Below are 57,671 nucleotides of genomic sequence, written 5' to 3' on the forward strand. Positions count from 1 at the left end.
TTTTTCAGGAAGCGCCGCAGGTGGTAAGCAACGCACTATGCTGATCCCTTCAATCTCTAAATCAACGATAGGCGCTTGGTCTTTAGGAACTAACGCATCGTAAACCAATATTTTTGGACATAGCAGTTTAGTTAAGTTAACCGACATCACCATGGCATATTGACCGCTGGATAATTCCACTACACTGCCTGGGGGGTAAATGCCCAGCATCTTGATCATCTTGCCAATATACTCTTGATTTAGCTTAGTTTTATATTGCTTATATAAATGCCCTAGTGCGGCGTAGGGCATTCTGGCTTTGCCCTGTTGGCTTGGGTAACACAAGGAGTCATATTCGTTCACTACCGCAATCAGTTGCGATACCTTATCGAGAGCCTCTTCCTTTAGGCCTTTGGGATAACCACTGCCATCGAGAAACTCGTGGTGATTGGTGATTGCAGGTAAGGCTGCTTGGGGAAAATTATCGGCTAATTTGAGCAGTTCAATCCCAAGTAATGGATGCTGCTTGATAAAATTAAGCTCTGGTGCTGACCAAGGTGTCGATTTTTTTAGAATTTGTGGTGGAATTTTTAATTTACCCACGTCGTGGAACAGGGCACTGAGACCGACCGTTTCGATTTCACTTCTATCCCATTCCATTTCTTTGGCGATCAGCATAGAGAGGATCGCAACATTCAAGGAGTGGTAGTAAATGCTTTCATCCTGCTTAGCATCACTCATCAAATGTAGCACTAAGTTATCTGAGTTGAGCAGCTGTTCGACTATGGTGTGGACCAAATCTTTAGCGTCATCGACCGCATTTAAGGGGCGATTACGTAGCTTAGAGATGAGGCTGCGCATCATGGCTACTGAGCGGGTAAAATTTTGCTCAGTTTTATTAATGTCACGGCGTAATTTTTTTTGCACTTCGATTTGCTCAGCCTTGTATTGATCCATGTCGTTTTTAAGCACATTGATTTCAGCACTTGGCGGCAATTTGATAGGGTTGACCGCATCAGCATGTATCGGGGCGACGTCGCTGCGTTCTAAATCGACGATGACATGTTCGATGCCCAGATTTTTAATCAACTCGATTTGCGCAGCTTGTTTAATATGAAAGCTACTGAATAAAAAGGGATGATCTTTCCAAGCCACGGGCAAACGCACAAAGTTGCCGACTTGAAGTTGATGGACTGAGACTTTACAGCTTTTTTTCATATTCTTGTTATCGTGAAGCGTAATGTGGGTTATTTTATCTCAATGATGCTGCTTTACAATTACTTAACTAACATGTCAGCATAGTAAGCCTAGAAAATAGCCACTCCATTGAGGAAGTATGGACTTTATTGAAGTATACCCTAATGCGTTGCCGAATGACTTGTGTGACCGTCTCATTCTGGCATTTGAGCAACATGCTGGCGTTGTTGATGGACAAACGGGCAATGGCGTCGATCTGGAGAAGAAGATCAGCCGCGATTTGACCTTAGATAGTTTCGTCGACCTGCAGCCCATCAGAAACGAACTCTTAGGTTATACCTTAAAGGGCGCGGTAGATTATTTCACAAAGTATTCAATGGCATTAATGGGTGCGGTTGCTGTGTCAGTGAGTGATGAGCAGGGCCAACCTGTAACGCTAACTCCGACTAATTTTGCGACGCTGGGTGCGCCTAGGGCCGATGGCTTAGTGAAGTATTTGTATCGCAGTGGCAGTATTAATATTCAAAAGTATCAGCAAAATAAAGGCGGTTATCCCCATTGGCATTCGGAGCAATTCCCGCAGAATGGCCACAATGAAGCTCTGCATCGCGTCGTGCTTTATATGTTTTATTTAAATGATGTGGAAGAGGGCGGCGAAACCGAATTTTATTATCAACAGCGTAAAATCTCCCCCAAAAAAGGTACTATGGTGATAGCGCCTGCGGGATTTACTCATTCACATCGGGGAAATAAACCTGTGAGTGGTGACAAATATATTGCCACTTCTTGGATCATGTTTAATCGAGCCGAACAGTTATATGCGGTGATTGCCTGATAGTATCTCAGTTTCTTACACTGGGATACGGATCCTAAAGAGCGCCCCTTCTAAGCGACTTTCTTCAATTTTTAAGCTGCCACCGTAGCTGTGAACGATTTCATCACAGACAGCTAATCCGATCCCTTGCCCAGGAGACTGAGTATCGGCACGCACGCCACGTTGGATAATCTTCTGTCTTAAGCTTTCTTCAACACCAGGGCCATCATCTTCAACAATAAGTTCAAACTCACCTTGTGAGTTAATTTTAGCCGATACATGCACTTGGCTGATACACAGGCGGAAAGCATTTTCCATAAGGTTGCCACACAGCTCCATTAAGTCACCCTTGTTGCCGGGGAACATCAAGGAAGGGGAGATGTTGGCCGAGAACTGCACTTGTTTTTCTCGATAAATTTTAAACAACATTTGTGCTAATTGATCGACTAAGGGCGCAATAACAGTTTGTTCTTGCTTCAGGCCTTGGCGGCCTAACATGGCCCGTTTTAATTGGTATTTGACTAGCTGATCCATCTGGCTGACTTGTTCCATGATCTTTTCGCTCGCCGATTGTTTACTCAAACTGGCGTCATCTGTAATGGCATGCACGGCGGCTAAGCGGGTTTTAAGACTGTGTGCCAAGTCATTCATAGCATTTTGATAGCGCTGTTGTTGGGCACTGGATTGTTGCAACATCTGGTTGAGTGCTTGCGTTACGCCTTCAAGTTCAACAGGATAGCCCTCAGAAAGTGATTTACTCTTACCTTGGTTAATTGATTGCAGTTCATTTTGCATCCGTACCAAGGGACGCATGCCCCAATAGGCGGCGCTGACCAATAGAATTAAGGCTAAGGCCAATACCATGGCTAAACGAATATAAGTACGTTTACTGAACTTACTGTATTCTTGCTCCAGTTTGGCGGCATCTTTCATGACAAGGAGGTTGTAATGCACACTGGCAATTTCTACCGCGAGCAAATAGACGAAATATCCTCTGTCGTCAGCCATGGTGAGGTAGTAGGGCGGGGAGTCGTTACGGATTTCGTTAAAACGCTCACAGGTATCAAATAAGCCACGATCTACTGCGAGGGATGAGGTCCAAACCTGCTTAAATTTGTCATCGCAGCTCGCTATCACATAACGCTCTTGTTTATTATTTTCTTCCAACCAAGCACTGGTATCGGGGATAAGATCGTGCTCCCGTAATTCGGCGGCGACTTGGGGGATTTCGGCAATGAGTTGGGCAGTTTCTTCGTTATAACTATTTTGCGCATGCAGAATATTAACCATCCATGCGAGACCAAAACCCACTAAGGTAATAATTGATAGTGAGGTGAGAAACATCCGTGTCAGCAGACGTTTCTTGAATTTTAATCTTAATTGCATGGCAGGTTAAATTTATATCCTTGGCCGCGGATGGTCACTATGGGGTTATCGATACCATCTCGGGTCAGTTTTTTACGCAGGCGGCTGACCATGACTTCAATCGTATTAGGATCGCCTTCCTTATCACCATAAATCACATCGAGTAAACGTTGCTTGGCGACAACCTCATGACAATGGCGCATCAAATATTCGAGGATTAAATATTCAAAGGCAGTGACCTCCATAACTTCGTCACCCAGAGTGACTTGTTTGGCGGCGAGATCGAGTTTCAATTCTCCACTGCAAATCACGGGTTTAACAAAACCTGCGCTACGGCGCACTAAGGCATCAAGCCTTGCGACAAGCTCTTCTTTTTGAAAGGGTTTCACTAAATAGTCATCGGCTCCGGCGTTAAGGCCTTCAACTTTATCCTGCCAATTAACTCGTGCCGTGAGAATTAATATCGGTGCTTTAAGACCCGCTTCACGGAGCTGTTGAATTAAGCTAATACCATCTTGATCGGGTAGCCCTAAATCGACAATGGCGACATCGATGGGATAATTAGTGGCTTGATAAAAACCTTCTTTGGCAGTCAGTGCCACTTGAACTTGATTGCCGAGATCGCTTAATTGCACTTTTAAGTGGTGGGATAAAATAGGATCGTCTTCAACAACCAAAATTCTCATAATATAATGCCTTAAAGTGTATGAGCTAAAGCTTTAGCAAACTAGTCTACGCAAAATCACACTGATAACCAAATAGAGGATCAGCATATCTTAGTTGAACTTAACCTTTGCTGACCGAGTTGAACTTGTGGTCAAAATAAGTACTAATTAATTGTTGAATAAGAAGGTTTTGCCGTTAAAGTGTTAGCGTATCGGGGAATTTCCCCAAGGCGATTTTTGTTTTCTGATCCGCAAAATGCCGTTGCCACACATAATCGCGCCTAAGGTAAATAACATCACCGCCATCATGATAAAAGACAATCTCAACCAAGGCATTTCTTGCGCTAATCGCAGATGTACCGCTTCAATGGTTGTGACGCCCCATACGGCAAAGACACTTATAAATAATAAAATTTGTAATAAACGAAGTAAGTAAACTGAGTTAAAAAATAAGACCAAAGGCGCAAGTGCAAAAGGAATGGCAAAGTTAATTTGTTCGTAACGTACGAAGTGGGCACTCAATAGCCAGCATGCAATCAGGATCCAAAGACTTCTCCACCACATTTATACCCCTCCCATTAAACGTATTAAAATAGTAAACATAATGTATCTAAAAACAAACTTCCGTACTATTGGTGCGTTCACATTTTGCTAACAATAGACATGTTAACTGTATTGCGTTCAAACAAAAACGCCCAACACTGAAGCTGGGCGTCATTTTGGTCTTTGTGAGGTTTAGTTCGATTTATCTAAATGATGAACTTGCTCATCAAAACTTCTAGCAACTTTACCCGCTTGAGTGTTGTTAAACACTTGCTCGTTAAATTCGCCCTCTGATTTAGCAATAATTACAGTTGCTACGCAATCACCTGTGACGTTTACTGCAGTACGTACCATGTCGAGTAAGCGATCGACACCGATAATCAGGGCAATCCCTTCCACTGGCAAGCCAACTTGATTTAACACCATTGCCAGCATGATAAGTCCGACACCTGGAACACCCGCTGTACCAATTGATGCTAACGTGGCAGTCACAACAACAACGGCATAATCGGTTAGTGAGAGCTCAATGCCAAAAACCTGCGCAATAAACACAGTGGCAACGCCTTGCATGATTGCTGTGCCATCCATATTAATGGTAGCGCCTAACGGTAGCGTAAAAGCGGCGATTTTATTATCGACACCTAATCTATGTTCAGACGCTTCTATGGTAATGGGTAAAGTGGCATTTGAACTGGCGGTTGAAAAAGCAAACAACTGCACATCGCGCATTTTACGAATAAATATTAAGGGATTGAGGCCTGAGAAAAGTTTTAGAAGTGTAGGGTAAACAACAAAAGCATGGATCAATAATACACCTAAGACCACGAAGAAATATTTAACCACACTACCAAAGGTCTCTAAACCGAGTGTTAATGCAAGTTTTGCCATCAGCGCAAATACACCATAGGGCGCGAGTTGCATGATCAGTGTCACGACACGCATGATGACTTCATTTAAATCTTCAAACAACGCCGCAATACGTTTGCCGCGCTCACCAATATGGGCAATAGCAAAGCCAAAAATGACCGCAAAAATAATAATTTGCAGCATATTACCTTCGCTCAATGCCTGCATCGGATTAGTGGGCACTATGTTTATCAGCACATCAGCAAGACTTGGGGCTTCTTTTGCGACGTACTCCATTTTTTCTGACGCCAGTGAGGCGTTTCCAGGATGTATAAGGACTGCGCTGACAATCGCAATCACTAAGGCAATGGCGGTTGTGAATAAATAGAAGGCGAGGGTTTTCCCCCCTAAGCGGCCTAATTTTGAAGGTTCACTCAGTGAGCAAGTTCCGCAAACTAATGAAATAAAGACTAAAGGAACGACTAACATTTTTAAGCTGGAGATGAAGATAGTACCGATAACATGCAAGAAACCTTCGGTAATATAATCTTTTACTATATCGCTTTCTGGAAAGGCATTACGAAGAAAGAGGCCTAAAGCAATACCTGTTCCCATACCGATCAGAATTTTACTTGTAAGGCCGAGTTTATTTTTTATAGAAATTGCCATAGAGAGTCCTGTGTGTTTTTTATACATTCTATTTTTTGGCGCTCACAAGACTAGCAAGAAAATCGTGAAGATGAAATGACAATTAATGTTAAAGTATTTATCAGATTTGCGAAATAAAATAAGATAGTTATGGGAAAGTTGCGTGAAAATTGTGTAATGTTAGCCTATAAGTAATAAGCGTCTCGCTTAGGTATTATCATCAGAGTAACAGGGAGCCTGACAATGAAGTCAGCGTATAAGGTTTTTCTCGCAGGATTGTGTTCGCTTTTATTATCAGCATGTGGTGGTGGGGGCAGTATCTCTGATGATGGTTCCGGTACTCCGCCGACGCCAAGTGTCGTCACTGTCACTCTGAGTATTACTAATACGGATATTTCTGCTTTAGCACCTGCCACAGTATCAGCTAAAGTTGTTGATTCGAAACTCGGTTCCTTGGCTGGTGAATTAGTTACTTTTACTCTGAGTAATTCTAATATTGGGTCTTTTGATCCTAGTACGGCAACGGCATTAACGAATACCGAAGGTGTTGCTACTATTATTTTAAATACAGCAACTATTGCGGGTGCAGGTACTGTCACTGGCAAAGTTGATACTGGGGAGTCTGGGAAAATTGGTTTTGTGATGAAAGGTGATGGCGGTGAAGCGGGTGGAGGTGCACAAGTTAATTTAGCCTTAACTGATATTACAGGCTTACCTATTCAAACTATTACATCCTTAAATCCAGGTAAGTTAACTGCTACTATCACCGGCATTAATAAACCCACGATAGTGACCTTTGACAATGATATTGGGGACCTTCCTATCAAAACTGCTGTAACAAATAGTCAGGGAAAGGCTAGTGTTGATATTTATGCTGGTAATACGTTAGGTGCAGGAACTATCGTTGCCTCTTTAGCTAGTGGTGAAAAAGGTAATACAGTAGTGGTGGTTGGTGCTACAAATGTAGTCATGGGTAGTGGAAGTCCTTTTGTTGCTGGTAAAGCAAGTGTTAGTTCAAGTGATTTAACTGCAGGTGGCACCGCGACTATTTCTGTCGTTATCCAGGACGATCAAGGTAAGCCTTTTACCCAACCTGTGGATGTTAAGTTTTCATCGGCCTGTTCAACTAAATCATCACCAGAAGCCATAATAAGTTCACCCGTACCCTCTGTGAATGGCGTAGCTACAACGACTTACCTTGCAAAGGGCTGCGTTGGAGATGATCCTATTAATGTTACTGCTAACGCAGGTGGATTAAATCTTTCAGCTACGGGCACTATTAAAGTACTTCCTGCTAACGTGGGAAGCATTATATTTATGTCTGCGACACCGCAAAATATCGCCATTTTAGGTACAGGTGGCTCAGAATCTTCTGAAGTTAAATTTAAGGTACTTGACACAAATAGTAATCCGGTAAGTAACCAGTTAGTTAACTTTAGTTTGAACACTACGACGGGAGGCATAGTGCTTGACCCATCAAGTGCAACGACTAACAATCAAGGCATTGTTCAGACAGTTGTAAGAACCGGGACTGTTGCTACTTCGGTAAGAGTAACAGGCACTATTGCTGGCTCTTCGCCAGTTATTTCAAGTCAATCAAGTCAGCTCATCATCTCGACAGGGATACCCGATCAAGACAGTTTTTCACTTTCTGCAACAGTACTCAATGCTGAAGGTTGGAACGTTGATGGCACCAAAGTGACCGTTACTGCACGCCTAGCCGATGCATTCAATAACCCTGTTCCAGATGGCACAACAGTATCTTTTACCACTGAAGGTGGCTCTATTGAAGATGCTTGTCAGACTGTTAAAGGTACATGTAGTGTTGTTTGGACGAGTCAGTTAACTCGGCCTGAAGGGCAGTCTCTTATTGACGCAACAGGCGCATTAATTCGCAATCCTATTGCGACACTTGCGCCTAATTTAGGTAATTATTATGGCCAGAAATATGGTGGTCGAGCAACTATTACTGCTACTGCGATTGGCGAAGAATCCTTCCCAGATCTTAATGGCAATGGTCGCTTTGATTCTTCTGAAGCAACAGCATTTTTAACTCAAAAAGATGTAAGTGGTAAGCCATTTGATTTGGATGATGCTTTCAATGATTATAATGAAGATGGCATTTTTAATCCTCAGCAAGCGGGTGGACAAATTGGTGGGGAATTAGAAGAGTTAATTGATTTTAATTCTAATGGTGTTTTTGATATAAAAGATAGTAAATATAACGGTGTACTCTGCTCTGAGCCTGCACATGCTGCTTGTGCTGATGGTATTACAGATTCAAAATCACTATATGTGAGAGGCAGTTTAGTGATTGTCATGTCAGGAAGTACTGCTTATGCGACTCCGATTGCTGATGTGCTTATCGACGATAGTTACAGCATCAGCAAAGACCAACGTATTGACTTAATAGGTAAAGATGCCGCTACTGTTTATTTCACTATATCTGACTTACATAACCAACAAATGCCTGCTGGTAGTATTGTTAGATTTAAAGCAAGCGCAGGTTCTGTTGCTAGCAGTGCTCAATATATTTGGCCAAGTAGTAACTATAACGCGGGACGTGAGTTTAGTGTGACACTGAAAGGTGAAGAGCAACCTAATGCAGGTACTCTTATTGTTGAGGTTGAAACCCCTAATGGGTCAGTGACTCAGGTTCTATCTATTCCGATTAGAATCAGCTAGTTTTAAGGACCTTATCCAAATAAAAAGAGCATCTAAGGTGCTCTTTTCTATTGTAGGTCTGTCGAATTTTATAATGATGTAGTTCCAGCGTTAGGAATAATTCCTAACGCTGGAACTGATAAACGCTACCTAGTTTCATGATCTGTGTAAGTTCATCTAGAGCTGTTCGAGATTCGATGATTAGCTGAGGGTCTGCAAGATCTTGGGTGGTTAATCTGTCACGATAATATTTGTCTACCCAAAGGTTTAAACGATTAAATAAAGCATCATTCATCAGAGTGTGTTGATTTACCGCTGCGACTTCCACTTCATTCATGGCGACACGTAAACGAAGACAGGCAGGGCCGCCACCGTTTTGCATGCTTTGTTTTACGTCGAAATAAAGCACTTGCTTAATCGGCGTGTTTAATGTGAGTAATTCGTTCAAATAGGCAAATACCGCGGGATTTTCTTGGCAATCTGTTGGGGCAATAATCGCCATTTCACCGGATGGCAATGTAATAATTTGAGTATTGAATAAATAGCTTTTGACTGCGTCGTTAATTGCTACTTTCGCGGTTGGCACTTCAATGAAATACAGCTCAGTGTCGAGTTTACGTTTAATTTCATCGATTTTATTCTGGGTATTTAAGAAGGCTTGTTCGTGGTAGAACAGGACATTTTGATTACCTACTGCGATAACATCGTTATGGAATACACCTTGATCAATCACATCAGGATTCTGTTGGATGAAGACGCAATTATCGTCTTCCAGCTGATGTAAGCGTGCGACTGCCATCGACGCTTCTAAGGTTTGTCTTGCTGGATATTTTTGCGGTTTAGGTGCGTTGGGATTGGTGGCTTCTTGTCCATAAACAAACAGCTCAACACCAGCATGGCCGTATTCATTGCAGAGACGAGTGTGGTTAGCGGCACCTTCATCACCGAAGCTATTATGCTCAGGTAAGTGACTATGGTGATGAAAATAGTGGGGATCACTGAAAGTTGCTGTTAATATGCGCCCCGTTGTCAAAGGCTCGATGCTGCGATGCAGTTTATCGACTAAATTTGCTGGGGTAAAATGCAGTTTGCCGTCACGAGTATCTGCACTTGGTGAGACTGTAGCGGCATTGGCTGTCCACATACTGGAAGCACTGCAACAGGCATTAAGTAATATGGGCGCTTCTTTTGCCGCTTGTTTTAATACATTAGCATCAGAGCCAGAAAATCCAATTCGGCGCAATGTATAGAGGTCTGGGCGCTCTTGAGGAGCTAATATTCCTTGAACCATGCCCATATCGGCTAGTGCTTTGGCTTTTTGGAGTCCTTGTTTTGCAGCAGCTTTGGGGTTGGAAACTAAGGCGGCATTGCTAAGTGAGGCGACATTGCCAAAAGACAACCCTGCGTAATTGTGTGTTGGTCCAACGAGTCCATCAAAATTCGCTTCAAAGTGCTTCATTGCTTATCCTTGTGATAGGGAAAGTTATTATTTGTTCATATGGTCCCTGAGGGAACCCAGTATACTGAAGCTTTTCGAGTGCACAAGCGGACGGTTTTGTGCTCAAAGCGACTTTTTCACGATAAATGCATAACTATTTCTTGCTTGCTGGCAAATAATGAAATATTAGTTTTTAATTACGCATATTATATTTTTACATTTTTTCAACTTTGATTAAAAAGTGACTCGCTGGTACATATAAAAGAGGGATTAACTTGAAACTATCAGTACAACCCTCTATATATGGTGCCAATTTCCACCTTCTTGAGATTTTTTGGCGCAAATTAAACTATGGGTAAATCGCTAGTTATTGTCGAATCACCGGCCAAAGCTAAGACTATTAATAAATATCTTGGCAAAGAATTCATCGTTAAATCGAGCGTAGGTCACATCCGTGATCTGCCGACATCATCGACTTCAGAAGGCAATGAAAAGGTTAAATCCGCTGCTGAAGTTAAGAAGATGTCGCCAGAAGAAAAAGCTCAATATAAAAAGGTGAAAGATCAGCAAGCGCTAGTGTCTCGTATGGGCGTAAACCCTGAAAAGGGCTGGGCGGCTAAGTACCAAATTTTGCCGGGTAAAGAAAAAGTCGTTAAAGAGTTACAGGCACTTGCCGATTCTGCTGACCAAATCTATCTCGCAACCGACTTAGACCGTGAGGGAGAAGCTATCGCCTGGCATTTGCAAGAGGTGATTGGTGGTGATCCTTCACGGTATCAACGTGTGGTTTTCAACGAAATTACTAAATCTGCGATTCAAGATGCTTTTAGTAAACCGTCGACACTCGACACTAACATGGTTAATGCCCAACAAGCCCGCCGCTTCTTAGACAGAGTTGTCGGTTTTATGGTGTCGCCTCTGCTGTGGAAAAAAGTTGCTCGCGGTTTATCCGCTGGGCGAGTGCAGTCGGTTGCCGTGCGTTTAGTGGTTGAACGCGAAAGCGAAATCAAAGCCTTTGTGCCTGAAGAATTTTGGGATGTACACGCAGAGCTCAATACACCCGCTCAAGAAGCTTTGCGGATGGAAGTGGTTAAGCATCTAGATGCTGCTTTTAATCCTATCAATGAACAGCAAGCGATGGCTGCGGTTCAAGCGTTATCTGCGGCAAGTTTTACTGTGCTGGCTCGCGAAGATAAAGCGACTCAAAGTAAACCATCTGCTCCCTTTATTACGTCGACACTGCAACAGGCCGCGAGTACACGCTTAGGTTTCGGTGTGAAGAAGACCATGATGATGGCGCAGCGACTTTACGAAGCCGGTCATATCACTTATATGCGTACCGACTCGACCAATTTGAGTCAAGAAGCCGTTGAAAACCTACGTGATATGATTGCCAAAGAATTTGGTGATAAATATCTACCCGCCGAACCGATTCGATACGGATCGAAAGAAGGCGCACAAGAGGCTCACGAAGCGATTCGTCCATCGAACGTTCAAGTGCAAGCAGCGACCTTATCTGACATGGAACGTGACGCTCAGCGCTTATATGAGCTTATTTGGCGCCAGTTTGTCTCATGTCAAATGACACCTGCACAATATGATGCCACTAAGTTGACCGTAAAAGCGGGTGATTATGAGCTCAAAGCCACGGGACGTACCTTACGTTTCGATGGTTGGACTCGCGTACAAACAGCGCTTAAGAAGAAAAACGAAGAAGACAATACGTTACCATTCGTGGCCCAGGGCGATGTATTAGCATTAAAAGAATTGCAGCCTAAACAACACTTCACTAAGCCGCCAGCACGATACAGCGAAGCTTCTTTAGTAAAAGAATTAGAAAAACGCGGCATTGGCCGCCCATCAACCTACGCAACCATTATTTCAACGATTCAAGATCGTGGTTATGTAAAAGTCGAAAATCGTCGTTTCTATGCCGAAAAAATGGGTGAAATTGTCAGCGAACGATTGGTGAGCAGTTTTGCTGATTTGATGAGCTATGACTTTACCGCCAGCATGGAGCAAACATTAGATGATGTGGCTCGGGGCGAGTTAGACTGGAAAAAAGTACTTGATGGTTTCTATGCTGACTTTACTAAGCAATTAGAAAAAGCAGAGCTGGATCCTGAAGAAGGTGGTATGCGTCTTAACCAAATGGTGATGACGGATATCAAGTGCCCAACTTGTGGTCGTCCTATGGGGATCCGCACTGGAACGACAGGTGTTTTCCTTGGTTGCTCTGGTTATGAATTGCCCCCTAAAGAACGCTGTAAGACGACGATGAACCTCACGCCTGGCGTTGAGGCGATTAGCGAAAACAGTGAAGATGCCGAAACAGATGCACTGCGTGCGAAGCACCGTTGTAGTATTTGCGGCACGGCAATGGACAGTTACCTGATCGATGAGAAGCGTAAGTTACACGTCTGCGGTAACAATCCAATCTGTGAAGGCTATGAAGTCGAAGAAGGCCAATTCAAGATCAAAGGCTATGAAGGTCCACTGATTGAGTGTGATCGCTGTGGTCACGATATGGAACTGAAAAATGGTCGTTTTGGTAAGTACTTTGGCTGTACCAATGAAGAGTGTAAGAATACCCGTAAATTACTGAAAAATGGTGAGGCGGCGCCGCCAAAAGAAGATCCTATTTATTTACCTGAACTGAAATGCAGTAAATCGGATGCCCATTTCGTATTACGTGATGGTGCGGCGGGTATTTTCTTAGCGGCTAGTACTTTTCCTAAATCACGTGAAACCCGTGCGCCTTTGGTTGAGGAACTGGTTCAATACCGTGAGCTGCTATGGCCTAAGTATCAGTATTTAGCGGATGCGCCAGTCACTGATGATGAAGGCAATAAGGCTGCGGTGAAGTTTAGCCGTAAGACGAAAGAGCAATACGTTGCGACTGAAGTCGATGGTAAAGCCACGGGTTGGTCTGCGCATTACGTCAATGGTAAGTGGGTGAGTGAATCTACCAAGAAGGCCAAGAAAGGCGCATAGCGACGGATTAAGCTAGCTTAACGCTAAGAGAACAACAAAAAGCCAAGTCAAATATGACTTGGCTTTTTGTTTGCGTTTTTTCGATATCAATTTGTTGCTATAGATAATAATTTAAACATGTTGAGTACTTTACACTTACAGATACAAACTGACTCACAATGACGCGGTAGAATGGTGGCAAATGTGTCGCTAATTCAACTTAACGGTAAGCAAATAGAGACTGATCACCATTTCTTTTTAGGTTGAAACAGCATATCGATATCATCTTCTTCATTTTTAGGTCTAGGCGCACTGGGCTCAGATTGTTTCTGTGCACCCATAATTTCATCAAGTAATTGTTTAGCCTCATCGACCTTACGCCCAATGAAGGGATCATTAGGCGTTTGTGCCTTAATGGCGTGTAATGTTGATAGGGCTTTGGTTACCATTTGTTTTGATGAGCCATATTGCTTCATAAAACTGGCCGCTCGGGCACGAGAAAGCATAGAATCGACATTAATTCTGAGCTGTAAACTGTCGATGCGGCTTTCTTCTTGAGCAAAAATGCTCGGATCAACTTTACCTTTATTGTGCTCGGCTCTGAGTATCGCCTTTAATTTTTTTAAGGTTTGAACAAGCGCTAAAATTTGCTTGTCATTATCGGGTAGTCTGAAATTCTCAATTGGAGGAGTTTGAGGTTGTCCAGACTGTAAGCTTGTTATTTGATTATTGATATCGGCTAAGCGGCGTTGGTAGTCTGACTGTTGTTGGCCATTACTGATCGCTGTTGCAGATTGCAAGGCATCTTGTACACGCCGGTATAAAACCAACACTATATTCGTGCTACAAGGCATCATTCCTGTGTTTGATAACACAGTTTCAGTTTCATCGATAATTGCTCTTTGACGGGCAAATTCAATGCGACGCTCAGCCTCTACACGTTCTTTTTGTTGCTGTAATACGTTAATTCCGATAACAAGCAGTAAAAGCGCACCGATGAGGATCAGAACCAAGGTGAATGACATAGATGTTCCATTATTTATCCAATTGAGCTAATGCTACAATAAATCAATAAACTAGCATAGTTATCTTAGCCTAGGTTATCATTTCTGTCGTATGAATCTGTAGACTTGTGCTCTATATTCCTATTTGCTTTAATTTTTACTATATACTATAACGATTGATTATAGCTGAGAGTGCTTTGAGGGCTCAGTTGTTAATGGCATTTTGCGTGTTTGAGACAAGGAAATAAGATGAAACTGCAACAACTCAGGTATATTGCTGAGGTCGTAAAACATAACCTCAATGTATCGGCGACAGCTGAAAACTTGTATACCTCTCAACCTGGGATCAGTAAACAAGTTCGTATGCTTGAAGATGAGTTGGGGATCCAAATATTTGGTCGTAGCGGTAAGCATTTAACCCATGTCACACCTGCGGGTTTGCAAGTGATCAGCATTGCTAATGATATTTTAGGTAAAGTTGAAAGTATCAAAAAAGTGTCTGAAGAATATACTAAGCCAGATCAAGGTGAGTTAAATATTTCCACAACAGATACTCAGGCACGCTATGCATTACCGACGATAATTCGTCAGTTTATTGATCGCTATCCTAAAGTGAACTTGCATATGCACCAAGGGACACCGTCGCAGATCAGCGAACAGGCGGCTCGCGGTGATGCAGATTTTGCCATTGCGACCGAAGCAATGCATTTATATTCGGATCTGATAATGTTGCCTTGTTACCACTGGAACCGCTCTATCGTTGTGCCCAAAGACCATCCTCTTGCGACCCGCAATCAAGGCAGCTTGATTAGTATCGAAGATTTAGCCCGTTTCCCCTTAGTGACCTATGTCTTTGGTTTTGACCGTGCTTCTGAAATTGAGAAAGCGTTCAATCGGGCCAATTTAGAGCCGCGTGTCGTCTTTAGTGCGACCAGTGCCGATGTGCTTAAAACCTATGTTCGTTTAGGATTAGGCGTGGGCGTCATCGCGTCTATGGCCATTGATCCAAATGTTGATAAAGATTTAGTCGCTATTGATGCTGGCCATTTGTTTGCCCACAGTACGACTAAAATTGGTTTTAGGAAGGGCAGTTTCTTGCGCAGTTATATGTATGATTTTATTCAGCACTTTGCGCCGCATTTAACCCGTGATGTGGTGGAGAAAGCCGTAGCATTACGGGATCAACAGCTCATAGATGAAATGTTTGCCGATAAAAATCTGCCAATGCGTTAATTGGCAATGATTTACTGATATAAAAAATGCCGCTAATATAAGCGGCATTTTTTATGGGTTTAGCGATTAAGATAAATCGACTTTATCCATCTCGAGTTGCGCAAGGGCAATAACTGCTTGAGTGCGATTGCGAACGCCAAGTTTTCTAAATATGGCGGTAGCGTGCGCCTTGATGGTCGCCTCAGACACGCCAAGATCGTAGGCTATTTGTTTATTTAATAACCCTTCGGCAAACATCTGCAACACTTTATATTGTTGCGGCGTGAGATCGGATAACTTGCTGGCCATTTTATCAATGGCATCGTCATTGATAGCAATAATCTCAGTGCCTTTAGGCAACCAAATATCACCGAATAACACCGCACTTAGCGCCTCTTTTAGGGTTTCCATTGAAGCTGATTTAGGGATAAAACCACTGCTGCCATAATGAATCGCACGGCTAATGGTATTGATATCCTCGTGGGCTGAAATCACCACAACGGGTAACTCAGGATAATGTGAGCGTAGGTGGATAAGCGTGGAATAGCCGTGGGACCCGGGCATCTGCAGATCTAACAGTACAAGATCGTAATCGACGCTTCGAACATCCAATACAGATTGCAGTGCGTCAGCACTGTCTGCTTCAAACCACTGTGCATGTTCGAAAGCGCTGGTCAGCGCTTGACGTAGTGCATTTCTGAACAATGGATGATCGTCTGCGATAATAATATTTAAGTTTTCTAGCTTCATGGCTTTTATGATTATGTTCGGTGCGCGTGAAGATTGAACTCAATGTAACAGAAAAGTAATCAAGGATCCTATTGCTTTATTCAGGAATAAGGACAAAATTTTGATATGTTTCTGGTTGTTAGACTTTGGTCGGTGTTTTACAAGGAAAAAGATGGACCGTATAGTTTCAATTGAAAGCCCGAAAGTACGGGCTAACCTATACTTTAAAATCGTCTAAAAACTACCCATATGTCCACACTTTTGTGGGATTTCGTTGTTCGTCAACCGCAACAAAGGTGAACACACCACGTATAGCATGCTCTCGACGGTCTTGATACATGTCTTCTACATAGATGTTGACTTCAACTTTTAATGACGTATTACCTACATGGATCACACGAGCGATGAGTTCTGCTAGTGTGCCTGCTGGGATAGGCTTTTTAAAATCAATTCTATCGGAACTCACTGTGACTAAGGTTTTACGGCAGAAACGAGTTGCTGCAATAAAGGCTGTTTCATCCATCCACGCTAAAGCTTCGCCACCAAATAACGTATTGTGATGGTTGGTGATTGAGGGGAATACTGCTTTAATCACGCGCGCTTCTGAGGAATCAATTCGAGTTTGAATCGCGTCAGGAAAGGGGGGGGCAGCGGCTTCGATTCGTGAGGTGTTTTCGGTGTTTGTGGACATGGGGGTAAGCGACATACAGCAACCTAAGGTAATGCAGCAAAATAAGCTCGAATTATAAAGATTTATGGTGGTTAAAGATAGAAAACTACAGGCTTTAAGGTGCAGTAGGCATATGACTGAGGATAATGTCATGCTTCCAATAAAAAAACCGAAATGAGATCGGTTTTTTATTGGACGATTTATTTTACTTCAGATTTATTTGGTTAATAGTGCTTTTCTTTCGCGGGAAGCCGCTGCGAGCTTACGTAGCAGGATTTCAGAGTCATCCCAATGCAAGCAAGCGTCGGTGATACTTTGGCCATAACAGAGTGGCTGGCCTTCAACGACTTTTTGATTACCTTCTTGTAAGAAGCTTTCAGCCATAATACCTGCGATGGCAGTGCTGCCAGCACGCATTTGAGTCATAATTTCATCGGCGACCATCAGCTGTTTGAGATGGTTCTTCTCACTGTTTCCGTGGCTGAAATCGATAACCATACGTTGAGTTACCCCAACAGATGCAAGCTGTTGACGCGCTTCTTCGATATCTTGTGCGTGATAATTAGGTTTTTTGCCACCACGTAGGATGATATGGCCAAACGGGTTGCCGTGGGTGCGATAGACCGCCATAGCGCCATCTTTATCCGGTGAATAGAAAACATGTGGCACTTGTGCGGCACGAACTGCATCAACGGCAATATTGATGTTCCCATCAGTACCATTTTTAAAACCAACGGGGCAAGACAGTGCCGAAGCCATTTCACGGTGGACTTGGCTTTCCGTAGTACGCGCACCAATAGCGCCCCAAGTAATGAGATCCGCTATGTACTGACCGTTCACCATATCTAAAAATTCGGTGGCGATAGGCAATTTTAATTCAGTGATTTGTTGCAGCAATTCGCGGGCAATGCGTAAACCTTTGTTTGGTTCGAAACTGCCATCGAGATCGGGATCTGAAATTAATCCTTTCCAACCGACAATTGTACGGGGTTTTTCAAAATAGACGCGCATTAAGATACACAAGTCATCTTTCAATTCTTGGTGTAACGCGGCTAAGCGTTGAGCATAATCTAATGCCGCTTTAGTATCGTGGATTGAACATGGGCCTATGATCACCAATAGACGTTGGTCTTCACCCATAATGATGGCTTCGACTTCACGACGTTGCTGAACCAGATAATCGGCTGCATCTTGAGTTAATGGGAACTCAGATGCCAGTTGCGCAGGTGAGATGACTTTTGCTAATAAGGAAGTGCGTAGTTCGTCTGTTTTTATGGTCATTCAAAATACCGAGCTTGCGTGCGGCGCTTTTCGCCAGATTGCCTCGGATTATAACGAATCGAACCGAGTTGCACAGTGCCAATTGCGTTAATTGTCGGCAACTGTGCAATGAATTTGATTTAAGTTAGTTTCTTTTAGACTAAATTCACTCGGTTTCTTTTGCTGATTTTGGCTTATTAGGCTTAGAACATATGCCGTTCTAGGCCCGTGACATCTAATATTTTAGTGGCAATTTCTTCCACGGAATGATTAGTGGTGTCTATGTAAGGAATGCGTTCGCGTTTAAACAGCATTTCCACTTCTTTGACTTCTAAGCGGCACTGTTTGAGCGATGAATAGCGGCTATTCTCCATTCGACTCTGACGGATTTCATGTAAACGCACGGGATCAATCGTTAAACCAAACAGTTTTTTCTTATTGCGTTTCAGTGCTTCAGGTAATTTAAGGTTATCCATATCATCTTCGGTGAAAGGGTAGTTTGCCGCTTTTATGCCGAACTGCATTGATAAATACAGGCTCGATGGCGTTTTGCCACAGCGAGAGACCCCAAGTAAAACCAGATCGGCTTGATCCATATGTTTCATGGTCTGGCCATCATCGTTATCCATGGCGAAATTAATGGCATCAATACGCGCTTCATAGCCGTGATTCGCTTTTCCATGGGTTCTATGTACAACTGGAGAGGCAGAAACACCTAAATGTTGTTCGAGTGGGGCCACAAAAGTATTCAAAAAATCATAATCAACCCCTTCACTCGAGTAGATGATGTCGCGGATCTCGGCTTTTACGATGGAATGGAATACTAACGGCCGCTCACCTGTTGTAATAAAACAATCATTAATTTGTCGCTTAACTTGCTCCGCTTTCGTCAATGTTTCGACAAATGGAATCGTAAGTGACTCAAATTCTAATGGAAATTGCGAGAGAACCGCATGACCAAAAACTTCAGCTGTGATCGCTGTCCCGTCGGAGATATAGAATACTTTTGGTGCCATACTGACCTCTTGTAGTAATAAAATTACAAATAAAATTATAGATTTACGCGTGTTCGACAGGAGTGTAAAATGCCGCTGCCCTCGTGTGAAGGGGCCACTGAAATAAACTTGCGGAGATAGAACTGTGCAGCAATACGTACTCTGGTATCAAGAATTAGGCATGGGTGACGTCAACTTGGTTGGCGGTAAAAATGCTTCTCTAGGCGAGATGATCAGCAATCTGGCCAATGCCGGTGTTCAAGTACCTGGCGGATTTGCGACAACTTCCCATGCGTTCAACGAGTTCCTTGAACAAAGCGGAGTTAACCAGAAGATTTATGACATTCTAGCCACACTGGATGTAGATGATGTCAATGCGCTGGCTAAAGTAGGTGCACAGATCAGACAGTGGGTTATCGACACTCCATTTCAACCAGCATTAGAGCAAGCGATACGTGAAGCTTACGATAAACTTGCCGCTGAAACTAGCGAAGCGTCATTCGCGGTACGTTCTTCTGCAACAGCAGAAGATATGCCAGATGCCTCTTTTGCGGGTCAGCAAGAAACTTTCTTAAACGTAAAAGGATTTGAATCCGTACTGACAGCGATCAAGCATGTGTACGCTTCACTCTTTAACGATCGCGCTATTTCCTACCGTGTGCATCAAGGTTATGAGCACCACGGTGTTGCCTTGTCTGCTGGCGTACAACGCATGGTTCGTTCAGATAAAGCGGCTTCAGGTGTGATGTTCACTATGGACACTGAATCTGGCAATAACGATGTGGTGTTTATCACTTCATCTTTTGGTCTGGGTGAAATGGTTGTTCAAGGCGCGGTAAACCCAGATGAATTTTATGTTCATAAACCTATTTTAGCCTTAGGTCACAAGGCTGTTGTGCGCCGTAATATCGGTAGCAAGCTCATCCAAATGGTGTATTCAGATGATGCTGCTCACGGCAAACAAGTCAAAATTGAAGACGTGACTGCTGACAAACGTCGTCAATTCTCTATCAATGACGCTGAAGTTGAAGAATTAGCCAAACAAGCCATGGTGATCGAAAAGCATTACGGTCGTCCAATGGACATCGAATGGGCAAAAGACGGCAACGACGGCAAATTGTATATCGTTCAAGCGCGTCCAGAAACGGTTCGTAGCCGTGAAGATGTGCAATTGATTGAGCGTTATCACTTAAAGAGCCGTGGCGCTGTGATCTGTGAAGGTCGCGCTATTGGCCATAAAGTGGGTACTGGTGTAGCCAAAGTATTAACCTCAATCGCCGATATGGATCAAATCCAACCTGGTGATGTGTTAGTGACAGACATGACAGATCCAGATTGGGAACCTATCATGAAGCGCGCAAGTGCTATCGTCACAAACCGTGGCGGTCGTACCTGTCATGCGGCAATTATCGCCCGCGAATTAGGTGTGCCAGCGGTGGTGGGTTGTGGTGACGTGACTGACCGTATCAAGAATGGTCAAATCGTGACTGTTTCTTGCGCCGAAGGTGACACTGGCTTTATCTACGAAGGTAAACAAGAGTTTGAAGTGATTTCAAACCGTGTTGACTCTCTGCCTGCATTGCCAATGAAAATCATGATGAACGTGGGTAACCCTGATCGTGCATTTGATTTTGCCCGTTTGCCAAACGAAGGTGTGGGTCTAGCGCGTTTAGAATTCATCATCAACCGTATGATCGGTATCCATCCAAAGGCACTGCTCGAATTCAATCAACAGGATGCAGCGTTGCAAACTGAAATCAATGAAATGATTGCTGGTTACGAATCACCCGTTGAGTTCTACATTGCCCGTCTGGTTGAAGGTATTGCAACTATCGGTTCAGCTTTCTATCCGAAGAAAGTGATCGTACGTATGTCAGACTTTAAGTCTAACGAATACGCAAACTTGGTTGGTGGTGACAGATACGAGCCAGAAGAAGAGAACCCAATGCTGGGCTTCCGCGGTGCGAGCCGTTATATCTCTGAATCCTTCCGTGACTGTTTTGCCCTTGAGTGTGAAGCGATCAAACGCGTTCGTAATGACATGGGTCTGAAAAACGTTGAAGTCATGATCCCATTCGTTCGCACAGTGAAAGAAGCTGAGCAAGTGGTCGGCCTGCTCAAAGAGCAAGGTTTAGAGCGTGGTAAAGACGGTTTACGTGTCATCATGATGTGTGAAGTGCCTTCAAACGCCCTGTTAGCAGACCAATTCCTTGAGCATTTCGATGGCTTTTCTATCGGCTCAAACGATTTAACTCAGCTGACACTCGGCCTTGACCGTGACTCAGGTATCATTAGCCATTTATTCGATGAGCGTGATGAAGCCGTTAAAATGCTACTCTCATTAGCCATTAAAGCGGCTAAAGCGAAGGGCGCTTACATAGGTATTTGTGGTCAAGGTCCTTCAGATCACGCTGATTTTGCCGCTTGGTTGGTAGAACAAGGCATAGATACAGTGTCATTAAACCCTGATACTGTGATTGATACTTGGTTGTATTTAGCCGAAGCGCACGGTTGATCTAGATAGTAATTTTATAAACTTGTTAAAAAAGCCGCTTTTTAGCGGCTTTTTTTTGTTTATAATGGCGCCATAACGATAATTGACAGAAGCCATCTATGCTACCCCTGCTATCACATCAACAAACATTAGAGCCAGTGTATTTGGCATACCTTGATGCACTGGAGCAAAGTGAGTATTCCGGTGATATAGACAAACGTTACAGCGCCCGTTTAGTGCAAGCCACCGACAACTCTGTATATCAATTTTTGCCTCAAGCCGTGCTTTATCCTAAAAATCAGCAGGATATTCAAATTGCATTGACGCTGGCTGCTACAGACGCATTTCGCAGCGTGACCTTCAGTGCGCGGGGCGGTGGTACGGGCACCAACGGACAATCTCTGACCCATGGTTTGATTTTGGATGTGTCGCGTTACATGAACCGTGTGCTCGAAGTGAATGCTGAGCAAGGTTGGGTTCGAGTCGAAGCTGGCGTGATTAAAGATGCGCTCAACGATGCATTGCGTCCCCATGGATTCTTTTTTAGTCCCGATTTATCCACTTCAAACCGCGCCACGATTGGTGGCATGATCAATACCGATGCCTCGGGTGCGGGCTCACTGGTCTATGGTAAGACGTCAGATCACGTGCTGGCGCTGCGCAGTGTGTTGATCGATGGCAGTGTGCTGGATACGCATCCCCTAGATGCGGGACTACTGTGTAACCCCGATAATGTCAGTGATAATCCGCTGGGGCAGAAATTGATTTCTGCTGTGGCGGCTGTATGCCGTGAAAAGCGTACTCAGATTGAAAACCAATTTCCTAAGCTCAATCGTTTCCTCACTGGCTATGACTTAAAACACGTGTGGAACGACAACCTGACGCAATTCGATTTATCACGAATTCTGACGGGCTCAGAGGGCACGCTTGCGGTGATAACCGAAGCCAAACTTAATCTCACCCCGCTGCCGACTGAGCGCGCTATGGTAAACATTAAGTACGATTCGTTCCAATCGGCATTGCGTCATGCGCCATCCTTAGTTGCCGCGCGGGCGACTGTGGTCGAAACCGTCGATTCAAAAGTGCTTAACTTAGCCCGTGAAGATATTGTCTGGCATTCGGTGGCTGATCTTATCCAAGAAGTGCCGGGTAAAATTATTGATGGCCTCAATATGGTCGAATTTGCAGGTGACACGGTCGAAGTTGAGCAAAAGCTCGCGAGTTTGGAAGCTGTATTGACTGAGCAGATCAGCAAAGGCGAGTGCGGTGTATTGGGTTACCAAGTGACGCAAGATAAGCCGAGTATCGAAAAAATTTACGGCATGCGCAAAAAAGCCGTTGGCTTACTCGGCGCCACTAAAGGTCGCCGTAAGCCCATCGCCTTTGCTGAAGATACTGCGGTACCGCCCGAAAAACTCGCCGATTACATTATGGAGTTTCGCGCGTTACTCGACGGGCATAATTTGCAATACGGTATGTTCGGCCATGTGGATGCGGGCGTGTTGCATGTTCGTCCAGCGCTCGATATGTGCGATGTTGAAGATGAAAAATTACTGCGAGTCATTTCTGATCAAGTCGCGGCACTGACGCTTAAATACGGCGGCCTAATGTGGGGTGAACACGGTAAAGGCGTGCGCGGTGAATACGGTCCAGCTGTCTTTGGTGATGAACTTTTCGGTGTGTTGCAAGATATCAAAGGTTTGTTTGACCCCGATAACCGATTAAACCCCGGCAAGCTGGTGGCGCCTAAGTATACTGGCGCCCTCTATTACGATGTTGACAGTGCTAAGCGCGGTAAGTTTGATCGACAAATCCCCGTTGATGTGCGTGATGCGTTCCCCGATGTGATGAATTGTAACGGTAATGGCCTGTGTTTTAATTACAGTAGCTATTCGCCCATGTGCCCATCGTTTAAGGTGACGGGTGACAGAGTGCAGTCACCTAAGGGGCGTGCTGGGCTCATGAGAGAGTGGCTAAGGCTACTTGAGGCTGAAGGGGTTGATGTTAATGCCCTCGCAAAAGCGAAACCTTTTGGTATATTGCAGCGCATACAAAATACCATCAATGCCAAACGTGATTATGATTATTCCCACGAGGTGATGGAATCGCTCAAGGGCTGTTTGGCCTGTAAAGCTTGCTCTGGACAATGTCCGGTAAAAGTGGATGTGCCTAAGTTTAGGGCGCAGTTCTTCAATATTTATTATCAACGCTATTTAAGACCCGCGAAAGACTATCTCGTTGCAGGGATTGAAGATAGCTTACCACTGATGGCTGCGGCACCGCGTCTCACTAACTTTGTTGCACAAAATCCATTGAGCCAATGGGTGATTAAACAGGCGATTGGTTATGTGGATGCGCCTGCGTTATCTGTGCCGACTTTGAAGCAAAGACTCGATGGTCATGCAAGCCGCGGTTACGACTTAGCTGCGTTGCAAGCGATTCCAGAAGAGAAGCGCTCGCAGTTTGTGTTGGTGGTACAAGATCCCTTTAACAGTTTCTATGACTCAGGTCTTGTGCTGCACTTTATCCAATTGATTGAAAAACTCGGCTTAAAGCCGGTGTTATTGCCCTACAAACCCAATGGTAAGCCAACACATATCAAGGGATTTTTAGATAAGTTTGCTAAAACGGCGCAGTCGAGTGCAGACTTTTTGAACCAAGTCCATAAACTGGGCATGCCCATGGTAGGCATAGATCCTGCTTTAGTCTTGTGTTATCGCGATGAATACCGTGAAGTCTTAGGGGCTAATCGCGGTAATTTTGAGGTCAAGTTAGCCAACGAATGGCTACTGAATGCCATCAAAGATTTACCTGCAAAAGCTGCGCAAGATAAGCAATATACTTGGTTTAGTCATTGTACCGAATCGACGGCCAAGCCAAATACCGCCAATGAGTGGACTAAAATCTTTGCCCATTTTGGCGCTAAGTTAACCGCAGTCAATTTAGGTTGTTGTGGTATGGCGGGAACTTATGGTCATGAGGCGGAAAACCTCGAGCGCTCTAAGGCCTTGTTTGATATGTCTTGGCAGCAAACGCTAGCGAAAATTGAGCAGCCGCAAGTGTTAGTGTCTGGCTATTCGTGCCGTAGCCAGGTAAAACGTTTTGCGGGTTACAAGCCAAAGCATCCACTTGAGGCCTTACTCGAGTTAGCAAATATTTAATAGTGTTTATGCCGTTTTGATTGCGTTAGTCAGATCGTAATTATCAACACTGGTATATCCCAGTGTTGAATGTCACACTAAAGCCAGCCGCAAGGTTGGTTTTTTTATGGATGATGGAGGCCTAGATGGAAAAGATGACTGACAGTATTCAGCACACACTCAAACAATTCGCCGCCGATAGTAAGCTAACCTCGGTTGCGCCATTGTGCAGTGAAGCCCCATTGTTTGACATTAACGCCTTGGGTGATTGGACCTATCTAGGCACATCGCTGCCAGCAAAGTTTGCTAAGTTGTTCGCCAGTATTTTACATTGCATTGATGATGAGTATTTCTTAATTACCCCAGTGGAGAAGGTGCGAGTGCGGGTTGAAGATGCTCCCTTACTGATTGTCGATTTCGAGCGAGCGCAACCCCATTCGCTGCTCAATGTAAGAACCAGTATTGAAACACAGCACCATAAAGTCGATATAAAACAGATGAAGCTCACCGATGACAGTGTTTATTTGCCGCTTGAGCGCGGTTTATGGGGCAAATTAGGTCGGGCCTGTTACTATAATTTTGTGAATGAATTCAATTTATCTGATCTAGATGAGGAATGAGCTCGTAGGTTAATCGCATAATTTGCTGTGGTCTAAGCTAGTTTATTATGGGTTAAGTGGTAGTATTAAAACTAACTCTGGGTTCCTATGATGGCGTGCAGAGTAAGTGAAAACGCGTTAAACCTTTGCTGTAGGAGGTGCTGTTTGAATCGTCATGAAAGCTTAGGCTATCTTGTATCCCACTTAAATATCGAGCTGCAAAATGAGCTTGATCTGCATCTTAAGCGATATCAACTCGATATAAAACTGTGGCCTGTGCTGTTTGCTTTGTGGCAAGAAGAGGGCATAAGCCAAACTGAATTGTCTAAGCGTTGCGATGTGGCAAATTACACTATGACGCGCTTACTCGATCAGTTGCAGGTGCAAGGTCTTATTACTCGTCATCAAGAAGTCGATAATCGGCGTGCTTTCCAAATCTTTTTGACCGATGAAGCCAAAGCATTAGAGCAAGATCTTATCTGCGAAGCTGAGCGGGTCAATGAAAAATTTCTGTCAAATTTAAGTGAAGATGAACAACAGACATTCATTTTACTATTAAATAAAATCAACCGTTTGGCTTGAAATTTTGAATCTAATGGGTATGGCGGAAAACTGTGGTTTAGCCGTTTTTACTTCTATCTGTATGTGGTTATCTCAATTCATTTTCCCAGTTTAATCCCATCCACTATGCCTCACTCTGCGGGATTAAACTGGTTTGATTAATTTAAGTAAAGTGCAAAGACGCAAAGCAGACTTACGGCTATCACTGAGTGCTGTAAATAACGCCGGCTGGCTAATAAATTCTCTTTGCCTTGTTTTAGGCTAGCGACGAGTCTATGTTGCTTATAAATTCGGCACATTAACTCATCGGTTTGGGGATCGATAAGCAGTTCAAACTTGCAAGGTGCGCCATCTTTAAGCTGAATGGTATGCTCGCTTTGAGGTTTAAAGTTAAGCTTGTGCGACACCATCTGGCCATTAACGAAGACCCGCTCTAAACCACTCCAATTGCTGGCTTGCAGTTCTACCACATCTTGGTTGAGATCATATTTGAAACGGATCATAGCGCTATCCTGTGCTGGGACCTGATAGACTAATTCAAGCAGACAAATATGACGTTTTCCAGCGTGATTAAATGAATATTCTGTGTCGAAATTAAAAGCGCGGCTAAACCATGAGCTTAGTGATAGATTAAATTTTAGATAACAAAAAAGCGACCAGAGGTCGCTTTTTTTAATATTTGACGGGCATAAAAAATAATAAACGCGTAGAAAAATTACTGCTTAGCGGCTTCGATAATGGCTTTCGCCATTTCATCAGCCACGGCGCCGGTTGTACGGTTCTGCGCATCGGCTTGGCTGAATATTTTCAGCAGCGTGTTGTAAATTTCTTCTACTTTAGCCGTCGATTTTGCTGCGTCGTAATCTTTTTCGAACGACACGTTGATAATGCCGCCTGCGTTAATCACATAGTCTGGCGCGTACAGTATGCCCATTTCTTTCAGTTGTTCACCGTGGCGTACTTCGGCTAATTGGTTGTTGGCACAGCCAGCAACAATTTTGGCTTTCAGTTGCGGTAAGGTTGCATCGTTTAAGGTTGCGCCAAGGGCACAAGGGGCATACACATCCACATCTTGCGCGTAGATTTCTTGAGGTGCGACAACAATGGCACCAAAGTCGGTAGCGACTTTGTCTAATGAGGCTTGATGAATGTCGGTAACAATCAGTTCAGCGCCTTCGTTATGCAAGTGTTTGCACAGATAATAGCCAACGTGACCGACGCCTTGAACGGCGATTTTAAGGCCTTTAAGGCTGTCTAAACCAAGTCTATGTTTAACCGCAGCTTTGATGCCTAAATAAGTGCCAAGGGCTGTGAACGGTGATGGATCGCCACTTTTGCCTTCAAGGCCCGCCATATAAGGGGTTTCTTCATGGGCGATCATAATATCAGCCGTAGTAGTGCCAACATCTTCCGCTGAATAGTAGCGGCCACCTAGGCTGTTAATCAAACGGCCAAAGGCGCGGAATAGGGCTTCGCGATCTTGTCTTTTCGGATCGGCAATGATCACTGATTTGCCACCGCCCATGGTTAAACCTGCTAGGGCATTTTTATAAGTCATGCCACGAGAGAGGCGTAATACGTCAGTAAGGGCTTCATCATCCGATTGGTAGTTCCACATCCTACATCCACCCACGGCAGGACCAAGGTTAGTGTTATGGATGGCGACAATGGCCTTTAAGCCACTTTCTTTATCATGACAGAATACAACCTGTTCATGTTCGTCAAAGGATACATGATTAAATACAGCCACGTGAATTTCTCCGCTATACACAATGAAAAAGCCGACGAGGTGAGCCTCTATCGACTGCTTGTTATATTTATTGCAGAACCATAGCATTTAGCGATACTCTCAACCATGCATAATGACCGAATAAATACATTATTTGTGGCAATTTAGCTTTCCACTTTACGTAAACGTAAGCTTTGCGATTAAGAATGGATTGTACTGAATTTAACGTAACGAATAGAATGAATCGCGTACTGATCCCAAGAATTAGGTTCGCGTTATAACAATAAGATAGGACGGAAGTATGACTGAACAAGCTGTCGACCAAACTCAACAAAATTTATCAGCTGAAGAAATAGAAAAGCTGCGTCAAGAGTGGGTCAGAACTCAATTTCAAAAAGCCAATCGTTTTCTCGCTGAAAAAGGCGTGATCCCAAGCAAAGTCCTAGCCGATGAAAGCCGTTATCTTGCGCCTTATATGGCGATTTGGAAGATGGAATCAAAGCGTCCAAGCAACAAAACCTATTGGGTGATGTCAGGTGATTTACCGTCGGATTTTGTCGATGTGAAAGTGGCGGCTACGGCCCGTGATGCCGTGCGTCATTTCTCTATGATGTGGCAAATGCAGGCGGAAAACTTAGTGCGTTCGGGTGCAACCCGTGATGCCACTCAGGCTAAATTTGCTCAACTATTAGTATCGCGTGCCGAGAGTTTATATCGTATGCACAACGACGATAAACTGTGGAATGCTTAAACTCAAATGAGTTGAGGATTGTATTTAGATAGTATTGAGTTAATACAGTCACTTGTGTTGATTGATACTGATAATTGAAATAACAATAAGGCACTCAGTTGAGTGCCTTTTTTATACTGACTTTTATGTTGATTTCCTATGTTAAGAACAAGGTCATCGAACAAAGTCGATAGGGCTTATTCTTCGCTGTCGCTCAAGTAGTAGAAACCTTGATTGATGAGTTTCAACAGTAAGGCTTGGACTTCTTCATGCTGACATATTTCAGCCGCTTCATCGGCGTTTAAGCTGACGTTATCGCTCAACTGTGCGATTACGTCTGCCGGTGTTTGGGGCAGTTCGTGTACATCACCATTGATGAATAATCGCGGCGTGGCGTCATTTTCAAGGCGCAATACTTTCAAACCACCGATACGGCTCACTCCAGCACCTTGGGCGAAGGCATCTTGCAAATCTTCCATGCTGTAAGCTTCTTCGCCTTCACACAAATCAAGCTCGAAACGGTTTTGACTGAGTAGCTTACCTAACACGATTTGGTAGCTATTGGGATCTTGGCTCAGCTGACTCAAGAGTGACATTATGCCCACTTGATGATCTTGGCTGACAATACCCGCTGAACTCGGTTCAGTTTGCGATGTGAAACGCTGCTGACCTAAGTTATTGTCGAGCAAATAATCGGCGACTTCACTGACTAATTCTTGCTGGCTAGGAGCGCGGAAACCAATCGAGTAACTCATTGCCACAGTTAGGGTTTCGCCGCAGTGTGGGAAACCAGGTGGAATATAAAGCATGTCGCCTTTTTCTAACACTACATCGATAATGGGTGTGAAGTCTTCAACCAGCGGCGAGTTGGGATTGCCACCGCGGCGTTGTTGCGGGGTATTGTCACCCACAGTCCAGCGACGCTCACCTTCGCCTTGAATGATAAACACATCGTAGTTATCGACGTGCGGGCCGACACCGCCACTTGGGGTTGCAAATGATGCCATCAAGTCATCGAAGCGCCAGTCAGGTAAAAAACGCAGCGCTTCAACTAATGGTTGCGAATCTGGGTACCAATGGTTGACGGCTTGCACTAATAATTGCCAATGGGTTTCGCCATAGCTGTCGTAATCTTCAAACGGACCTTGCACCACTTCCCAATCATTATCTTTGGTGACAACGATGCGTGAAGAGATTTCTTCTTCACAGGCAAGGCCTGCTAATTCATCGGCGCTGATAGGATCTTCAAATTGCGGAAATGCTTTTTTGATCAACAGGGGTTTCTTTTGCCAGTATTCACTAAGAAACTGGGCGATATCGAGATTGAGTGTATACATAGTGTTAAAAAAGGCGACCACATCACGGTGATGTGGGTCGCCTTAATCCTTATTTCTGTTTAAGAAAGAGTATTGTCCGTCGCTAACTTCAGTTAATAACTAATTTCAGTCAATAGCTTAATATTAGTTAATCGCCAATTTTAATTAATAACTTACTTCAGTTCGTCGACAAACGTTTCGGCACGACCAATGTAGTTGGCTGGCGTCATTTTCTTCAGTTCAGCCTTCACTGAGTCTGGTAATTCAAGTCCGTCAATAAACACTGACAGTTGCTGCGCGTCGATACGTTTACCGCGCGTCAGTTCTTTTAATTTTTCGTATGGCTTTTCAATACCATAACGACGCATTACCGTTTGTACGGGTTCTGCTAACACTTCCCAGTTGTGATCTAACTCATCACGCAGATGCGCTTCGTTAACTTCTAACTTGCTGATGCCTTTTAAGGTCGCTTGATACGCGATCAACGCATGGGCAATACCCACACCTAAGTTACGCAGTACAGTCGAGTCAGTTAAGTCACGTTGCCATCTTGATAACGGCAGCTTAGACGCTAAATGTTGCATCAGGGCGTTAGCGATACCTAAGTTACCTTCAGAGTTTTCAAAATCGATTGGGTTAACTTTGTGCGGCATAGTCGATGAACCGATTTCACCGGCGATAGTGCGTTGTTTGAAGTGACCTAGGGCGATGTAACCCCAAATATCACGGTCAAAGTCAATCAGCACAGTGTTGAAACGGGCAACTGCATCAAATAATTCGGCAATGTAATCGTGTGGCTCGATTTGCGTCGTGTAGGCATTCCAGTTCAAGCCAAGGCTAGTCACAAAACGCTCAGACAGCTCATGCCAGTTAACTTCAGGGTAGGCTGACAGGTGAGCATTGTAGTTACCTACGGCACCATTCAGTTTACCCATGATTTCAACATTGGCGATTTGTTTGATTTGACGTTCAAGGCGCACTGCGACGTTCGCCATTTCTTTACCGAGCGTCGAAGGTGACGCGGGTTGGCCATGGGTACGTGACATTAATGGCACAGAGCGATATTCAATCGCCAGCTTTTTAATTGCCGTCAGCAACTCATTGCAGTAGGGCAGTAAAACATGCTCACGGGCTTCAGTCAGCATTAAACCGTGGCTTAAGTTGTTGATATCTTCAGAAGTACAAGCAAAGTGAACAAACTCACCCACAGCGGCTAATTCGCTATTGCCTGCGATTTTTTCTTTAATGAAGTATTCAACCGCTTTTACATCGTGGTTAGTGGTGCTTTCGATAGCCTTAACACGCAGCGCATCTTGTTCGTTGAAATTGTCTTTAATGCCATCTAGTACGGCGATAGCTGACGCGCTCAATGTTGGCACTTCGCTAATGTCTAGACAGTCGGCTAACAGTTTTAGCCAATTGATTTCAACCTGAACACGGTACTTGGTAAGACCGAACTCGCTGAAAATCCCTCTCAATGACGCGGTTTTACTACCATAACGACCGTCTACCGGAGAGATAGCAGTTAGTGCGGAAAGATCCATGTGTAGCTCCTTGATGAACGCTAATTTTATTATAGGGTAAGACTTTTCTTGGCTGTATCGACTATGGCTTTGCGGGCGAAGACTAAGTGTCGACGTTTACCGCCCAACTGACGCCACAGTACTGCGCTGCGTATAGCGGCAAGCAGCAGAGCACGAATTTTATGTTGTACAATAGGGCGCTGCAAACACACAGGATTACCCGATATTTGGATTTTTGGCCCTAAATTACTGATGATGTCACTGTAAATGCTGGCAAGATTGGCAACAACTTGCTCATCTGTGATGGCAAAATGATGTAGCTGGCGATTCACTTGATTAATACGTTCAGCCAACATGCCTAAGCCACTGTTAGAGCGCACGAGTTTACGCTCTAGGGCAAGCACGCCCACTAAATAGCGGGTGATTTCAACATCTTTTTGGCTGCTGTCACCGAGCTGGTTCAGGATCAGCTTATAGCCTTTTTGCAATACGATTTTATCTTGGTAGACATCGGGCGTATTGTCAGGATTGGTGACGAGAATGGTGTTTAAGCTCGCTGCGAGCTCGGCATTATCCAATTCGCCATGGCGCGCTAAATGTTGAACTTGGGCAATGGCTTGCAGTATGCCTGCAAACGCCATCGTCCGATTAATGAGTTGCTCGTTCACGCTTTACCCTCGGATTAATTGATCTATGATGCCGCCACCTAGGCAGACCTCACCATCATAAAATACCGCAGACTGTCCAGGCGTCACCGCCGCAACAGGTTCATCGAAGACCACGCGCAAGGTGTGTTCATCTGTGTAGGTTAATGTACAAGGCACATCTTGTTGGCGATAACGGGTTTTCACTGCGATATGACAACCATCGACAGGCCCAGTTCTATCCACCCAATGCAGTTGGTTAACTGTCATGCCGGTCGACATCAAACGGGGATGGTGTCCGCCTTGACCCACGATCAATACGTTACGCTCAAGATCTTTATCGACCACATACCAAGGATCGTCATTGCTGTTTTTCATGCCGCCAATGCCTAAGCCTTTACGTTGGCCTAAGGTGTGGTACATGAGTCCTTGGTGCGTGCCTATGACTTCGCCTTCTGGGGTTTCGATATTGCCAGGCTGCGCCGGTAAATAAGTCCCTAGAAATTCAGTAAATTTACGCTCACCGATAAAGCAGATGCCAGTACTGTCTTTTTTATCATGGGTGATTAAGCCCATTTCTTTCGCAATTTCACGTACTTGATGTTTTTCGAGCTCACCGACAGGGAACAGGCTTCGGGCAACTTGCTCATGGCTAAGAGTGTAGAGGAAATAACTTTGATCTTTATTGCCATCAACACCGCGGAGCATTTGTGTGCTGCCATCGCTGTTATCGCGACGGCGAACATAGTGGCCCATTGCGATGTAATCGGCGTCGAGGATTTCGTCGGCAAATTCTAAAAATGCCTTAAATTTTATCTCTTTGTTGCACATGATATCGGGATTTGGCGTGCGGCCGGCTTTGTATTCGGCGAGGAAATACTCAAATACATTGTCCCAATATTCGGCAGCAAAGTTGACTGTGTGTAGCTTGATCCCGAGCTTGTCGCACACGGCTTGGGCATCTTTTAAATCTTCTGCGGCCGCGCAGTACTCGTTGTTGTCATCTTCTTCCCAGTTCTTCATGAATAGGCCTTCAACCTGATAGCCTTGCTGCATAAGCAAATAGGCTGAAACAGATGAATCTACACCGCCGGACATGCCGACAATGACTTTTTTTCCTGTATGAGTGGGTTCGATTGATGTCATAAATCCTAAAAACCATTGAGTATGTGTGTTGGCTAGGTGGATGAATTTAAGCCGCGACATTGAGCGCGTAACAAAAATACCTAACCTAACTAAAAATATGGGCTAACTAAAAATCCAAGCTCACTTTAAATCCAAGCTAACTTTACATCTAGGTGCTGTGCTGCTGATTGCTAAATCAAACTTTGCCAGCGCTATCAAATAAAATGAGTCCGCAAACTGTCAGTAAACCTCGCATTTACGGCCAACTCTTTATTTGCTGTACAAGGCCTCTGCAGTAGCACACGCATTAAGCTTAGCCAGCCGTTTATGCGGGGCGGTATTCTATCACGCCTTGCTCGCTTGGGCTATCGTGAGGCGGTCACTATTGAGTAAGCTAAGGGGATAAGTTTGGCCATTTTGTGCCTGATTGAGATAGTCTTTTAAGCAATCGAGTACTAAGGGACTGCGCAGTAAAGAGGACTTGGCTTCTATCTGCGCAAGACTTAACCAATGCGCACTATGGATCGCTTTATCCTGCGGCGCAGGTGAGGGCATATCATCTAACTGCACGAAAAAAGTAAAGCGCACAAAGGCTAAGTCTTCACTGGCGCTGAGTTGATAAATACCGACGAGTCCTTGGGCTTTTAGTGATAACCCCGTTTCTTCAAACACTTCGCGCTCACAGGCTTGGATCAAGCTTTCATTCGCTTCTAAGTGACCCGCGGGTTGATTAAAGCGTTGCTCGCCTTCAATCCACTCTTCTACCATCAGATATTTGTCCTGTGAAGTTGCATGAACAATACAAGCGACGGTCACATGGGGTTTATATCTTTGACTCATGGAGCCTCCTTTGAGTGGATTGGAACGCAAAAATTAGGCTGAAATTTAGACTTCATCACCGAGACGGATGCATTTGTGCTCACCCGATGGCAAATTATCTAGACTCCATTGGCCTATTTTATAACGGATTAATCTTAAGGTCGGAAAACCGATATGCGCTGTCATGCGTCTGACTTGGCGGTTGCGGCCTTCATGAATTTGGATTTCTAGCCAAGTTGTTGGGATATTTTTGCGCTCTCTCACCGGTGGATTACGTGGCCAAACGTCGGGTGAATCCATGATTTTGACTTTAGCAGGCAGCGTCATACCATCATTTAATTCAACACCTTGGCGCAGTTTAGTGAGTGCATCTTCCGTCGGAACGCCTTCTACTTGCACCCAATAGGTTTTAAAGGTTTTCTTTTTTGGCTCTGTCAGCCTTGCCTGTAATTGACCGTCATTGGTCAGCAGCAATAAGCCTTCACTGTCTCTATCTAAGCGGCCTGCGGCATACACGTCAGCAATCGGGATATAGTCTTTTAGGGTCTTGCGACCTTGCTCATCGGTAAACTGGCAAAGTACATCAAAAGGCTTATTAAACAGCACAATAATCGGTGCGAGCGTTTGGCTCTGCACCGGTTTTGCCGCCGCAATTGCGCGTCGATTAGGATTTTTAAAGGGTTCTTTCTTTAAACTGCCATTGGCATTTCGTGCTGGCGCCACTTTGTTATCTACGGCGGTAGCGCGGTTGGCAGGGCCTCTGCTGGCGGGCTTAGCGGGTTTAATCGGGCTTTTGGCTGGGGAACTTGCGCTGGCATTGGCACCTTTAGGTTGAAACTTGTTTTTGGTCATACTTTTGCTAACAGGAGGTTGAGACACGCTTACCTGACTTGATTGAGTCGTTAATGTGGTCATAGTGTACTTGGCATTCGCCGTTAGTGGAATTTGAATATTATTGCGAATGCTCTATGATGTCGGCCAGAAAATGTGATCTGTGCCTAAATGTTTATTAGGTTTTAATGAGTCGTTGTAACAAATTTTAGCTTGCGCGCAAAGACAGAAGGGCATTGAGAATTTGAAAGGTGAGGGCGTGGTCGATTGCCTTGATTGATATTTTTCCTGTGCTCAGATTTGTTCGCCATGCTATAAAATTATTATAAAAAATATTAAATTTTACAATAATGTAGGATGTAACATGAAAGATAACTCATCAACAATTATTTACACTGAAACAGACGAAGCGCCAGCACTGGCCACCCTCTCACTCTTACCTATCATCAGAACGTTTACCGACGCCGCGGGCGTTGCGGTTGAAACCCGTGATATCTCGTTATCGGGCCGTATTATTGCCAGTTTCCCTGAGCAACTGACTGAAGCACAAAAGATTGGCGACCATCTGACAGAGCTTGGCGAGTTAGCGAATCAGCCAGAAGCGAACATCATCAAGTTACCAAATATCAGTGCTTCGATCCCACAATTAAAAGCCTGTATCCTTGAACTGCAGCAAAAAGGTTACGACATCCCTAATTATCCGGATGAGCCAAAAACCGACGCTGAAAAGTCAATTAAAACACGTTACGACAAGATTAAAGGCAGTGCGGTAAACCCAGTACTGCGTGAAGGTAACTCAGATCGCCGTGCCCCATTATCGGTGAAAAACTTCGCCAAGAAAAACCCGCATTCCATGGGGAAATGGGCCAAAGATTCCAAGTCACACGTTGCCCACATGACTGACGGTGATTTCTACGGTAGCGAGCAGTCTGTGACTTTATCTGATGCGGGCAGCGTGAATATCGTGCTGACCCAAAAAGATGGTCAAGAAGTGGTGCTCAAATCGGGTCTTAAGCTGCTGGCTGGCGAAATTATCGATGCTGCGGTGTTGAGTAAAAAAGCCTTAGTGAGCTTCTATGAGCGTGAAATCGAAAACGCCAAAGCTGAAGATGTGCTGTTATCGCTGCATCTGAAAGCCACTATGATGAAAGTGTCTGATCCTATTATGTTTGGTCACGCTGTGAAGGTCTTCTTCAAGCCAGTATTTGACAAACATGCGGCGCTTTTCGCTGAATTAGGCGTTGATGTTAACAACGGTTTTGGCGATGTTTATGCCAAAATAGCGACATTACCTGCTGATAGCCGCGCCGAAGTCGAAGCCGATATCGCCGCCGTTTACGCTGCGCGTCCCGCATTGGCTATGGTTGATTCTGACAAAGGTATCACCAACTTACACGTACCAAGCGACATCATTATCGATGCGTCTATGCCTGCTGCGATTCGTTCATCTGGCCAAATGTGGGGACCAGACGGTCAACTGCATGACACTAAAGCCATGATCCCTGATCGTTGCTATGCCGGTATTTACCAAGAAACGATTGCTTTTTGTAAAGAGCACGGCGCTTTTGATCCTAAAACCATGGGCAGCGTGCCAAACGTGGGCTTGATGGCGCAAAAAGCCGAAGAGTACGGCAGCCACGATAAGACCTTTGAAATTCCTGCTGACGGTGTGGTTAACGTTGTCGATGCCAGCGGTAAGGTATTGATGAGCCATAACGTGGAAGCGGGCGATATCTGGAGAATGTGCCAAGTTAAAGACGCACCTATCCGTGATTGGGTAAAACTGGCCGTGCGCCGTGCCCGTTTAAGCAATACCCCTGCGGTATTCTGGTTAGATAGCAAACGTGCCCACGATGCGCAAATCATTGCAAAAGTGCAGCAGTACCTGCCAGAACATGACACTGATGGCTTAGATATCAGCATTATGTCTCCAGAAGACGCGACGCGTTTGTCTTTGGCTCGCATCAAAGAAGGCAAAGATACCATTTCAGTTACGGGTAACGTTCTACGTGACTACCTGACTGACTTGTTCCCTATCCTTGAGCTAGGCACCAGTGCTAAAATGCTGTCAATCGTTCCATTAATGAACGGCGGCGGTCTATTTGAAACAGGTGCGGGTGGTAGTGCGCCTAAGCACGTGCAACAGCTTGAGAAAGAAGGTCACTTACGTTGGGATTCGCTCGGTGAATTCTTGGCTCTGGCGGCGTCTCTTGAGCATTTAAGCCAAACAGTGGGCAATCCAAAAGCCCAAGTATTAGCCGATACTTTAGATCAAGCCATTGGCCAATTCTTAGATAGCAATAAATCGCCATCAAGAAGAGTCGGTGAGCTGGATAACCGTGGTAGCCATTTCTACTTAGCCATGTACTGGGCACAAGCCTTAGCAGCGCAAACCAGCGATGAGCAGTTACAAGCACACTTTATTCCGTTAGCGCATGCGCTCGCGGCGAATGAGCAAGTGATTGTGGCTGAATTAGCGATGGCACAAGGTGCACCAGTCGATTTAGGTGGTTACTACCGTTTAGATGCGGCTAAGGCTGAAAAAGCCATGCGCCCAAGCGAGACGTTGAACAAGCTGTTGATTGCTTAATCCCGCTCGTTATCACTTTTAGATGGCGTGCGCGTCAGTGTTGGCCATCTAAGTTGATGTAAAGTTGTAAGTCATTAGACTGATTTTAAAAAAGGGTCTGCATTGCAGATCCTTTTTTATACCCTAAATTTGCTGTCGAGACCGATGATAAAAACTTTTTTCTGGGATGCAATGGATGATGTGTGGCGATTGAACTTGAATTAAATTCATGCGAAATGATGATGAGCGATGCAGCATTAAGTGGTGAGAATTGATGAAACACGCAGCAATAAAAAGGCAGGGACAAGTCCCTGCCTTTTAGATCATTGGCCTCACCAAACGTTATTTTGTTGGTGAAATGGCTGAAGCGTGCATCCCTTTTGGACCGGCTTCTACTTCAAATTGAACGGGTTGGCCTGCTTTTAGAGTTCGATAGCCTTCCATTTCAATGGTAGAATAGTGTGCAAAAACGTCCTCACCACCTTGATCAGGGCAAATAAACCCGAATCCTTTGGCGTTGTTGAACCATTTAACAGTTCCGCTTGCCATACTTCCACTTCCTTCTGTTGTCTACTTACCAGTAAGATAGTAAAACCTGTATAGACGGGTATTCGTTCACCGTCTGCACAACAGAATGTAAGGAGTAAATGCGGAAGTCAAGCTAAAATTAACAAAGGGGTAACAACTGATTAATTTGAACGGATCAATTGGAAGAGGCCAACACGAGAGGCTAGTATTAAAAAATGGCAAAGATAGGAAATATTGAACACGTTGAAGAACGTGTCGAATCAGAGTTAATGCCGCCTTCGATGTATAAGGTGGTACTCAATAATGATGATTACACCCCAATGGATTTTGTGATTGAAGTTTTGCAGGTTTTCTTTCGCAAGAACGAGCAGGAAGCGACCGATATCATGTTGACGATCCATCACCAAGGAAAAGGGATTTGCGGTATTTTCCCGTTTGGGATTGCAGAAACTAAGGTGATACAAGTAAATCAATTTGCAAGACAAAACCAACATCCGTTACTGTGTTCGTTAGAGAAAGCATAAAACCGCTTTACTCTGTAGTCTGTTGTTAATTTTGGGGGTGCTTATGCTGAACAAAGATCTGGAAGTCACCTTAAATCTGGCGTTTCAGCAAGCCAGAGACGCGCGTCACGAGTATATGACAGTGGAACATCTGTTATTAGCTCTGATCGACAATCCTGCGGCTCAAGAAGCGTTAATCGCCTGTGGAGCGAATCTAGATAAACTCAGAGATGAAGTGGCAAGCTTTATCCAACAAACAACCCCAATCATTGCCGATATTGATGATGACAAAGAAACTCAGCCGACGCTTGGGTTCCAGCGAGTGCTGCAACGGGCAGTATTCCATGTGCAGTCATCGGGTCGCAATGAAGTGAACGGCGCTAACGTGTTAGTTGCCATTTTCAGTGAGCAAGAATCCCAAGCCGTGTATTTACTGCGCCGCTGCGACATTAGTCGCCTCGATGTAGTGAATTTTATTTCCCATGGTTTCGCCAAAAATGATGATGCTGAGTCACATCAAGATCAAGAACGTGTCGAAGAGCAGGGCGAAGGCAGCGAAGAGCGTAGTATGTTGTCGCAATTTGCGTCCAACTTAAATCAACTTGCAAAGCAAGGGATCATCGACCCTTTGATTGGTCGCGACCAAGAAATTGAGCGCGCGATTCAAACCCTGTGCCGTCGCCGTAAAAATAATCCACTGTTAGTGGGTGAGGCGGGTGTAGGTAAAACAGCGATTGCTGAAGGGTTAGCGTATCGCATTGTCAATAAACAAGTACCCGATGTAATGCTTGAAGCGACAGTGTATTCCTTAGATTTAGGTTCACTGCTGGCGGGAACTAAGTATCGCGGTGACTTTGAAAAACGCTTTAAGAACCTGTTAAAAGAACTGGCGGCGGATAAGCATGCCATCCTATTCATCGATGAGATCCACACCATTATCGGTGCGGGCGCGGCCTCTGGCGGCGTAATGGATGCCTCTAATCTGCTGAAACCTTTGCTATCTAGCGGCAATTTGCGTTGCATGGGCTCGACTACTTTCCAAGAATATCAAAGTATTTTTGAGAAAGATCGCGCACTTGCACGTCGTTTCCAAAAGGTGGATATCAATGAGCCTTCAGTGGAAGAAACCACTAAGATTTTGATGGGGCTTAAGTCTAAATACGAAGAATATCATGGGGTTCGTTATACTCAGGCCGCGATCAGCAGCGCTGCAGTATTGTCGGCCAAGCACATCAACGACAGGCATTTACCCGATAAAGCCATCGATGTGATTGATGAAGCGGGTGCGCGTATGGTGATGCTGCCTATGAGTAAACGTAAAAAGACCATAGGCCAGGCCGAGATTGAGTCGATTGTGGCGAAAATGGCACGTATCCCTGAGAAGTCGGTATCCGCTACTGATAAGGACTTACTGCGTAACCTTGAGCGCAACCTTAAGATGGTGGTCTTTGGCCAAGATAAGGCCATTGAGAGTCTGAGTTCGGCCATTCGCTTATCGCGCAGTGGCTTAGGTGCTGACCGAAAACCTGTGGGGAGCTTCTTATTCGCCGGTCCCACCGGTGTGGGTAAAACCGAAGTCACTAACCAACTGGCCAACTGCTTGGGGATGAAACTGGTGCGCTTTGACATGTCTGAGTACATGGAAAGCCATACAGTGTCACGCCTGATTGGTGCGCCTCCTGGTTATGTGGGTTATGACCAAGGTGGCTTGCTCACGGATGCAGTGATTAAAAATCCGCACTGTGTCGTGCTATTGGATGAAATTGAGAAGGCCCACCGTGATGTCTATAACCTGCTGTTGCAGGTGATGGATCACGGTACTTTGACCGATAATAATGGTCGTAAGGCTGACTTCAGACATGTGACTTTGGTGATGACCACTAACGCGGGTGTACAGGAGACTATTCGTAAGTCTATTGGCTTTACCCAGCAAGATCACACCCAAGATGCATTATCTGAAATTAATCGAGTATTTTCGCCAGAATTTCGAAATCGTCTCGATTCCATCATTTGGTTCAATCATTTGGATATGACGATTATCGCCAAAGTGGTCGATAAATTCTTGGTGGAATTGCAGGCTCAGTTGGATGCAAAACACGTTACTTTGGAAGTCAGCGACGAAGCCAGAACCTTGTTGGCCGAGAAAGGCTACGATAAGAACATGGGCGCACGTCCAATGGCTCGGGTCGTGACCGAATTGATCAAACGTCCATTGGCTGACGAGATATTATTTGGTGTCTTAGAGTCAGGCGGAGTGGCGCATGTGGATGTGAAGGAGGGCGAGATTGTCATTCGTACCGAACGTCACGAAAAAGCGACAACAAAAGCTTAATGCTTGATTATCCATTAGTTTTAGACATAAAAATGGCTGCAATTGCAGCCATTTTTTTCATCTTTCGCAAACAAAAAAACCCGGCCTTGCCGGGTTTTTAAATCTAAGAGGCTATATCAGCGTGCGCGGAAGACAATGCGACCTTTGGTCAGATCATAAGGAGTCAGCTGGACGGTAACTTTATCGCCAGTGAGGATCCGGATGTAGTTTTTACGCATTTTGCCTGAAATGTGGGCTATCACCACATGACCATTTTCAAGCTCTACACGAAACATTGTGTTTGGCAAGGTTTCAAGGATAGTGCCTTGCATTTCAATGTTGTCTTCTTTCGCCATTAATTAATTATCCCATTAGCCTTCGAATATAAAAAACGGGCGTATCATGCCCCAAATTCCCCCCGCTGTAAAGGGGAAGTACTTAGCAAACTTGGGAATACTCCCAGCCCGTCGGTGTCAGAATTTGATAAGGGCGATACAAACGCTTGTAAGACATCTTACGGTTTTCATCTATTTGATATCCGAGATAAACAAATTCTTTATTCATGAGTTTCGCCAGTCGACACTGAATTAAAATTAACAGTGCACCGAGGGAGCGATGTTCTTCGTCGGGGTCAAAATAGCTGTAAATTGCCGAAAGACTATTGGGCAAACTATCAGTGACCGCAACTGCCAATAATTTATTTCCATCATAGACTTCGATAAACGTTGGCGGTAACCAATGGCAAAAAAGAAAGTGATTATATTGATCTTCACTCGGGGGAAACATGGGGCCGTCAAAATGTCGCCCACGAATGTAATGTTCATATAGCGTATATTGCTCGGCGGTTTGCTCCGATGTTATACGCCAAGTCAGATCTTGGTTTTTTGCTAAAGTGCGTTTTTGGCGTTTCGATGGGACAAATTCATGCGTTGGCACACGGATTGGTTGGCATGCACTGCATCTAGGGCAGCGAGGTTTGTAGATAGAGCTACCACTGCGGCGAAAACCCACCGCGAGCAAACGCTCAAATAAAATGGGATCGAGCGTATCTTCTTGGATGACGAGTAGCTGCTCCTGCTGGCCATCAAGGTAGCTGCAGGGAAATATTTGACTGATACCGATAGCGATCGACGCTTTACTCGAGTTCAAGGATGACCTCTTTAGTGGCCCAAGTATTTGGGTCCACGGGATTGTTTCTCAGTTCGCTCAGTAACGTTATAAAATCAATGCGTTTAATAGCTTTAGCTCCCAAACTTTCTAGGTGGGGATTCATCACTTGTGCGTCGATGAGTTTGAATCCCATCTTGAGTAAATGTTGTTGCAGTGCTGCAACGGCGGCCTTGGACGCATTGGTTTTACGGTGAAACATGGATTCGCCGCAAAATACTTGGCCGATCGCTAAGCCGTAAAGCCCACCGATTAAACGTTCACCTTCCCACACTTCAATGGAGTGGGCATGACCTGTTTGATGCAATTCGCGATAGGCCATTTGAATTTCTTGGGTGATCCAAGTGCCGCTCTGTTTTTCTCTTGGCTGCGCACATCCCGCCATCACATCGGTGAAAGCGTGATTGATTGTGATCCGCCAAGGTTGTTTTTTTAAGTATTTACGCAGGCTGGTGCTGATGTGAATTTCACCTGGAATAAACACGGCGCGGGGATCCGGCGACCACCACAGGATGGGATCGTCAGAATTAAACCAAGGAAAAATACCGTTGTAGTAAGCAGAGAGTAAACGTTCAGGACGTAAGTCGCCGCCGATAGCCAATAAACCATTAGGATCGGTTAAGGCGAGCTCGGGCGAAGGAAAAGCGTCAAATTCGTGATTCAGGAAAGACAGTGACTTCACAATTGAGTATGATTTAGTTATAGACCTTATTATTAAGTTAGCGGAAATTCAGATATGTGGAAACCTACTCTAGCAAGCTTTATGTTTATTTTTGCTTTTATCATTAGTCCCGCTAATGCTGGCTATGATCGCAATCAAGCCGTGCCAGTTGAGAAAGTACTCTATGGCGATATCACTTCGGTACGTAATATCACCGAAACCCAGTTAATTGAAGACCGTAATCAAGGTTGGAAAACCTTCGGCGGCGCCTTAGCGGGTGGGGTGATTGGTAATCAGTTTGGTGGCGGTTCGGGTCGAGATGTGGCGACGATTTTAGGTGCCTTGATTGGTGGGGGTATCGGTAACCGTTATGGCAGCGGTACTAGCGTGCAATCGTTTAAGCTGGTGGAACTGATGATCAATCAAGAAGATGGTACTCAGGTCATGGTGATCCAAGATTACGATGCTGGCATGACGTTTAACGCGGGTGACAGAGTTCGAGTGGTGTACCTGCAAGGTGGCGTGCGTGTTGATATCGCGATGTAAGCGATTGTCTCATCTTGAATAAGTGCTCATCTTCAGTAAATGGTCATCTAGAGTAACGGACGGTAATGCAATGACACGGACAGAACTAAGCCAATATTTAGCCGATTTTTTACATGTGTCGGCCTTTAAGGATTACGCACCCAATGGGCTGCAGGTAGAAGGCAAGGATGAGATCCGCACCTTAGTCACGGGCGTGACAGCGTGTCAGGCCTTGATCGATGAAGCGATTCGATTAAACGCCGATGCGATATTGGTTCATCACGGCTTTTTTTGGAAGAATGAGCCTGAAGTGATCACAGGCATGAAACAACGCCGAATTAAGGCGCTGCTCAAGCATGATATTAGCTTGTTTGGATATCATTTACCCTTAGATGCCCACCCAATGCTCGGTAATAACGCGACTTTGGGGAGGCAGCTTGGGATCATTGACGCAGAAGCCATCGAAGAGGTGGCTCAGGGGCTACTGTGGCGTGGAAAACTTGATCTTGCAGTCAGTGCTAGCGAATTTTCTCACACCCTTGAGAATGCGTTAGGCAGAGCCCCACTGCATATTGGTGATGGCGATGCAAAGATCCAACATTTAGCTTGGTGTACTGGTGGCGCACAGGATTATATCGATGTTGCGGCGAATTTAGGTGTGGATGCGTTTATCAGTGGCGAAGTGTCCGAGCGAACGTTCCATAGTGCGGTAGAGCAGGGCATACATTATTTTGCGGCGGGGCACCATGCGACAGAACGTTTTGGCATTCAAGCCTTAGGCCGTCACCTCGCCCGCGAGTTTGATCTCGTGCACCATTTTGTGGATATCACCAATCCGGTCTAATCCATTCATAAAGCGGCTTATGATGACCATCTAACTGTTTTATTCCTAAACGAAAGGCGAGCATGGCTCGCCTTTTTTATTGTGGTTTATTATTACTTATAGTCACTTAAATCCCTTTCTCTAGCGTTTGTGTAATCAGCTCGTAGCTGCTGCTAGATCAGCTCCAAAGTAGACAATACAAAGATGCCTAAGGTGCACGTGATCAGCGAGCAGACTGTGGTTAGCGCAATAATATTGGCCGCAAGGGGCGCATTGCCACCCATGGCGCGCGCCATCACATAGCTTGCGGCTGCGGTGGGCGCAGAACTCATTAAAAAGACCATTGCTAACTCAATTCCTCGATAACCCAACAGCAAGGCCCCAATAGTGATAAAAAGCGGGGCAAAGATCAGTTTCAATGCGCTCGAGAACCAAGTTGTATGCTTTTCATGTTTGAGTGAACCAACATCGAGCGAACCACCGGTACACAGTAGCGCTAATGGGAGGGTCATATTGGCAAAGTATTGTCCCGCATCGAGCACCATTTTCGGTACTGGAATAGCAAGCAAATAGAAAAAGATGCCTGCCATAATGGCAATGATCAACGGGTTTTTGGTGATGGTCTTGATGATCACGCCAAATGCACGTTGGCTGGATTCTTCGCCTTTAGGGCTTAGGCAAATAACCGCTTGAATGTTATACAGCAGCGTCATCGAGGCAACATAGACCGCGGCTAAGGCAACACCAGAACTCCCATAGGCGTTGGAAACATAAGCTAAGCCGATAATGGCGGTATTAGCCCTAAAACCCCCTTGAATGATCACTCCTTGGTCTTTGTGCTTGGGAAATAGCCGCCCAGTTGCATAGGTGGAGAGTATAAAAAACAGGAAATTGGCTGCTAAACCATAGCCAATTAAGGGCGCACTGGAGGCGAGATCGTGATTTGAGCTAATGATGCTAAGGAACAGCAAGGCTGGCAGCGTCACGTTAAAGACTAATTTTGAGGCGACATCAATAAAGTTTTCATTGATGATTTGGGTGCGTTTTAGGATCATACCGAGCGCTAACATCAAACAGATTGGACCCGTAATCGAGGCAGAAAACAGCAACTGCTCAACGATATTTCCCATAACTACTCCTCGAATGACTCACTGAACACCGCGTCGATTTTAGACCTGTCACAGATATGAATATCACACTGCAGCGAATGCCTTGTCGATAGAAATACGAGCATTAACTCGTTTTCTGAAACCTGTCACTTAAAGCATTCGATTAAACCTGTCGGCTAAACTTAGTGGCGTAAACTCAGTCTTTTAAAAGACAAAGTGACACTCGAAGCAACGAATCGGCTCAAACAATCGATACCAACAAATAAGGCCACATAAAATGCGGCCTTATTGATTTTTCGAGCGTTATCTAGCGCAGATTACTTAACCCGCATGCCAGGCTGTGCGCCTTCATGGGGTTCTAAAATCCACAGGTCGCTGCCACCAGGGCCAGCGGCCAAAACCATGCCTTCTGACATGCCAAAACGCATCTTACGTGGCGCTAAGTTAGCCACCATCACAGTTAGTTTGCCTTCAAGGTCTTCTGGCGAATAGGCCGATTTGATCCCTGCAAACACTTGGCGTGTTTCGCCACCGATGTCGAGTTGTAACTTCAGTAACTTGTCGGCGTCAGCAACATGCTCGGCTTTCACGATACGAGCGATACGCAGGTCGATTTTCGCAAAATCATCAAAGTTGATGGTCTCACTGATAGGATCGTCAATCAGTGGCTCACTACTAACCGATGAAACTTTAGCTGTTTTTTCAGGCGCAGCCGTCTTTGGTGCATCGGCCGTGACTTGCAGGTTATCCTTAGAGTCGGCAACCATAGCATTGACTTTATCCAGCTCAACACGTTGCATCATGGCTTTGAATGGCGCGATTTCATGACCCGCTAAATCTTGGTTCAATGCATTCCAAGTGAGCGGTAGTTGGAAGAAGGCTTCCACATCTTGGGCTAAACGTGGCAATACAGGTTTGAGATACGTCACGAGAATACGGAACAGATTCAAGGCATTTGAACACACTTGATGGGCCGCTTCCTGTTGATCGTCATGTTTCACCATTTGCCAAGGTGCAGCATCGGCTACAAAACCGTTAGCAATATCCGCCAGTGCCATGATTTCGCGCATTGCTTTGCCGTATTCGCGGCCTTCGTAAAATTCGGCAATCACCTCTTGCTTGGCTAGAAACGCCTCAGTCAGTGTGGTGTCGTTAATTTTCGCTAGCTTGCCATCGAAACGTTTAGTGATAAAACCTGCGGTGCGCGAGGCTAAGTTCACTAGCTTACCGACTAAGTCTGAATTCACGCGCTGGGCGAAATCTTCGAGATTTAAATCTAAATCGTCGATACGGCTGCTGAGTTTGGCGGCGTAGTAGTAACGTAAATATTCAGGATCTAAATGATCTAAATAAGTTCGCGCCTTGATGAAAGTGCCTTTGGATTTTGACATCTTAGCGCCGTTGACCGTCACATAGCCGTGGGCATAGACGCTGTTTGGCTGGCGGTAACCAGAGCCGTGTAACATGGCAGGCCAAAACAGACTGTGGAAGTAGACTATGTCTTTACCGATGAAGTGATAAACCTCGGCGGTTGAATCTTTGCCCCAGAATTCCTCAAAGCTCAGCTCAGGGCGTTTGTCACAGAGGTTTTTGAACGAACCCATATAACCAATAGGCGCATCTAGCCAAACGTAGAAATACTTACCTGGCGCATCGGGAATTTCGAAACCAAAATACGGTGCATCACGGGTGATATCCCATTGCTGCAATCCTTGCTCGAACCATTCGTCGAGTTTATTGGCCATTTCGACTTGCAGGGCACCAGAGCGAGTCCACTCTTTTAGCATGCCTTCGAAGGCGGGCAGGTCGAAGAAAAAGTGCTCAGTGTCTTTCATCACTGGTGTCGCACCCGATACCGCTGATTTTGGATTGATGAGCTCAGTTGGGCTGTAAGTCGCGCCGCAGGCATCACAGTTATCGCCGTATTGATCCGGTGACTTACACTTAGGACAAGTGCCTTTTACGAAGCGGTCTGGCAGGAACATGGATTTCTCAGGATCGAACAGCTGAGAAATACTCTTGCTCTTGATATAGCCATTCGCACGTAGCTTGAGATAAATATCACTCGCCAGTACGCGGTTTTCATCGCTGTGGGTGCTGTGATAGTTATCGAAGGCGATATTGAAATCGGCAAAATCCTGCTGATGTTCTTTGTTCACTTGGGCAATCATGTCTTCTGGCGCTATGCCTAATTGCTGTGCTTTAAGCATGATTGGCGTGCCATGGGCGTCATCGGCACAAATATAGTGGCACTCATGTCCACGAAGCTTTTGATAACGCGACCAGATATCTGTCTGTATGTATTCCAGCATGTGACCTAAATGTATCGGTCCGTTTGCATAGGGAAGTGCGCTGGTCACGAGAATTTTACGTTGTGAAGTTGCCATCTTGTCTCAAATATCGTGGTGGGCCAAAAATATTGGTAGAGATACTAACCGATTACAGGATGATTTTCATCAAAACCTGAGCCAATTGAGCTAAATCTGCGCTAATGTTTTCTGCATTATCTGGTACACTTGGGCAAATTTATTGGTGGGGGTAATTCTTTTGTCTTCAACTCAAACTGATTATCGTTTAAATGACGATCTTCTCGGGCCAGTTCTGGCTATTCTCGATTCATTTGTTGACCCGTATCTCGCGAAAGGGTTAGTGAGCGCAGGATGCGTAAATAAGCTGGCATTGGAAGGTAAGCGTTTGCAGCTTGGCTTAGTCTATCCATACCCTTGTATGACTCAGTATCGCGACACTGTCATGGCGCTGACGAATAAGTTAGCGGTGCTCGATGCTATTGATGAAGTCGAGTGTGAAATCGATTTTCAACCTAAAGCCTACTCAGCGTTATCTTCTATTGCGCCGATTGCCAATGTGAAGCAAGTGATTGCCGTAGCCTCAGGTAAGGGCGGCGTGGGTAAGTCAACCACAGCGGTGAACTTAGCCTTGGCATTAGCGGCTGAAGGTGCGCAGGTGGGTATTCTCGATGCGGATATTTACGGCCCGTCAGTGCCTATGATGTTAGGTATTCCTAATTTCAGACCGCTTTCCCCCGATGGCAAACATATGACAGCCGCCAGTGCCCATGGTATTGCCGCGCAGTCGATTGGTTTTATGCTCAGTGGTGATGAAGCTGCCGTGTGGCGTGGCCCAATGGCTGCGGGCGCGTTGGCCCAGTTACTGAATGAAACCCAATGGCCAGAACTGGATTATTTAGTCGTTGATATGCCACCAGGCACAGGGGATATTCAGCTCACGTTATCGCAAAAAGTCCCTGTGAGCGGCGCTGTTATCGTAACTACACCGCAGGATATCGCGCTGGCTGATGCCAAGAAGGGCATCAATATGTTCCAGAAAGTGAACATTCCTGTGCTGGGTATAGTCGAGAACATGAGTTTCCATTTATGTCCTGAGTGTGGTCATAAAGAACATCCATTTGGAACACACGGCGGCAGTAAAATCGCTGAACGCTATCAAGTTCCACTGTTAGGCGCTTTGCCGCTGCACATTAATATCCGTGAAGCCATGGATAATGGTGCGCCGACCGTCGTTGCCGATCCCGACAGTGAAGTCGCAGCTCTTTATCGGGAAATTGCCCGTAAAGTGGGCGCAGAATTGGCTTTAAAACAAAGCCAGAAAACAGTTTCTATTAGTGTTTCAGATGACGAGTAAGGTTTAAGGGTATGAATTCTCAGCAGTGTGTCATTATTGCAATTGCTGGCGCGTCAGCATCGGGCAAAAGTTTAATTGCCAAAACGATTTTTGACGAATTGCGCCGCGATTTAGGCACAGATCAAATTGGGGTAATTAATGAAGACGCGTACTATCGCGATCAGAGTCATTTATCCATGGATGAACGGGTATTAACGAATTACGATCATCCAAAAGCGCTGGACCATCAACTGCTGTGCACGCATTTACAGTTGCTCAAGTCTGGCGAAGCTGTTGATATCCCTTGTTATAGCTATACAGAACATACACGCACTGCAGAAACCTTAAAGATGACACCGAAAAAGGTGATCATTTTAGAAGGTATCTTATTGCTGACCGATCCTAAGTTACGTGCTCTGATGGACGCGAGTGTGTTTATGGACACGCCGCTGGACATTTGTTTCCTACGTCGCTTAACTCGTGATGTGGCCGAGCGCGGCCGTACGATGGAATCTGTGATTTCACAGTACAAGAAAACCGTGCGTCCTATGTTCTTACAGTTTATCGAACCCTCGAAACAATACGCTGATATTATCGTTCCCCGTGGCGGCAAAAATCGTATTGCGACTGATATTTTAAAGACTCGTATCCAACATTTACTGGCAAAATAACGACATAAAAACTCAAGGAGTAATAGGCAAGATGCGCTTAACCGATATCGAAATTGAACAGGCCCTTGATAACGGCACTATCGTAATAGAACCTCGCCCAGGCATAGAAGCTATTTCAGGCGTCAGTGTTGATGTGCGCTTAGGTGGACAGTTTCGCGTCTTTAAAGATCATACCGCGCCTTTTATCGACTTGAGTGGTCCAAGTGCTGAGATGCAAGCGGCGCTTGATCGGGTGATGAGTGAGATTATCGAAATCCCCGATGGCGAAGCATTTTTCTTGCATCCTGGAGAATTGGCTTTGGCTGTGACTTACGAGAGCGTAACTTTACCTGCTGATATCGTCGGTTGGCTTGATGGCCGTTCGTCTCTAGCGCGTTTAGGCCTGATGGTACACGTAACGGCGCACCGTATCGATCCGGGTTGGCAAGGTAAAATTGTGCTCGAGTTTTATAACAGCGGCAAGTTACCTTTAGCCTTGCGCCCACGCATGACTATAGGTGCGCTTAACTTTGAACGCTTAAATCATGCGGTTGCACGTCCTTATAACACCCGTAAAAGTGCCAAGTACAAAGATCAGCAAGAAGCGGTGGCTAGCCGTATCAGTCAGGACTAACACGCGTGTTCTGGGTGAATGGCGCATCGCAGGCAAGTGTCGACCCTTCCGATCGAGGGCTTGCCTACGGTGATGGTCTGTTTGCAACGATGCGAACGGACGCTGAGGGGATTATGTTTTTTGAAGCCCATCAAGCCCGTTTAACCGCAAGCGCCGCAAGGCTTGGATTTCAATGGCAAATGAGTGAAGCATTGCAACAGCAACTGAATATCTTAGCCATTGAATATCCGCATCATTGCATTAAGTTAATCGTTTCCCGTGGTGTTGGTGGTCGTGGCTATACACCGCCAGAAAATGTTAATCCTACCGAAATCGTCTCAGTTCATACTATCCCCGGTCATTATGCTCAGTGGCAGCAACAGGGTATTAGCCTTAAAACTTCGTCGGTACGATTGGGTTTGCAGCCTCTGTTGGCAGGGATGAAGCATTTAAATCGACTCGAACAAGTTTTGATTAAATCACACTCTTTACCGCAGGGATTTGATGACTGGTTAGTCAAAGATATCGAGGAGAATGTGATTGAATCTTCGATGGCGAATGTGTTTTTTATCAAAGATAATCGCATTATCACGCCTTCATTAGCCCTGTGTGGCGTGGCGGGTGTGATGCGCGAACAGATAATGTTGGCCTTGCTTGAACAGAACATGAATATCGAATGTTTGCCCGTTGGCGCCGAGCGTTTAATCGAATTTGACTCAGCGTTTATCACTAACAGCGTTTTAGGGATTGTGGATGTACTGGCGATAGACTCGCTCAAGTTCACCCGTGCTCCGATTACCGCGCAACTTAGACAGACACTTTCACTCACTCTATGAAAAAAATCATTATTATCGCCAGTTCAACCCTGTTGACCTTGCTAACCTTAGTCTGTTTGGGTGCCTTTTGGGGCTATCAAACGGTTGTCGAATACAGTCAAACGCCGCTGAGTCTCAGCGAGCCTAAAGAGTTGAAGGTTGAACGCGGCACCAGTGTAAATCAACTGGCGCAGCAACTTGCCGATGACGGCGTTATTCAAGATACGTGGAAACTCAAGTGGCTACTTAAGTTTCGTCCTGAGCTTGCCAAAATTCGCACGGGACTTTATGAAATATCACCTTCACAAACGATTACTGATTTACTCAATGATTTGATCGCTGGGAAAGTAAAAACCTTCAGTTTGACCTTAGTTGAAGGTAAAACTATTGTGGAATGGGAACAACAGCTTACCAGTGCTCCGCATTTACAAATGTCACCAGAAGCTTTTGCAGCGGTATTGATGGCACAAGGCGATGATTCTGGTTTGCCTGAAGGAAAATTCTTCCCCGACACTTATCATTATACCGCCGAGGCGGATGCTAAAGTCATGCTGACTCAAAGCTATAAAATGATGGAGCAGGAGCTTGCCAAAGCGTGGGCAGAACGGGCGCCAAATTTGCCGTTAAAATCGCCCTATGAAATGCTGATTTTGGCATCGATAGTTGAAAAGGAAACCGGCCAAGCCCATGAGCGTGAGCAAATCGCCGGTGTATTTGTTAATCGTCTTAACCTAGGTATGCGTCTGCAAACCGATCCGACCGTTATTTACGGCATGGGTGATCGCTATAAGGGTAATATCACCCGCAAAGATTTAGTCGAAGAGACGCCTTTTAATACTTATCGCATCTTTGGATTGCCGCCGACGCCGATAGCTGCACCGAGTAAAGCCTCATTGATGGCCGTGTCTAAGCCCGCCAGTGTGAGTTACCTTTATTTTGTATCGCGCAACGATGGCACCCATGTGTTTTCAACCACGCTTGAAGAACACAATCACGCCGTAGACGTCTATCAGCGTAAGATAAAACCAGCGACGCCAGAAAAATCCCCAAAGTAAAAATGCAGAGAAAGAAAATCCAATGTCAGTTTTTGCAAAATTTATCGTTATTGAAGGTTTAGAAGGCGCAGGTAAGTCGAGTGCGATTAACCTTATTCGCGACTTTATTGAAAAACATACGGGTAAAGCACCGATTTGCACCCGCGAACCGGGCGGTACACCATTGGCTGAACGTATCCGTGATTTAGTTAAGATTGCCGATGCGAACGATCCCCTGTGTGATGAGGCCGAGTGTTTACTCATTTATGCTGCCAGAGCTCAGTTGGTTGCTAATGTCATAAAGCCCGCGCTTGCGCAAGGGCAATGGGTATTGGGTGATAGACATAATCTATCGTCATTAGCTTATCAAGGTGGTGGCAGAGGTTTAATGCCGTTAGTGGAAGCGGTGAGCACTGCAACACTAAAGGGATTTAAACCCGATCTTACTTTGTACTTAGATTTAGATCCTAAGCTTGGGCTTACCCGTGCAGCTAAACGTGGTGAGCTTGATAGAATTGAGCAACAAGCGATTGATTTCTTTGAGCGAGCACGCGCTACATATCTCAAACTTGCCAGCGAAGATGACAGTATCGTGGTTATAGACGCGAGCCAAACTATGGCTGAAGTGCACAAAGATATCTTAGCCGTGCTTCAGGCGATGGTATGGTAGCCGAGTCCGGATTTACGGCTGAGCAATTACCTTGGCTCGAAGGGCCAAGACAGGCATTTTTAGCGCAATTAGCGCGTCAAAAAATACCTCACGCACAACTCGTGGGCATTGATTCAGCCTATGGTGGTGAGTTGCTGAGTGTGTTTATGGCGCGCGCGGCTATGTGTTTGCAGCCAACGCCTGTGGGAGCGTGCGGTTTTTGTAAGTCTTGTCAGCTCTATGATGCGGGCAATCATCCTGATTTTTATCATATCGCCGCCGATGGCAATCAAATTAAAGTCGATCAAATTCGTGAGCTGTGTACGCGTCTGACAGCCACCGCACAGCAAAGTGGCAGGCGTGTAGCGATTATCCACCACAGCGAGCGTCTTAACTCCGCAGCCGCGAACGCACTCCTTAAAACCCTTGAGGAGCCAGGTAAAGACACCTTACTGATTTTGCAGTCGGATACGCCTGCACGTTTGATGGCGACGGTTAGCAGTCGTTGTCAACGCATTCCCTTTGTCGTTCCGAGTCGAGAGGTCATCAAAAACTGGCTTGCCCAGCGATGTGGTATTCAAGAGGATGTGACTTGGTGTTTGAGTGTGGTGGGGGGGCCGTTAAAGTTGGCTGAGAGTTTGCAGTCTGAGGGTAGCCAACAGAGTCGGTATCAATCCTTGCTACAATTTCGCAAAGATTGGGCACAAAGTTTGTCGTCTGGTCATCTGTGTGCTAGTTTGTTAATAATAAGTGAACAACAAATAATTGATGTTCTTAAGGTTTTGTACCTACTTATACGACAGGTTTTACTGAAAAATAGCCATCAAGATGCGTTTGTTCATGCGCAGCTCGGGAATTTGGCGGCTAAGATCATGGGAATGTGTCATAGCTTAAGCACAATGCCGAGCGTCAATTATCTGGCCCTGTGTCAAAGTTATGTCTTAGAATATAGAGAGATAACAAATAAGTAATATGCCATGGTAGATCTCGTCGTTAATTTTGATACTTTACATCAGTTATATCGTGCCTATATGCCTTTTATTAAGCCGGCAGGATTATTTATTGCGACCAGTGAAAGTCATTATCTTGGCCAACCGCTGACGATTGCGTATCGTTTACCCGGCGCAACCCTCACTAATGAATTTCGTGGTGTTGTGGTGTGGATTAATCCCTTAGGAGCGTCGGGTGGCCGCCCTGTGGGGATTGGCATTAAAATTATTTCTGAGCCAGATAGCCATAAACACCATATCGAAAAGTTACTGTCCCGCGAACTCGCCTCCGGCGATCTAACCTGCACTATGTAGCTTAGCCTGCATTATTGATCTGGTTTAACCGTTTGTTCACTGCCTAAACTGGCTATTTACTTCTGTTGAATTTGACCTCGATCTCTTGGCTGGGTATCCTTGTCGTCCTTTGTTACTCTGCTTGGAAATCCTTGTGCTTATTGATTCACACTGCCATCTCGATCGCCTCAAAGCGGCGCCTGATCAACAAACCTTAGAACAGATTCTTGCTAATGCTAAAGCTCGTGGCGTGGACTATATGTTGTGCGTGAATGTACGCCAGCAAGGATTTGAATCGATGCGAGATAAAGTTGCAGCCTTCGAACAGGTATTTTTGTCATCGGGTGTGCATCCATTAGACGTTAAAGAAGGCCTCGATGTTGAGCAAATCCGCCGCTTTGCCACCGATCCTAAAGTGGTCGCGATTGGTGAAACGGGGTTAGATTATTTTTATGCAGACGACACTAAGCTGTTGCAACAGCAATGTTTTGAGCAGCAGATTGCCCTTGCGGTAGAAGTGAATAAACCTTTAATTGTCCATACCCGTGATGCACGTGAAGATACGATCAATATGCTTAAGCAGGGCAACGCGGATAACGTTGGCGGCGTGCTGCATTGCTTTACCGAGAACTGGGAGATGGCGAAAGCGGCGATTGATCTCGGCTTTTATATTTCGGTTTCAGGCATAGTCACTTTTAAAAATGCGGGTGATCTGCGAACCGTTATTCGCAAAGTGCCTCAGGATCGTCTGCTAGTTGAAACTGATTCGCCTTATTTGGCGCCGATCCCACACCGTGGACAAGAGAATCAGCCTGCCTATGTGCGCGATGTGGCTGAGTTTGTGGCAGAGCTTAGAGGTGAGCGTTACGAAGATCTTGCTGAATACACCAGCAATAACTTCTTTAATTTATTCAAAGATGCAGCGCGTTTAGTTGGCCGTTAGCAGCAAGTGCTTTGACCCATTTTATGCGATTGCGTGATTGTTAGCGTACAGGCATAAAAAAAGGCCCAAAACGATGAAAGCTGTTTGGGCCTAGGGGAATGGCTCGTTGAAGAGCCGTGCGCTACAGGTGAAAGCGCCATGCAGTGCGCTTTACAATAGACTCAGTGTAGTCGAGCTTTTGTCTTATAGTCGCGCTCACTTTCCCCTTTTTTAGGTTATTTATCGCTAAAAAACAGCGAAATTATAACGATTTTGTCTGTTCTGGTAGCAGTAACACTTTATCTTTCACTAAGTCTCTGGGTAGGTTGTTTTTTAACTTATTGCCTAAATGTTTCGCCATGCCTAATGGTGCTCCGCTATAACAGACGATCACTTCACCTTGAGCTTTCACTGCGGTGTTTAGGGCAATATCTCGCCCCATCAAATATTCTTTCGCTTCAACATCGCTCACATCGACCGTTTTTGCGGTTGGGCTGAGCTGTTTTCCTGCTAATGCAATAATCGCTTCATGGCGGACTTTAAAGCCGTGTTTACTGTTATCGGCGAGTTTAATACCAATGCGCTGAAAGCGCATACGGCCGATAAAAGCGTTGAATTCATGCGGAAATAGCCAGAATTCATCATCGCGAACCATGATGAGTTCGTCTGGTAAGCTGATGCCTAAATCCTGCTGAAAATAGTCTTTGATCCCTTGGGCTTGTTTCGCTGATGCGGGCGTGAAGGGAAAGTTTTTCTGTAGTTTAGGCTCTGGTTGTAAACGCGGCACTGAGGCCGTTTTTGTCAATTTAGCGACAAAGAAACCTTCACTGTCGTAAATCTGTGGCCAGACATGTAAGAAGCCTTCGGGCGTTGTAGCTCGATCTGCGCCATCAAATAAATCGCTTAAGGATTCAAATTGCACCGCATCGCCGTAGACTTGCTTTAAATACTCGCACACGCCTTGGTTTTCGAGGCGGTTTAAGGTGCAGGTTGAGTAGACCAAAATGCCACCGGGTTTCAGGGCGAGAAACGCCGATTCGATTAAGGCTTTTTGGGTTTCGCTAATCGCCAGCACATCGTCTAGGCTCCAGTGTTTTAGTGCATCGGCGTCTTTACGCACTGTGCCTTCACCGCCACAGGGCGCATCGATAAGCACGGCATCAAAACTTTCGTACAGGTATTCGCCAAATACACGGCCATCGAAATGAGTGAGGGCGCAGTGGCTCGCACCCATGCGCAGCACATTGGCGTGCAATACTTTCACGCGGCTCGCCGAATACTCATTAGCCACCAATAAGCCTTGGTTTTGCATCAATGCGGCCATTTGAGTGGTTTTTGAACCGGGTGCGGAGGCGAGATCGAGTACGCACTGCCACTTTGCACTAGGCGTAAATAGTGCGGTCGGCGGCAACATAGAGCTGGCTTCTTGAATGTAGAATAGACCCTGAATGTGCTCTAAGGCATTGCCGAGCTGTTCTTCTTCGTCGTAACTGATCCAAAATCCGTCTTCACACCAAGGAATAGGATCGAACGTCCAGCCCTTAGGTTGCATCAAGGTCTTAAAGTCGTCACTGCTGATTTTTAAGGTATTGACCCGAATTGAACGTCTAAGCGGCCTGTCGCAGGCGGCAATAAACTCGTCCATGGATAAATGGGCGGGGAGTTCTTGGGTGATTGTATCGATAAAATTTTGATTTAATTGGACCATTGATTTCATTGAACCATAGGAAAATAGACTGTGTATCAACTGGCGCGAGTATATCATAATCCCTTATTGGGTCTGAGCTTTTCTCCCGAGCAGCCAAGGCTGCTATTGTGATTTAATGTTGATGCTTGACGATTTGAGCGATATTGGAATGAGTCGCCATAAAGCTAGCACTCAGTAGCCATGAGCTAATAGAATAAAAACAAATAAAAATAAGGGGATTAGCGTGCTGAATCGCGTGTGGTTGGCTTTTTTTATCACAGCATTGCTTGCAATAGCAGTGCAACTGTTCAATGGGCACATAGAAGTCCTATCGGCTTCGGTCGCCGCATTATTTGCGAGTGCTAAGCTTGCTGCTGAAATTTCCCTTGGGCTGATTGGCGTGCTTTCCCTGTGGATGGGATTGATGCAGGTAGGAGAAAAGGCTGGCGTTGTCGGCGCTATTGCCTTTGTGTTTGAGCCATTACTGCGCCGTTTGATGCCTGAAGTGCCCAAGGGGCATCCGGCCTTTGGCAGTATCACGATGAATTTAACAGCGAATATCTTTGGGTTAGATAATGCCGCCACACCACTTGGTTTAAAGGCGATGCATGATTTGCAGAGTTTAAATCCGCTAAAAACCGTGGCGACCAATGCGCAAATCTTATTTTTAGTACTCAATACTTCCTCTGTGACCTTAGTGCCTGTGACGGTATTCCTTTATCGTGCCCAGCAAGGTGCCGCTGCGCCTGCAGATATTTTCTTACCGATTTTACTGGCCACTTCTGCATCGACATTGGCGGGTTTGCTGGTTGTGGCGTTAGTGCAGCGGATTTCATTATTAAACTCAGTGGTGCTCGGTTATGGCGCCTTGATGCTCTCAGGGTTAGTGGCGAGTGGTTTTTATCTGATGACCTTAAGTGCTGAGGCCATTGGCACTGTGTCGACGGCAATGGGCAATGGTATTTTGCTGTTATTGGTATTTACCTTCGTGATTGTTGCGGGCATTCGCAAGGTGGCGGTTTATGATGAGTTTATTGAAGGGGCGAAGGCGGGTTTTGCTCAATCTATCCAGTTGATCCCTTATTTGCTTGCTATGTTATTAGCGATTGGTTTACTGCGTGCATCCGGTGCCTTGGATTATCTGTTGCACTTGATTGCCACTGGTGTGCGGATATTAGGTTTTGATACGCGTTTTGTCGATGCTATGCCGACCGCACTGATGAAACCTTTTAGTGGCTCAGGCGCCAGAGCTATGATGCTTGAGACAATGGATCACCATGGAGTAGATTCCTTTGCGGGTCGATTAGCAGCGATTTTTCAGGGTAGCACTGAAACCACTTTCTATGTTCTCGCTGTGTATTTTGGTTCTGTGGGTATTCGTCATGGACGCCACGCCTTAGCTTGCGGTTTAACCGCGGACTTTGCGGGGATCAGTGCCGCGATTGCCGTTTGTTATTGGTTCTATGGATAAGGGGGCTAGAGTATTGAGCGACCTAGAATGTCTCAATAGAATTGCAAGAGAAGCTAAAAATAAATCAGGCGCATTATGCGCCTGATTTATTTGTAAGAGCTTTAATATTAGTGCGTTGGTGTAAGTATTTTGATGAAAAGAATTACTGGGCGGGCGCCCATTGCTGCCATTCGTTTTCGGCTTTGTGTTGCAATCT

The 57,671-nt window shown here is 45.2% G+C and carries 51 protein-coding genes (2 of these 51 running past the window's edge); 24 read left to right on the top strand and 27 right to left on the bottom strand.

Annotated elements, in window-relative coordinates; translation table 11 throughout:
• Positions 1–1,197, bottom strand: partial view of an HD-GYP domain-containing protein gene (locus HUB64_RS08755; protein ID WP_028759711.1) — the 5' portion only. Its footprint begins 66 nt before the window's first position; only the first 1,197 of its 1,263 coding nucleotides appear in the window; it begins with the start codon at positions 1,195–1,197; its stop codon lies off the left edge, out of view.
• A 118-nt stretch (positions 1,198–1,315) separates the two neighbouring features.
• Here HUB64_RS08755 and HUB64_RS08760 point away from each other — a divergent pair, with 118 nt between their 5' ends.
• Positions 1,316–2,011: a 2OG-Fe(II) oxygenase gene (locus tag HUB64_RS08760; RefSeq protein ID WP_173244477.1), complete on the top strand. Its 696-nt coding sequence runs from the start codon at positions 1,316–1,318 to the stop codon at positions 2,009–2,011.
• Positions 2,012–2,026: 15 nt separating this feature from the next.
• Here HUB64_RS08760 and HUB64_RS08765 read toward each other — a convergent pair whose 3' ends face one another.
• The 4 genes from HUB64_RS08765 to HUB64_RS08780 all read right to left on the bottom strand — a co-directional run bounded on the left by HUB64_RS08765 (position 2,027) and on the right by HUB64_RS08780 (position 6,078).
• Entirely contained in the window at positions 2,027–3,376 is a 1,350-nt protein-coding gene (locus tag HUB64_RS08765; protein WP_028759713.1) for a sensor histidine kinase, read from the bottom strand.
• Entirely contained in the window at positions 3,367–4,041 is a 675-nt protein-coding gene (locus HUB64_RS08770; RefSeq protein ID WP_028759714.1) for a response regulator, read from the bottom strand. Before HUB64_RS08770 ends, HUB64_RS08765 begins: the two co-directional genes overlap by 10 nt.
• A gap of 183 nt (positions 4,042–4,224) precedes the next feature.
• Positions 4,225–4,584, bottom strand: coding sequence for a hypothetical protein (locus HUB64_RS08775; protein WP_028759715.1), 360 nt, complete (start codon positions 4,582–4,584; stop codon positions 4,225–4,227).
• 171 nt (positions 4,585–4,755) lie between these two features.
• Positions 4,756–6,078 (bottom strand): dicarboxylate/amino acid:cation symporter, encoded by a 1,323-nt coding sequence (locus tag HUB64_RS08780; protein WP_173496825.1) that lies wholly within the window; start codon positions 6,076–6,078, stop codon positions 4,756–4,758.
• 222 nt (positions 6,079–6,300) lie between these two features.
• On the opposite strand from HUB64_RS08780, the gene HUB64_RS08785 reads away from it, so the two are divergent.
• A complete protein-coding gene (locus HUB64_RS08785) occupies positions 6,301–8,742 on the top strand; it encodes a hypothetical protein (RefSeq protein ID WP_173244480.1) in 2,442 nt (813 codons plus the stop codon).
• 103 nt (positions 8,743–8,845) lie between these two features.
• Here the strand turns inward: HUB64_RS08785 and astB are convergent, their stop codons facing one another.
• Positions 8,846–10,180, bottom strand: a complete 1,335-nt coding sequence (gene astB, locus HUB64_RS08790) for an N-succinylarginine dihydrolase (protein WP_173496826.1) — start codon at positions 10,178–10,180, stop codon at positions 8,846–8,848.
• 330 nt (positions 10,181–10,510) lie between these two features.
• On the opposite strand from astB, the gene topA reads away from it, so the two are divergent.
• The gene (gene topA, locus HUB64_RS08795) at positions 10,511–13,153 is read left to right on the top strand and encodes a type I DNA topoisomerase (RefSeq protein WP_105252683.1); all 2,643 of its coding nucleotides are present in this window, start codon (positions 10,511–10,513) and stop codon (positions 13,151–13,153) included.
• A 224-nt stretch (positions 13,154–13,377) separates the two neighbouring features.
• Here the strand turns inward: topA and zomB are convergent, their stop codons facing one another.
• Positions 13,378–14,157 (bottom strand): flagellar motor control protein ZomB, encoded by a 780-nt coding sequence (zomB, locus tag HUB64_RS08800; RefSeq protein ID WP_028759720.1) that lies wholly within the window; start codon positions 14,155–14,157, stop codon positions 13,378–13,380.
• A 228-nt stretch (positions 14,158–14,385) separates the two neighbouring features.
• Here zomB and cysB point away from each other — a divergent pair, with 228 nt between their 5' ends.
• Positions 14,386–15,369: an HTH-type transcriptional regulator CysB gene (cysB, locus tag HUB64_RS08805; RefSeq protein WP_028759721.1), complete on the top strand. Its 984-nt coding sequence runs from the start codon at positions 14,386–14,388 to the stop codon at positions 15,367–15,369.
• A gap of 66 nt (positions 15,370–15,435) precedes the next feature.
• Here the strand turns inward: cysB and HUB64_RS08810 are convergent, their stop codons facing one another.
• The 4 genes from HUB64_RS08810 to HUB64_RS08825 all read right to left on the bottom strand — a co-directional run bounded on the left by HUB64_RS08810 (position 15,436) and on the right by HUB64_RS08825 (position 19,023).
• Positions 15,436–16,098 carry a response regulator transcription factor gene (locus HUB64_RS08810; protein WP_028759722.1) on the bottom strand — a complete coding sequence of 221 codons (663 nt, stop codon included), beginning with the start codon at positions 16,096–16,098 and terminating at the stop codon, positions 15,436–15,438.
• A 220-nt stretch (positions 16,099–16,318) separates the two neighbouring features.
• Entirely contained in the window at positions 16,319–16,783 is a 465-nt protein-coding gene (locus HUB64_RS08815) for an acyl-CoA thioesterase (RefSeq protein WP_173496827.1), read from the bottom strand.
• 180 nt (positions 16,784–16,963) lie between these two features.
• Positions 16,964–18,028, bottom strand: a complete 1,065-nt coding sequence (locus tag HUB64_RS08820) for a 3-deoxy-7-phosphoheptulonate synthase (protein WP_028759724.1) — start codon at positions 18,026–18,028, stop codon at positions 16,964–16,966.
• Positions 18,029–18,210: 182 nt separating this feature from the next.
• The gene (locus HUB64_RS08825; RefSeq protein ID WP_028759725.1) at positions 18,211–19,023 is read right to left on the bottom strand and encodes a pyruvate, water dikinase regulatory protein; all 813 of its coding nucleotides are present in this window, start codon (positions 19,021–19,023) and stop codon (positions 18,211–18,213) included.
• 124 nt (positions 19,024–19,147) lie between these two features.
• Between HUB64_RS08825 and ppsA the strand changes: the two genes are divergently transcribed.
• From ppsA to HUB64_RS08845, 4 genes are all read left to right on the top strand, one after another.
• Positions 19,148–21,517, top strand: a complete 2,370-nt coding sequence (gene ppsA, locus HUB64_RS08830) for a phosphoenolpyruvate synthase (protein ID WP_028759726.1) — start codon at positions 19,148–19,150, stop codon at positions 21,515–21,517.
• 98 nt (positions 21,518–21,615) lie between these two features.
• Entirely contained in the window at positions 21,616–24,657 is a 3,042-nt protein-coding gene (locus HUB64_RS08835) for an FAD-binding and (Fe-S)-binding domain-containing protein (protein WP_131523322.1), read from the top strand.
• Between the two features lie 125 nt (positions 24,658–24,782).
• Positions 24,783–25,256 carry a DUF1285 domain-containing protein gene (locus HUB64_RS08840; RefSeq protein WP_105252680.1) on the top strand — a complete coding sequence of 158 codons (474 nt, stop codon included), beginning with the start codon at positions 24,783–24,785 and terminating at the stop codon, positions 25,254–25,256.
• Positions 25,257–25,400: 144 nt separating this feature from the next.
• Positions 25,401–25,817, top strand: coding sequence for a MarR family winged helix-turn-helix transcriptional regulator (locus tag HUB64_RS08845; protein WP_028759729.1), 417 nt, complete (start codon positions 25,401–25,403; stop codon positions 25,815–25,817).
• Positions 25,818–25,954: 137 nt separating this feature from the next.
• Here the strand turns inward: HUB64_RS08845 and HUB64_RS08850 are convergent, their stop codons facing one another.
• Together HUB64_RS08850 and HUB64_RS08855 are read right to left on the bottom strand one after the other, a co-directional pair.
• Positions 25,955–26,299, bottom strand: coding sequence for a hypothetical protein (locus HUB64_RS08850; RefSeq protein WP_011789104.1), 345 nt, complete (start codon positions 26,297–26,299; stop codon positions 25,955–25,957).
• A gap of 212 nt (positions 26,300–26,511) precedes the next feature.
• Positions 26,512–27,546, bottom strand: coding sequence for a Glu/Leu/Phe/Val dehydrogenase dimerization domain-containing protein (locus HUB64_RS08855; protein ID WP_028759730.1), 1,035 nt, complete (start codon positions 27,544–27,546; stop codon positions 26,512–26,514).
• Positions 27,547–27,826: 280 nt separating this feature from the next.
• On the opposite strand from HUB64_RS08855, the gene HUB64_RS08860 reads away from it, so the two are divergent.
• Entirely contained in the window at positions 27,827–28,276 is a 450-nt protein-coding gene (locus HUB64_RS08860; protein WP_011789106.1) for a DUF4826 family protein, read from the top strand.
• A gap of 176 nt (positions 28,277–28,452) precedes the next feature.
• On the opposite strand, the gene HUB64_RS08865 is transcribed toward HUB64_RS08860, so the two are convergent.
• The 6 genes from HUB64_RS08865 to rluE all read right to left on the bottom strand — a co-directional run bounded on the left by HUB64_RS08865 (position 28,453) and on the right by rluE (position 34,534).
• Positions 28,453–29,592 carry a cupin domain-containing protein gene (locus tag HUB64_RS08865; RefSeq protein ID WP_173496828.1) on the bottom strand — a complete coding sequence of 380 codons (1,140 nt, stop codon included), beginning with the start codon at positions 29,590–29,592 and terminating at the stop codon, positions 28,453–28,455.
• A gap of 152 nt (positions 29,593–29,744) precedes the next feature.
• The gene (gene purB / locus HUB64_RS08870) at positions 29,745–31,115 is read right to left on the bottom strand and encodes an adenylosuccinate lyase (protein WP_173496829.1); all 1,371 of its coding nucleotides are present in this window, start codon (positions 31,113–31,115) and stop codon (positions 29,745–29,747) included.
• A 29-nt stretch (positions 31,116–31,144) separates the two neighbouring features.
• Positions 31,145–31,762: a high frequency lysogenization protein HflD gene (gene hflD, locus HUB64_RS08875; RefSeq protein ID WP_028759733.1), complete on the bottom strand. Its 618-nt coding sequence runs from the start codon at positions 31,760–31,762 to the stop codon at positions 31,145–31,147.
• A gap of 3 nt (positions 31,763–31,765) precedes the next feature.
• Complete coding sequence (mnmA, locus tag HUB64_RS08880; RefSeq protein WP_173244504.1) at positions 31,766–32,884, bottom strand: tRNA 2-thiouridine(34) synthase MnmA; 1,119 nt, start codon at positions 32,882–32,884, stop codon at positions 31,766–31,768.
• 324 nt (positions 32,885–33,208) lie between these two features.
• On the bottom strand, positions 33,209–33,703 hold the full coding sequence (locus HUB64_RS08885; protein WP_105252674.1) for an NUDIX hydrolase: 495 nt from the start codon (positions 33,701–33,703) through the stop codon (positions 33,209–33,211).
• Positions 33,704–33,748: 45 nt separating this feature from the next.
• A complete protein-coding gene (gene rluE / locus HUB64_RS08890; protein WP_217363089.1) occupies positions 33,749–34,534 on the bottom strand; it encodes a 23S rRNA pseudouridine(2457) synthase RluE in 786 nt (261 codons plus the stop codon).
• A gap of 343 nt (positions 34,535–34,877) precedes the next feature.
• Between rluE and HUB64_RS08895 the strand changes: the two genes are divergently transcribed.
• Positions 34,878–37,103: an NADP-dependent isocitrate dehydrogenase gene (locus HUB64_RS08895; RefSeq protein WP_173244510.1), complete on the top strand. Its 2,226-nt coding sequence runs from the start codon at positions 34,878–34,880 to the stop codon at positions 37,101–37,103.
• Between the two features lie 321 nt (positions 37,104–37,424).
• Here the strand turns inward: HUB64_RS08895 and cspD are convergent, their stop codons facing one another.
• Positions 37,425–37,631 carry a cold shock domain-containing protein CspD gene (gene cspD, locus HUB64_RS08900; RefSeq protein WP_006081937.1) on the bottom strand — a complete coding sequence of 69 codons (207 nt, stop codon included), beginning with the start codon at positions 37,629–37,631 and terminating at the stop codon, positions 37,425–37,427.
• A 194-nt stretch (positions 37,632–37,825) separates the two neighbouring features.
• Here cspD and clpS point away from each other — a divergent pair, with 194 nt between their 5' ends.
• Positions 37,826–38,134, top strand: a complete 309-nt coding sequence (gene clpS, locus HUB64_RS08905) for an ATP-dependent Clp protease adapter ClpS (protein ID WP_006081936.1) — start codon at positions 37,826–37,828, stop codon at positions 38,132–38,134.
• Positions 38,135–38,177: 43 nt separating this feature from the next.
• A complete protein-coding gene (gene clpA / locus HUB64_RS08910; RefSeq protein WP_173244515.1) occupies positions 38,178–40,445 on the top strand; it encodes an ATP-dependent Clp protease ATP-binding subunit ClpA in 2,268 nt (755 codons plus the stop codon).
• A gap of 116 nt (positions 40,446–40,561) precedes the next feature.
• Here the strand turns inward: clpA and infA are convergent, their stop codons facing one another.
• The 3 genes from infA to aat form a co-directional block, all read right to left on the bottom strand.
• Positions 40,562–40,780, bottom strand: coding sequence for a translation initiation factor IF-1 (gene infA / locus HUB64_RS08915; RefSeq protein WP_006081934.1), 219 nt, complete (start codon positions 40,778–40,780; stop codon positions 40,562–40,564).
• Between the two features lie 82 nt (positions 40,781–40,862).
• The gene (locus tag HUB64_RS08920) at positions 40,863–41,573 is read right to left on the bottom strand and encodes an arginyltransferase (protein WP_028759740.1); all 711 of its coding nucleotides are present in this window, start codon (positions 41,571–41,573) and stop codon (positions 40,863–40,865) included.
• Positions 41,560–42,273, bottom strand: a complete 714-nt coding sequence (gene aat, locus HUB64_RS08925) for a leucyl/phenylalanyl-tRNA--protein transferase (protein ID WP_173244518.1) — start codon at positions 42,271–42,273, stop codon at positions 41,560–41,562. Before aat ends, HUB64_RS08920 begins: the two co-directional genes overlap by 14 nt.
• Before the next feature lie 54 nt (positions 42,274–42,327).
• Between aat and HUB64_RS08930 the strand changes: the two genes are divergently transcribed.
• Together HUB64_RS08930 and HUB64_RS08935 are read left to right on the top strand one after the other, a co-directional pair.
• Entirely contained in the window at positions 42,328–42,798 is a 471-nt protein-coding gene (locus HUB64_RS08930; protein ID WP_028759742.1) for a glycine zipper 2TM domain-containing protein, read from the top strand.
• Between the two features lie 70 nt (positions 42,799–42,868).
• Positions 42,869–43,621, top strand: coding sequence for a Nif3-like dinuclear metal center hexameric protein (locus tag HUB64_RS08935; RefSeq protein ID WP_173244521.1), 753 nt, complete (start codon positions 42,869–42,871; stop codon positions 43,619–43,621).
• Positions 43,622–43,773: 152 nt separating this feature from the next.
• On the opposite strand, the gene HUB64_RS08940 is transcribed toward HUB64_RS08935, so the two are convergent.
• Entirely contained in the window at positions 43,774–44,730 is a 957-nt protein-coding gene (locus HUB64_RS08940) for an AEC family transporter (RefSeq protein ID WP_173244524.1), read from the bottom strand.
• A gap of 296 nt (positions 44,731–45,026) precedes the next feature.
• Positions 45,027–47,096, bottom strand: a complete 2,070-nt coding sequence (gene metG, locus HUB64_RS08945) for a methionine--tRNA ligase (RefSeq protein ID WP_173244527.1) — start codon at positions 47,094–47,096, stop codon at positions 45,027–45,029.
• A gap of 160 nt (positions 47,097–47,256) precedes the next feature.
• Here metG and apbC point away from each other — a divergent pair, with 160 nt between their 5' ends.
• The 9 genes from apbC (at position 47,257) to HUB64_RS08990 (ending at position 54,338) form a co-directional block, all read left to right on the top strand.
• Positions 47,257–48,372 carry an iron-sulfur cluster carrier protein ApbC gene (apbC, locus tag HUB64_RS08950; protein ID WP_006086266.1) on the top strand — a complete coding sequence of 372 codons (1,116 nt, stop codon included), beginning with the start codon at positions 47,257–47,259 and terminating at the stop codon, positions 48,370–48,372.
• Between the two features lie 11 nt (positions 48,373–48,383).
• Positions 48,384–49,022 (top strand): uridine kinase, encoded by a 639-nt coding sequence (gene udk / locus HUB64_RS08955; protein ID WP_028759746.1) that lies wholly within the window; start codon positions 48,384–48,386, stop codon positions 49,020–49,022.
• 31 nt (positions 49,023–49,053) lie between these two features.
• Positions 49,054–49,635 carry a dCTP deaminase gene (dcd, locus tag HUB64_RS08960; RefSeq protein WP_028759747.1) on the top strand — a complete coding sequence of 194 codons (582 nt, stop codon included), beginning with the start codon at positions 49,054–49,056 and terminating at the stop codon, positions 49,633–49,635.
• A gap of 5 nt (positions 49,636–49,640) precedes the next feature.
• Positions 49,641–50,450 carry an aminodeoxychorismate lyase gene (gene pabC, locus HUB64_RS08965; protein ID WP_173496831.1) on the top strand — a complete coding sequence of 270 codons (810 nt, stop codon included), beginning with the start codon at positions 49,641–49,643 and terminating at the stop codon, positions 50,448–50,450.
• Positions 50,447–51,484, top strand: coding sequence for an endolytic transglycosylase MltG (gene mltG / locus HUB64_RS08970; RefSeq protein WP_173244534.1), 1,038 nt, complete (start codon positions 50,447–50,449; stop codon positions 51,482–51,484). Before pabC ends, mltG begins: the two co-directional genes overlap by 4 nt.
• Positions 51,485–51,506: 22 nt before the next feature.
• A complete protein-coding gene (gene tmk, locus HUB64_RS08975) occupies positions 51,507–52,133 on the top strand; it encodes a dTMP kinase (RefSeq protein WP_028759750.1) in 627 nt (208 codons plus the stop codon).
• Positions 52,127–53,083: a DNA polymerase III subunit delta' gene (gene holB / locus HUB64_RS08980; protein WP_173244537.1), complete on the top strand. Its 957-nt coding sequence runs from the start codon at positions 52,127–52,129 to the stop codon at positions 53,081–53,083. Before tmk ends, holB begins: the two co-directional genes overlap by 7 nt.
• Before the next feature lie 6 nt (positions 53,084–53,089).
• Positions 53,090–53,416, top strand: coding sequence for a PilZ domain-containing protein (locus tag HUB64_RS08985; protein ID WP_028759752.1), 327 nt, complete (start codon positions 53,090–53,092; stop codon positions 53,414–53,416).
• A 133-nt stretch (positions 53,417–53,549) separates the two neighbouring features.
• Positions 53,550–54,338: a TatD family hydrolase gene (locus HUB64_RS08990; protein WP_131523337.1), complete on the top strand. Its 789-nt coding sequence runs from the start codon at positions 53,550–53,552 to the stop codon at positions 54,336–54,338.
• Between the two features lie 241 nt (positions 54,339–54,579).
• Here the strand turns inward: HUB64_RS08990 and rsmF are convergent, their stop codons facing one another.
• The gene (gene rsmF / locus HUB64_RS08995; RefSeq protein WP_217363090.1) at positions 54,580–56,025 is read right to left on the bottom strand and encodes a 16S rRNA (cytosine(1407)-C(5))-methyltransferase RsmF; all 1,446 of its coding nucleotides are present in this window, start codon (positions 56,023–56,025) and stop codon (positions 54,580–54,582) included.
• 223 nt (positions 56,026–56,248) lie between these two features.
• Here rsmF and HUB64_RS09000 point away from each other — a divergent pair, with 223 nt between their 5' ends.
• Positions 56,249–57,475 (top strand): nucleoside recognition domain-containing protein, encoded by a 1,227-nt coding sequence (locus tag HUB64_RS09000; RefSeq protein WP_131523339.1) that lies wholly within the window; start codon positions 56,249–56,251, stop codon positions 57,473–57,475.
• A gap of 142 nt (positions 57,476–57,617) precedes the next feature.
• Here HUB64_RS09000 and HUB64_RS09005 read toward each other — a convergent pair whose 3' ends face one another.
• On the bottom strand, positions 57,618–57,671 hold the final stretch of the coding sequence (locus tag HUB64_RS09005) for a PqiB family protein (protein ID WP_173496833.1). The gene runs 2,586 nt beyond the window's last position; only the last 54 of its 2,640 coding nucleotides appear in the window; its start codon lies beyond the right edge, outside the window — the gene reads right to left on this strand; its stop codon occupies positions 57,618–57,620.

The organism is Shewanella sp. ISTPL2, assembly GCF_013283205.1.
Lineage (GTDB): Bacteria > Pseudomonadota > Gammaproteobacteria > Enterobacterales > Shewanellaceae > Shewanella > Shewanella oncorhynchi.

Coding starts and splice junctions, on each gene's coding strand:
- HUB64_RS08760 (WP_173244477.1), top strand. CDS start 1,316: ATGGACTTTATTGAAGTATACCCTAATGCGTTGCCGAATGACTTGTGT.
- HUB64_RS08835 (WP_131523322.1), top strand. CDS start 21,616: ATGCTACCCCTGCTATCACATCAACAAACATTAGAGCCAGTGTATTTG.
- HUB64_RS08885 (WP_105252674.1), bottom strand. CDS start 33,703: ATGAGTCAAAGATATAAACCCCATGTGACCGTCGCTTGTATTGTTCAT.
- HUB64_RS08825 (WP_028759725.1), bottom strand. CDS start 19,023: ATGGCACCAAAAGTATTCTATATCTCCGACGGGACAGCGATCACAGCT.
- rsmF (WP_217363090.1), bottom strand. CDS start 56,025: ATGGTCCAATTAAATCAAAATTTTATCGATACAATCACCCAAGAACTC.
- HUB64_RS08935 (WP_173244521.1), top strand. CDS start 42,869: ATGACACGGACAGAACTAAGCCAATATTTAGCCGATTTTTTACATGTG.
- HUB64_RS08770 (WP_028759714.1), bottom strand. CDS start 4,041: ATGAGAATTTTGGTTGTTGAAGACGATCCTATTTTATCCCACCACTTA.
- HUB64_RS08865 (WP_173496828.1), bottom strand. CDS start 29,592: ATGTATACACTCAATCTCGATATCGCCCAGTTTCTTAGTGAATACTGG.
- zomB (WP_028759720.1), bottom strand. CDS start 14,157: ATGTCATTCACCTTGGTTCTGATCCTCATCGGTGCGCTTTTACTGCTT.
- HUB64_RS08850 (WP_011789104.1), bottom strand. CDS start 26,299: ATGATCCGTTTCAAATATGATCTCAACCAAGATGTGGTAGAACTGCAA.
- HUB64_RS08840 (WP_105252680.1), top strand. CDS start 24,783: ATGGAAAAGATGACTGACAGTATTCAGCACACACTCAAACAATTCGCC.
- HUB64_RS08895 (WP_173244510.1), top strand. CDS start 34,878: ATGAAAGATAACTCATCAACAATTATTTACACTGAAACAGACGAAGCG.
- HUB64_RS08780 (WP_173496825.1), bottom strand. CDS start 6,078: ATGGCAATTTCTATAAAAAATAAACTCGGCCTTACAAGTAAAATTCTG.
- HUB64_RS08810 (WP_028759722.1), bottom strand. CDS start 16,098: ATGAAGCTAGAAAACTTAAATATTATTATCGCAGACGATCATCCATTG.
- metG (WP_173244527.1), bottom strand. CDS start 47,096: ATGGCAACTTCACAACGTAAAATTCTCGTGACCAGCGCACTTCCCTAT.
- mltG (WP_173244534.1), top strand. CDS start 50,447: ATGAAAAAAATCATTATTATCGCCAGTTCAACCCTGTTGACCTTGCTA.
- topA (WP_105252683.1), top strand. CDS start 10,511: ATGGGTAAATCGCTAGTTATTGTCGAATCACCGGCCAAAGCTAAGACT.
- HUB64_RS08765 (WP_028759713.1), bottom strand. CDS start 3,376: ATGCAATTAAGATTAAAATTCAAGAAACGTCTGCTGACACGGATGTTT.
- purB (WP_173496829.1), bottom strand. CDS start 31,115: ATGGATCTTTCCGCACTAACTGCTATCTCTCCGGTAGACGGTCGTTAT.
- tmk (WP_028759750.1), top strand. CDS start 51,507: ATGTCAGTTTTTGCAAAATTTATCGTTATTGAAGGTTTAGAAGGCGCA.
- rluE (WP_217363089.1), bottom strand. CDS start 34,534: ATGACCAAAAACAAGTTTCAACCTAAAGGTGCCAATGCCAGCGCAAGT.
- clpA (WP_173244515.1), top strand. CDS start 38,178: ATGCTGAACAAAGATCTGGAAGTCACCTTAAATCTGGCGTTTCAGCAA.
- udk (WP_028759746.1), top strand. CDS start 48,384: ATGAATTCTCAGCAGTGTGTCATTATTGCAATTGCTGGCGCGTCAGCA.
- HUB64_RS08775 (WP_028759715.1), bottom strand. CDS start 4,584: ATGTGGTGGAGAAGTCTTTGGATCCTGATTGCATGCTGGCTATTGAGT.
- HUB64_RS08860 (WP_011789106.1), top strand. CDS start 27,827: ATGACTGAACAAGCTGTCGACCAAACTCAACAAAATTTATCAGCTGAA.
- dcd (WP_028759747.1), top strand. CDS start 49,054: ATGCGCTTAACCGATATCGAAATTGAACAGGCCCTTGATAACGGCACT.
- HUB64_RS08785 (WP_173244480.1), top strand. CDS start 6,301: ATGAAGTCAGCGTATAAGGTTTTTCTCGCAGGATTGTGTTCGCTTTTA.
- HUB64_RS08985 (WP_028759752.1), top strand. CDS start 53,090: ATGGTAGATCTCGTCGTTAATTTTGATACTTTACATCAGTTATATCGT.
- cysB (WP_028759721.1), top strand. CDS start 14,386: ATGAAACTGCAACAACTCAGGTATATTGCTGAGGTCGTAAAACATAAC.
- cspD (WP_006081937.1), bottom strand. CDS start 37,631: ATGGCAAGCGGAACTGTTAAATGGTTCAACAACGCCAAAGGATTCGGG.
- HUB64_RS08815 (WP_173496827.1), bottom strand. CDS start 16,783: ATGTCGCTTACCCCCATGTCCACAAACACCGAAAACACCTCACGAATC.
- HUB64_RS08940 (WP_173244524.1), bottom strand. CDS start 44,730: ATGGGAAATATCGTTGAGCAGTTGCTGTTTTCTGCCTCGATTACGGGT.
- infA (WP_006081934.1), bottom strand. CDS start 40,780: ATGGCGAAAGAAGACAACATTGAAATGCAAGGCACTATCCTTGAAACC.
- clpS (WP_006081936.1), top strand. CDS start 37,826: ATGGCAAAGATAGGAAATATTGAACACGTTGAAGAACGTGTCGAATCA.
- holB (WP_173244537.1), top strand. CDS start 52,127: ATGGTAGCCGAGTCCGGATTTACGGCTGAGCAATTACCTTGGCTCGAA.
- mnmA (WP_173244504.1), bottom strand. CDS start 32,884: ATGACATCAATCGAACCCACTCATACAGGAAAAAAAGTCATTGTCGGC.
- HUB64_RS08930 (WP_028759742.1), top strand. CDS start 42,328: ATGTGGAAACCTACTCTAGCAAGCTTTATGTTTATTTTTGCTTTTATC.
- astB (WP_173496826.1), bottom strand. CDS start 10,180: ATGAAGCACTTTGAAGCGAATTTTGATGGACTCGTTGGACCAACACAC.
- HUB64_RS08820 (WP_028759724.1), bottom strand. CDS start 18,028: ATGACCATAAAAACAGACGAACTACGCACTTCCTTATTAGCAAAAGTC.